General features: G+C 45.3%; 48 protein-coding genes, 2 tRNA genes and 1 riboswitch (1 of these 51 running past the window's edge). Of the genes, 8 read left to right on the plus strand and 42 right to left on the minus strand.

What is annotated here, in order from left to right:
* Window positions 1–137: 137 nt before the first annotated feature.
* The 8 genes from DWW77_RS03680 to tsaE all read right to left on the minus strand — a co-directional run bounded on the left by DWW77_RS03680 (window position 138) and on the right by tsaE (window position 4,971).
* Window positions 138–226: transfer RNA gene (locus DWW77_RS03680), tRNA-Ser, on the minus strand.
* Window positions 227–365: 139 nt separating this feature from the next.
* Window positions 366–451 (minus strand) — tRNA-Ser (locus DWW77_RS03685).
* A 178-nt stretch (window positions 452–629) separates the two neighbouring features.
* Window positions 630–1,334 (minus strand): 2-C-methyl-D-erythritol 4-phosphate cytidylyltransferase, encoded by a 705-nt coding sequence (gene ispD / locus DWW77_RS03690; RefSeq protein ID WP_015525917.1) that lies wholly within the window; start codon window positions 1,332–1,334, stop codon window positions 630–632.
* 21 nt (window positions 1,335–1,355) lie between these two features.
* The gene (gene tsaD, locus DWW77_RS03695; RefSeq protein ID WP_015525918.1) at window positions 1,356–2,375 is read right to left on the minus strand and encodes a tRNA (adenosine(37)-N6)-threonylcarbamoyltransferase complex transferase subunit TsaD; all 1,020 of its coding nucleotides are present in this window, start codon (window positions 2,373–2,375) and stop codon (window positions 1,356–1,358) included.
* A gap of 4 nt (window positions 2,376–2,379) precedes the next feature.
* A complete protein-coding gene (locus DWW77_RS03700) occupies window positions 2,380–3,291 on the minus strand; it encodes a ribonuclease Z (RefSeq protein WP_015525919.1) in 912 nt (303 codons plus the stop codon).
* A 77-nt stretch (window positions 3,292–3,368) separates the two neighbouring features.
* Window positions 3,369–3,812 carry a ribosomal protein S18-alanine N-acetyltransferase gene (rimI, locus tag DWW77_RS03705; protein ID WP_059086828.1) on the minus strand — a complete coding sequence of 148 codons (444 nt, stop codon included), beginning with the start codon at window positions 3,810–3,812 and terminating at the stop codon, window positions 3,369–3,371.
* Window positions 3,809–4,534, minus strand: coding sequence for a tRNA (adenosine(37)-N6)-threonylcarbamoyltransferase complex dimerization subunit type 1 TsaB (gene tsaB / locus DWW77_RS03710; RefSeq protein ID WP_059086827.1), 726 nt, complete (start codon window positions 4,532–4,534; stop codon window positions 3,809–3,811). Before tsaB ends, rimI begins: the two co-directional genes overlap by 4 nt.
* Window positions 4,531–4,971 carry a tRNA (adenosine(37)-N6)-threonylcarbamoyltransferase complex ATPase subunit type 1 TsaE gene (gene tsaE / locus DWW77_RS03715; protein WP_015525922.1) on the minus strand — a complete coding sequence of 147 codons (441 nt, stop codon included), beginning with the start codon at window positions 4,969–4,971 and terminating at the stop codon, window positions 4,531–4,533. Before tsaE ends, tsaB begins: the two co-directional genes overlap by 4 nt.
* A gap of 93 nt (window positions 4,972–5,064) precedes the next feature.
* On the opposite strand from tsaE, the gene DWW77_RS03720 reads away from it, so the two are divergent.
* Window positions 5,065–5,583, plus strand: a complete 519-nt coding sequence (locus DWW77_RS03720; protein ID WP_021651510.1) for a peptidylprolyl isomerase — start codon at window positions 5,065–5,067, stop codon at window positions 5,581–5,583.
* Between the two features lie 104 nt (window positions 5,584–5,687).
* On the opposite strand, the gene DWW77_RS03725 is transcribed toward DWW77_RS03720, so the two are convergent.
* Window positions 5,688–6,344: a YigZ family protein gene (locus DWW77_RS03725; protein WP_022426677.1), complete on the minus strand. Its 657-nt coding sequence runs from the start codon at window positions 6,342–6,344 to the stop codon at window positions 5,688–5,690.
* Between the two features lie 178 nt (window positions 6,345–6,522).
* On the opposite strand from DWW77_RS03725, the gene DWW77_RS03730 reads away from it, so the two are divergent.
* A complete protein-coding gene (locus tag DWW77_RS03730; RefSeq protein WP_118608072.1) occupies window positions 6,523–9,171 on the plus strand; it encodes a transglycosylase domain-containing protein in 2,649 nt (882 codons plus the stop codon).
* A gap of 177 nt (window positions 9,172–9,348) precedes the next feature.
* Here DWW77_RS03730 and DWW77_RS03735 read toward each other — a convergent pair whose 3' ends face one another.
* The 4 genes from DWW77_RS03735 to ftsH all read right to left on the minus strand — a co-directional run bounded on the left by DWW77_RS03735 (window position 9,349) and on the right by ftsH (window position 15,414).
* Window positions 9,349–10,284, minus strand: coding sequence for an ROK family glucokinase (locus DWW77_RS03735; RefSeq protein WP_118608073.1), 936 nt, complete (start codon window positions 10,282–10,284; stop codon window positions 9,349–9,351).
* Window positions 10,285–10,297: 13 nt separating this feature from the next.
* Window positions 10,298–11,245 (minus strand): HPr(Ser) kinase/phosphatase, encoded by a 948-nt coding sequence (gene hprK, locus DWW77_RS03740; protein ID WP_021651515.1) that lies wholly within the window; start codon window positions 11,243–11,245, stop codon window positions 10,298–10,300.
* Between the two features lie 110 nt (window positions 11,246–11,355).
* Entirely contained in the window at window positions 11,356–13,203 is a 1,848-nt protein-coding gene (uvrC, locus tag DWW77_RS03745; protein ID WP_118608074.1) for an excinuclease ABC subunit UvrC, read from the minus strand.
* 72 nt (window positions 13,204–13,275) lie between these two features.
* Window positions 13,276–15,414: an ATP-dependent zinc metalloprotease FtsH gene (ftsH, locus tag DWW77_RS03750; RefSeq protein ID WP_118608075.1), complete on the minus strand. Its 2,139-nt coding sequence runs from the start codon at window positions 15,412–15,414 to the stop codon at window positions 13,276–13,278.
* A 175-nt stretch (window positions 15,415–15,589) separates the two neighbouring features.
* On the opposite strand from ftsH, the gene DWW77_RS03755 reads away from it, so the two are divergent.
* Window positions 15,590–17,074 carry a DUF1846 domain-containing protein gene (locus tag DWW77_RS03755; protein ID WP_118608076.1) on the plus strand — a complete coding sequence of 495 codons (1,485 nt, stop codon included), beginning with the start codon at window positions 15,590–15,592 and terminating at the stop codon, window positions 17,072–17,074.
* 110 nt (window positions 17,075–17,184) lie between these two features.
* Here DWW77_RS03755 and DWW77_RS03760 read toward each other — a convergent pair whose 3' ends face one another.
* From DWW77_RS03760 to DWW77_RS03775, 4 genes are read right to left on the minus strand one after another with little or no spacing between them, the layout of a single operon-like run.
* A complete protein-coding gene (locus tag DWW77_RS03760) occupies window positions 17,185–18,033 on the minus strand; it encodes an MBL fold metallo-hydrolase (protein WP_021651519.1) in 849 nt (282 codons plus the stop codon).
* 13 nt (window positions 18,034–18,046) lie between these two features.
* Window positions 18,047–18,865 (minus strand): carbohydrate ABC transporter permease, encoded by an 819-nt coding sequence (locus DWW77_RS03765; RefSeq protein ID WP_021651520.1) that lies wholly within the window; start codon window positions 18,863–18,865, stop codon window positions 18,047–18,049.
* Window positions 18,865–19,752: a carbohydrate ABC transporter permease gene (locus DWW77_RS03770; protein WP_118608077.1), complete on the minus strand. Its 888-nt coding sequence runs from the start codon at window positions 19,750–19,752 to the stop codon at window positions 18,865–18,867. The genes DWW77_RS03765 and DWW77_RS03770 overlap by 1 nt, the downstream gene beginning before the upstream one ends.
* Window positions 19,753–19,812: 60 nt before the next feature.
* On the minus strand, window positions 19,813–21,102 hold the full coding sequence (locus DWW77_RS03775) for an ABC transporter substrate-binding protein (protein WP_021651522.1): 1,290 nt from the start codon (window positions 21,100–21,102) through the stop codon (window positions 19,813–19,815).
* 156 nt (window positions 21,103–21,258) lie between these two features.
* Between DWW77_RS03775 and DWW77_RS03780 the strand changes: the two genes are divergently transcribed.
* Window positions 21,259–23,004 carry a sensor histidine kinase gene (locus tag DWW77_RS03780; RefSeq protein ID WP_118608078.1) on the plus strand — a complete coding sequence of 582 codons (1,746 nt, stop codon included), beginning with the start codon at window positions 21,259–21,261 and terminating at the stop codon, window positions 23,002–23,004.
* On the plus strand, window positions 23,001–24,572 hold the full coding sequence (locus DWW77_RS03790) for a response regulator transcription factor (RefSeq protein ID WP_182431187.1): 1,572 nt from the start codon (window positions 23,001–23,003) through the stop codon (window positions 24,570–24,572). The genes DWW77_RS03780 and DWW77_RS03790 overlap by 4 nt, the downstream gene beginning before the upstream one ends.
* Here the strand turns inward: DWW77_RS03790 and DWW77_RS03795 are convergent.
* The 6 genes from DWW77_RS03795 to DWW77_RS03820 all read right to left on the minus strand — a co-directional run bounded on the left by DWW77_RS03795 (window position 24,566) and on the right by DWW77_RS03820 (window position 34,010).
* Window positions 24,566–27,850, minus strand: a complete 3,285-nt coding sequence (locus DWW77_RS03795; RefSeq protein ID WP_022426844.1) for an SbcC/MukB-like Walker B domain-containing protein — start codon at window positions 27,848–27,850, stop codon at window positions 24,566–24,568. The genes DWW77_RS03790 and DWW77_RS03795 overlap by 7 nt on opposite strands.
* On the minus strand, window positions 27,850–28,995 hold the full coding sequence (locus DWW77_RS03800; protein WP_021651526.1) for an exonuclease SbcCD subunit D: 1,146 nt from the start codon (window positions 28,993–28,995) through the stop codon (window positions 27,850–27,852). The genes DWW77_RS03795 and DWW77_RS03800 overlap by 1 nt, the downstream gene beginning before the upstream one ends.
* Before the next feature lie 191 nt (window positions 28,996–29,186).
* Complete coding sequence (locus DWW77_RS03805) at window positions 29,187–30,341, minus strand: RNA-guided endonuclease InsQ/TnpB family protein (protein ID WP_353616912.1); 1,155 nt, start codon at window positions 30,339–30,341, stop codon at window positions 29,187–29,189.
* Complete coding sequence (locus tag DWW77_RS03810; protein WP_173740174.1) at window positions 30,280–30,936, minus strand: IS607 family transposase; 657 nt, start codon at window positions 30,934–30,936, stop codon at window positions 30,280–30,282. Before DWW77_RS03810 ends, DWW77_RS03805 begins: the two co-directional genes overlap by 62 nt.
* A gap of 81 nt (window positions 30,937–31,017) precedes the next feature.
* On the minus strand, window positions 31,018–32,052 hold the full coding sequence (locus DWW77_RS03815) for an aldo/keto reductase (protein ID WP_022426924.1): 1,035 nt from the start codon (window positions 32,050–32,052) through the stop codon (window positions 31,018–31,020).
* A 161-nt stretch (window positions 32,053–32,213) separates the two neighbouring features.
* Window positions 32,214–34,010, minus strand: coding sequence for an L-fucose isomerase (locus DWW77_RS03820; RefSeq protein ID WP_015525941.1), 1,797 nt, complete (start codon window positions 34,008–34,010; stop codon window positions 32,214–32,216).
* 205 nt (window positions 34,011–34,215) lie between these two features.
* On the opposite strand from DWW77_RS03820, the gene DWW77_RS03825 reads away from it, so the two are divergent.
* Window positions 34,216–35,064, plus strand: coding sequence for an AraC family transcriptional regulator (locus tag DWW77_RS03825; protein WP_021651531.1), 849 nt, complete (start codon window positions 34,216–34,218; stop codon window positions 35,062–35,064).
* A gap of 615 nt (window positions 35,065–35,679) precedes the next feature.
* Here the strand turns inward: DWW77_RS03825 and recQ are convergent.
* Window positions 35,680–37,509, minus strand: a complete 1,830-nt coding sequence (recQ, locus tag DWW77_RS03835; RefSeq protein ID WP_022426925.1) for a DNA helicase RecQ — start codon at window positions 37,507–37,509, stop codon at window positions 35,680–35,682.
* 288 nt (window positions 37,510–37,797) lie between these two features.
* Between recQ and DWW77_RS03840 the strand changes: the two genes are divergently transcribed.
* Window positions 37,798–39,108, plus strand: coding sequence for a hypothetical protein (locus DWW77_RS03840; protein ID WP_022426926.1), 1,311 nt, complete (start codon window positions 37,798–37,800; stop codon window positions 39,106–39,108).
* Between the two features lie 110 nt (window positions 39,109–39,218).
* Here DWW77_RS03840 and DWW77_RS03845 read toward each other — a convergent pair whose 3' ends face one another.
* From DWW77_RS03845 to DWW77_RS03920, 16 genes are all read right to left on the minus strand, one after another.
* Window positions 39,219–40,445: a cob(I)yrinic acid a,c-diamide adenosyltransferase gene (locus DWW77_RS03845; RefSeq protein WP_022426927.1), complete on the minus strand. Its 1,227-nt coding sequence runs from the start codon at window positions 40,443–40,445 to the stop codon at window positions 39,219–39,221.
* Between the two features lie 344 nt (window positions 40,446–40,789).
* A complete protein-coding gene (locus DWW77_RS03850; protein WP_022426928.1) occupies window positions 40,790–41,941 on the minus strand; it encodes a 1-propanol dehydrogenase PduQ in 1,152 nt (383 codons plus the stop codon).
* 136 nt (window positions 41,942–42,077) lie between these two features.
* Entirely contained in the window at window positions 42,078–42,842 is a 765-nt protein-coding gene (locus DWW77_RS03855; RefSeq protein ID WP_022426929.1) for a DeoR/GlpR family DNA-binding transcription regulator, read from the minus strand.
* A 72-nt stretch (window positions 42,843–42,914) separates the two neighbouring features.
* Window positions 42,915–43,463 carry a BMC domain-containing protein gene (locus tag DWW77_RS03860; protein WP_015525948.1) on the minus strand — a complete coding sequence of 183 codons (549 nt, stop codon included), beginning with the start codon at window positions 43,461–43,463 and terminating at the stop codon, window positions 42,915–42,917.
* 16 nt (window positions 43,464–43,479) lie between these two features.
* Window positions 43,480–44,808: a 4Fe-4S dicluster domain-containing protein gene (locus DWW77_RS03865; protein WP_015525949.1), complete on the minus strand. Its 1,329-nt coding sequence runs from the start codon at window positions 44,806–44,808 to the stop codon at window positions 43,480–43,482.
* A gap of 4 nt (window positions 44,809–44,812) precedes the next feature.
* A complete protein-coding gene (locus DWW77_RS03870) occupies window positions 44,813–45,079 on the minus strand; it encodes a EutN/CcmL family microcompartment protein (RefSeq protein ID WP_015525950.1) in 267 nt (88 codons plus the stop codon).
* 68 nt (window positions 45,080–45,147) lie between these two features.
* Window positions 45,148–45,771 carry a phosphate propanoyltransferase gene (gene pduL, locus DWW77_RS03875; protein ID WP_021651542.1) on the minus strand — a complete coding sequence of 208 codons (624 nt, stop codon included), beginning with the start codon at window positions 45,769–45,771 and terminating at the stop codon, window positions 45,148–45,150.
* A gap of 129 nt (window positions 45,772–45,900) precedes the next feature.
* Window positions 45,901–46,179 carry a BMC domain-containing protein gene (locus DWW77_RS03880; protein ID WP_005427721.1) on the minus strand — a complete coding sequence of 93 codons (279 nt, stop codon included), beginning with the start codon at window positions 46,177–46,179 and terminating at the stop codon, window positions 45,901–45,903.
* A 73-nt stretch (window positions 46,180–46,252) separates the two neighbouring features.
* Window positions 46,253–46,594, minus strand: a complete 342-nt coding sequence (locus DWW77_RS03885) for a BMC domain-containing protein (protein ID WP_114002790.1) — start codon at window positions 46,592–46,594, stop codon at window positions 46,253–46,255.
* 44 nt (window positions 46,595–46,638) lie between these two features.
* Window positions 46,639–46,914, minus strand: a complete 276-nt coding sequence (pduA, locus tag DWW77_RS03890) for a propanediol utilization microcompartment protein PduA (protein WP_015525952.1) — start codon at window positions 46,912–46,914, stop codon at window positions 46,639–46,641.
* Window positions 46,915–46,998: 84 nt separating this feature from the next.
* A complete protein-coding gene (locus DWW77_RS03895) occupies window positions 46,999–47,313 on the minus strand; it encodes a BMC domain-containing protein (RefSeq protein WP_015525953.1) in 315 nt (104 codons plus the stop codon).
* 24 nt (window positions 47,314–47,337) lie between these two features.
* Window positions 47,338–48,570, minus strand: a complete 1,233-nt coding sequence (locus tag DWW77_RS03900) for a zinc-binding dehydrogenase (protein ID WP_015525954.1) — start codon at window positions 48,568–48,570, stop codon at window positions 47,338–47,340.
* A gap of 18 nt (window positions 48,571–48,588) precedes the next feature.
* Window positions 48,589–49,977 (minus strand): aldehyde dehydrogenase family protein, encoded by a 1,389-nt coding sequence (locus DWW77_RS03905; RefSeq protein ID WP_092070142.1) that lies wholly within the window; start codon window positions 49,975–49,977, stop codon window positions 48,589–48,591.
* Window positions 49,978–50,008: 31 nt separating this feature from the next.
* Window positions 50,009–50,890 carry a class II aldolase/adducin family protein gene (locus DWW77_RS03910; RefSeq protein ID WP_015525956.1) on the minus strand — a complete coding sequence of 294 codons (882 nt, stop codon included), beginning with the start codon at window positions 50,888–50,890 and terminating at the stop codon, window positions 50,009–50,011.
* Between the two features lie 186 nt (window positions 50,891–51,076).
* Window positions 51,077–51,868, minus strand: coding sequence for a glycyl-radical enzyme activating protein (locus DWW77_RS03915; protein WP_021651548.1), 792 nt, complete (start codon window positions 51,866–51,868; stop codon window positions 51,077–51,079).
* An 11-nt stretch (window positions 51,869–51,879) separates the two neighbouring features.
* Window positions 51,880–54,405 carry a glycyl radical protein gene (locus DWW77_RS03920; RefSeq protein WP_118608080.1) on the minus strand — a complete coding sequence of 842 codons (2,526 nt, stop codon included), beginning with the start codon at window positions 54,403–54,405 and terminating at the stop codon, window positions 51,880–51,882.
* 353 nt (window positions 54,406–54,758) lie between these two features.
* Here DWW77_RS03920 and DWW77_RS03925 point away from each other — a divergent pair, with 353 nt between their 5' ends.
* Entirely contained in the window at window positions 54,759–55,475 is a 717-nt protein-coding gene (locus tag DWW77_RS03925) for a phosphatase (RefSeq protein WP_021651550.1), read from the plus strand.
* A gap of 107 nt (window positions 55,476–55,582) precedes the next feature.
* Here DWW77_RS03925 and DWW77_RS03930 read toward each other — a convergent pair whose 3' ends face one another.
* Complete coding sequence (locus DWW77_RS03930; RefSeq protein ID WP_173723397.1) at window positions 55,583–55,870, minus strand: cysteine-rich small domain-containing protein; 288 nt, start codon at window positions 55,868–55,870, stop codon at window positions 55,583–55,585.
* A gap of 267 nt (window positions 55,871–56,137) precedes the next feature.
* A riboswitch (cobalamin riboswitch) is annotated at window positions 56,138–56,307 on the minus strand.
* A 231-nt stretch (window positions 56,308–56,538) separates the two neighbouring features.
* A protein-coding gene (locus DWW77_RS03935; protein ID WP_118608081.1) for a C40 family peptidase crosses the window boundary here: on the minus strand, window positions 56,539–57,671 show its 3' portion. Its footprint extends 328 nt past the window's final position; only the last 1,133 of its 1,461 coding nucleotides appear in the window; its start codon lies beyond the right edge, outside the window — the gene reads right to left on this strand; the stop codon is at window positions 56,539–56,541.

Genomic DNA, 57,671 nt, shown 5'->3' on the forward strand with positions numbered 1-57,671 from the left:
TATGTGTTTCACTGTTTAGTTATCAAGGTTTGTTGTGTCTGTCTCTCAGACAGCTCGTTCATTTTATCTCATTCTCAACTGCTTGTCAAGAACTTTTTTAATTTTTTTGAAGCATTTAGTCTTCAGAAAAATCAAAGCGGAGAAGGAGGGATTTGAACCCTCGCGCCGCGTTAACGACCTACTCCCTTTCCAGGGGAGCCCCTTCGGCCAGCTTGGGTACTTCTCCAAATTGCCCTACTTACTAAGTAGTTCCGATATTTATCTCTGCCGTTCTCAGCGACAGATGATATTATATCTCGTATCTTTTATGTTGTCAAGTACTTTTTTTTACTTTTTTAAAAAGTTTTTATTCTGTATTTGACAAACGGAGAGAGTGGGATTCGAACCCACGCGCCCTTGCGGACAAACGGTTTTCAAGACCGCCTCGTTATGACCACTTCGATATCTCTCCATATAATGTTTTTCAACATTTTTTGTGCTGTTTTGTCAGCGCATGTTGTATTCTATCATCAAATATCTCCCCTGTCAATAACAAATTTGATATTTTTTTCAAAAAATTGGACATATAGCTTCAATTTCTGCTATATGTCCATATTTACCGGGATTTTCACCCTGTTCTGCTCTCTATTCTACTCTCTGTTTTCCTTCAAAAATGCCTCCGCAACCACCAGATCTTCCGGTGTTGTGATCTTGATATTGCGATAAGAACCTTCTGAAAAGCGGATCTTCACCCCGGTCTCATGTTCTGCAACCATGGCATCATCTGTAATTCCGGTCATTTCCTTCTGCCGAATGCTGGTATATGCGCCATAGATCAGCGGGTACTGAAAGATCTGCGGAGTCTGGACGATCCATACACTGCTGCGATCCGGAGTTTCACTGACATTCCCATCCTCATCTGCGATCTTAACTGTATCCTTGGAAGGCATGCCTGTAACACTGGCACCTGTCTGTGCTGCTGCCATAAGTCCTCTTTCAATGATCCCATGATCAATAAATGGTCTGGCACCGTCATGGATCAGCACATACTCTGTATCTTTACACGCACGAAGTCCTTCATAAACAGAATCGTACCGTTCTTTTCCGCCGGATACTACAGCAGAAACCTTTGTAAAACCATATTTTTCCACGATTTCTTCTTTGCACCAGAAAACATATTCCTCCCCTGTTACCAGGATCACATCCCTAATCAGCGGACTTTCCTGAAAACAGCGCAGAGAATAACAGAGCACCGGCATCCCGTCAAGCTCCATAAACTGCTTCTGTATTTTGCTGTGCATTCTCTTTCCCTGGCCTGCTGCCAGGACAATAGCTGTATTTCTGCACTCTCCCATGATCAATTACCCCGGATTCTTTTATCTTTCGCCAAGCTTCAGGTTCGGAACCGCATTCAGATCCCAGCTGTGGCGTGTTCCCCTGATATATTCATAGTAAGCTGCCACACCGATCATCGCTGCGTTATCCGTACAGAAGATCGGTGACGGACGGTAAAATTTGTATCCACGTTCTGTACATGCTTTTTCCATAGCAGTGCGAAGTGCTCCGTTGGAAGCAACACCTCCTGCAATGGCAACCTTTTTCATGCCAAAATCAGCTGCTGCCTGCATGGTATGCTCTACCAGTACGTCAACAACCGCCTTCTGGAAGGATGCCGCGATATCTGCACGGTTTACTTCCTCACCTTTCATTTTTGCCCCGTTTAAATAATTAAGAACTGCGGACTTCACGCCGCTGAAGCTGAAATCATATGGATTTTCGCCGATTTTTGCACGTGGAAACTCGATAGCGTCCGGATTTCCTTCCTTTGCCAGCTTATCGATCTTCGGTCCTCCCGGATATCCCAGCCCAATGGCACGTGCAACCTTATCAAATGCCTCACCTGCCGCATCGTCTCTGGTTCGGCCCAGGATCTCAAACTGGCCGTAGTCCTTCACAATAACAAGATGGGTGTGTCCACCGGATACAATGGCACAGAGAAACGGCGGTTCCAGATCCGGATGCTCAATATAATTGGCAGAAACATGGCCTTCTATATGATGCACGCCTACCAGTGGCAGGTTTCTTGCATAGGCAATAGCCTTGGCTTCTGCCACACCTACAAGAAGTGCACCGACAAGCCCCGGTCCATAGGTTACACCGATAGCATCAATATCATCCAGAGTGACATTTGCCTCGTCCAGCGCTTCCTGGATGACCTGGTTGATCCTTTCTATATGATTTCTGGAGGCGATCTCCGGTACAACACCTCCGTACAGTTTATGGATCTCGATCTGTGAGGAAATCACGTTTGATAAGACAGTCCTTCCATTTTTTACAACGGAAGCTGCCGTTTCATCACAGGAGCTCTCAATACCAAGAATTAATGTATCTTTCATTTTTTCAATCCTCTTCAAAATTCAGTTCCACACTCTTCCCGTCTTTTCCCGGCCATGCCTTCGGAAAGATCTCACGTACTGTATCCATGTAATCATCCGGACGTACCAGAGAAGGGCTGTAATGGGTCAGCCACATTTCCCCCACTTCCGCATCACGGGCAAGAGTGGCCGCTTCACGAAACGTCATGTGTTTGTAGCCTTTTGCCTTTTCGATCTTGTCATCTTCACCGTACATTCCCTCACAGATAAAAAGATCGGAACCTTTTGCATTACGTAAAATAGACTCTGTCGGTCTGGTATCTGTGGTATAGGTAAGCTTGATCCCTTTTCTTGGCGGACCAAGCACCATATCCGGTGTGTAGATCCTTCCTTCATCCTCCACAGTCTGTCCCTTCTGCAGCGGATTCCAGAATTTCAGCGGGATCTCATGCTCTCTGGCACTATCAGGAGAAAATTTTCCCTGGCGCAGGATCTCAAGGGTATAGCCATAGCAGGTAACATTATGGTTCACCCGAAATGCAGTGATCCGGTACCCATTCAGTTCCAGAACTTCCTCCGGTTTCGTGATCTCGATAAATTTAATTTCAAAGGGCAGCTCCGGTGCGATCACACGAAGTGCGCTTACCACACGTTCCAGTCCTCTTGGGCCTACCAGAGTCAGCGGTTCTGTGCGGTCTGCATTTCCCATAGTCAAAAGGAGTCCCGGAAGTCCGCTGATATGATCCCCATGATAATGGGTAAAACAGATCACATCAATAGGCTTGAAGCTCCAGCCCTTTTCTTTAATGGCCACCTGAGTGCCTTCCCCGCAATCGATCATCAGACTGCTGCCGTTATAACGGGTCATCAGTGCGGTAAGCCATCTGCGTGGCAGCGGCATCATTCCTCCGCAGCCAAGTAAACAAACATCTAACATATTTTTCCTCTTTTCCTGTTCTGTGGCAAAGTTTAGCATACTTATCCCGTACAGACAAGTACCTCTCCCGGGTAAGCCTATTCAGAAACTGTGGTGCGTGTCATAAGAACAGCATCCTCTGTGGGATCTGTATAGTATCCCTTTCGCAGGCCATCTCGCACAAATCCCTGACGTTCATAAAGCCGGATCGCAGTCTCATTTCCTGCCCGGACCTCCAGATGAATCATGGTGATCCCACGCTCTTCTGCCAGACGGATCATACTTTCCATAAGGAAATTTCCGATTCCCTCTCTCTGACGGTCTCTGCGGACAGCCACATTGGTCACATCCCCCTCATCCAGCACCGTAAGAAGACCACAATATCCCAGGATCCGGCCCTTTTCTTCCACAACAAGAAACATCCCGTTCTCTTTCATAAGAAATGTCAGAAATCCCTCTTTTGTCCAGGGGACTGAAAAAAGTTCCTCTTCGATCTCCATAACCTGATCCAGATCATCCACAAGCATTTCTCTTAAGATCATGCGTTTTCCCCTTCTGATCCTTTTTTCAGTTTCTGGGCACGCTCCCGCTCAGCCTGTGAAACACGGAGATAATCCGGTTTGTGCTCAGCCGCTGTCTCGGTTCTGCCTTCTTTATAATAAAGGACACCAAGTGCACCTACAGCACCTGCTCTCTGTCTGGAAAGATGGGCCGGTGCAAAAGAAAACGGTACAGTAAGCTTATCTGCGATGATATCTTTAAATACCGGGACTCCGTCTCCGAGGAATGTTACGGCTTCTCCCATCTCATTCAGCATGGAAAGAAACTCCTCAATTCCCACTGCCATCTGATCCTTTACCGTCATGAGCCTGTGATCCTCGTAACGATAGATTCCCGTATAAACCTGCTTTCTTCTGGCATCCATGATCGGACAGATCAGTCCGTTTACATCATAGAGATTATAGGCCAGTGCCTCCACAGTCGGAATCCCGACCAGGGGTTTGTCAAGGGCAAGTCCAAGTCCCTTGGCTGTGGCAGAGCCAATACGGAGTCCGGTAAAAGAGCCCGGTCCCTTGGCTACCGCAATAGCGTCAATCGTCTTCAGATCCAGCTCTGTCATCTTCACGATCTCATCCAGCATGGGAAGAAGAGTCTGGGAATGTGTTTTCTTATAATTAACTGTATATTCCGCTACCAGTATATCGTCCTCCACAACGGCTACGGATGCCACGATTCCGGAACTGTCCAGTGCCAAAACTCTCATTCTGTCTTTTCTCCTCTCTCCTCAATGGTGATCTTTCTGTATTCAAAGCCCTTCTCAAGATCTTTTTCAATGGTAACTTCAATCCTTTTTTCCGGCAGGATCTCCTCAATGAGTTCCGCCCATTCGATCAGACAGATTCCCTGCCCGAAAAAATAATCATCGTATCCGATCTCTTCCATTTCTTCCAGATCCCCGATACGATATACATCAAAATGATAAAATGGCAGACGTCCGTCTTCATATTCCTGGATAATGGTAAACGTAGGGCTGTTTACAGGTTCTGTAATTCCAAGACCTGCTGCCACTCCCTGTGTGAACACGGTTTTTCCAACTCCCAGATCGCCTGTCAGTGTGTAGATCTGTCCCGGCTTCGCATTCATTCCGATCGTCCTTCCGACCTCGAATGTTTCCTCAGGATCATGCGTTTCTATGACCATATTTTCCACCTTTTTCTTGCACAATTATTCTTTGCATATTATAATAGAGCGAACAGCGAAATACAATACTTTTTGAAAAGGAGTGCGAAAACTATGGCAAATCCTATCGTTACCATCACAATGGATAATGGCGATGTAATGAAAGCGGAATTATATCCGGAAGTTGCCCCGAACACAGTAAATAACTTCATCAGCCTTGTAAAAAAAGGCTTTTATGACGGCCTGATCTTCCACCGTGTCATCAACGGCTTTATGATCCAGGGCGGATGCCCGGACGGAACCGGTATGGGTGGCCCGGGATACAGCATCAAGGGTGAGTTCTCCCAGAACCGTTTCAAAAACGACCTGAAGCATACACCAGGTGTTCTCTCCATGGCAAGAGCCATGAATCCGAACTCTGCCGGAAGCCAGTTCTTTATCATGCACAAGGCTGCTCCGCATCTTGACGGAAGCTATGCTGCATTCGGTCAGATCATTGAGGGCATGGATGTTGTAAATGCTATCGCAGAGACAGACACGGACTACAGTGACCGTCCTCTTGACGAGCAGAAGATCAGCTCCATGACTGTTGATACCTTTGGTGTGGATTATCCGGAACCGGAGAAATGCTAACAGGAATAATTTTCTGAAATAAAAAAGCCCCGCGAAGAGCAGACTGTAACACAGATCATCTGCCCTCTTCCCGGGGTATTTTTATACTGACATTCTCTTTTCTTTTACTTTTCGAAGGTCTTCACTTCTCCGTTTACTTTCGCAAAATACAGTTCTGCATCCTTCTCAAGTCCGGCTCTTCCGTTTGTTCCTTCTGTGATCGCCTTCTTCACCTCTTCGACCTGATCATCCGGCACAAGAAGCTTCAGGACAACCTTGTCGGTATATTCGGAATCCAGGATCGGCAAACTTCTTTCTCCTGCGATATACTGGATCTTTCCGATCCCTGTATAATCCGTCGTCACCTGAAGAGAGATTCCATGATGCTTCTCAATGACGGTACTTGCCGCCAGTCCAGCCTGGACTGCACCGGAATATGCCCGCACAAGCCCTCCTGTCCCAAGAAGGACACCTCCAAAATATCTGGTCACCACAATGGCCGCATTATAGATCCCGGCTCCCAGAAGCACATCCAGCATAGGCCTTCCGGCTGTTCCGGATGGTTCTCCGTCATCACTGCAGCGGGTGGCTTCCCGGTTCATCCCTACGGAATATACATAGCAGTTATGACGTGCATCCCAGTATTTTTTTTTCATTTCTTCGATAAAGGCAAGGGCCTCTTCTTCTGTTTCCACAGGACGGACGGTTGCGATGAAACGGGATTTTTTTTCCACAAGTTCGCCTTCGCCGCCTTCGTATATGGTTTTATAATGTTCCAGCATGGTTTACGCCTCCGTTATCTATATCCAACCCTCTGTTTCAGGCAGAGTTTTCTTTATTGTATAATAATTATCTTCATTGCACAATGTATAAGATATCATGAATTGTGAAATTTTTTTTAAGGCTTTATTTGGCATCTCATATTTGTTATAATGAAACGGATTATAAAGGAGGAATATTATGAACTACGGAAAAAGATCCACTTCCAAGAAGCGGAATGCTCTGATCTCCCGTACTTCCATGCTGGAAAAAAGAGCACATGTTTCGTTTATCCGGGTTTTATTTACAGCTCTGATCGCAGTCTGCGTCATGGTTGTCTGCCTTGGTATCGGCTCCTTCCGGGGCGTGATCGCCGGAGCACCTGACGTCAACGATGTGGATATTTCACCTCTCGGATATGCAACCTTCCTGTATGATGACCAGGGAACACAGATCCGACAGCTTTCAGCCCCTACATCCAACCGTCTTCCGGTCTCCCTGGACCAGATCCCGGTCAGTCTGCAGCATGCAGTGGTAGCCATTGAGGATGAGCGTTTTTATGAACATAACGGTATTGATGTCCGCGGTATCGCACGTGCCGGAATGAAGGCGATCACCACCGGTAACTTTTCCGAGGGTGCCAGTACCATCACACAGCAGCTTCTGAAGAATAATGTTTTCACTGACTGGACCAACGAATCCACACAGCTGGAACGTTTCACACGTAAGTTCCAGGAGCAGTACCTTGCTGTACAGATTGAAAAAAAATATGACAAAAATGTAATTCTTGAGAATTACCTGAATACCATTAACCTGGGTGCAGGTTCCTACGGTGTACAGGCCGCTTCCAAAAAATACTTTAACAAAGACGTATGGGATCTGAATCTTTCTGAATGTGCCACCCTTGCCGGCATCACACAGAACCCTACCAAATTCAATCCGATCACCAATCCAAAAGCAAACTCCAAGAGACGTAAGGAAGTCCTGGATCACATGCTGGATCAGAATTACATCTCACAGGATGAATATAATGCAGCACTGAATGATGACGTTTATTCCCGTATCCAGGCCGCACAGCTTGAGAACACCGAAGAAGAAAGTACTGTTTACACGTATTTCGAAGATGAGGTTACCAATCAGGTCATCAGCGACCTGATGAACATTAAAGGATATACCAAGACACAGGCTACCAATCTTCTTTACAGCGGTGGTCTGAAGATCATGACAACCCTGGATTCCAACATGCAGCAGATCCTTGATGAGGAATATGCAAACCCTGATAACTATCCGGCCAATGTTCAGTATGAACTGGATTATGCACTGACTGTACAAAGCCCGGATGGAAAACAGACAAACTACAGCAAAGAAATGCTGCAGCTGTATTTCCGTGATCAGGATCCGGAATTTGATCTTCTCTTTGATTCTCCTGAAGAAGGTCAGCAGTATGTGGATCAATACAAGGCTAACATCCTGGCAGACGGAAGCACCGTAGTATCTGAGCGTGTAAACTTTGCGCCACAGCCACAGTCTTCCATGACTGTCATTGACCAGCATACCGGTTACGTAAAAGCCCTGATCGGAGGCCGTGGCGAAAAAACAGCCAGCCTGACCCTGAACCGTGCCACTGATACGACCAGACAGCCTGGTTCTACCTTTAAGATCGTTTCCACCTATGCACCTGCGTTGAACGAAAAAGGCGATACACTTGCTACAACCTTTATGGATGAGCCTTACGAATACCCGGACGGATCTCCTGTCAACAACGCCTCAAGAAGCTACGGCGGCGAGACCACCATCCGCAAAGCGATCCAGAATTCCATCAACGTTGTAGCTGTTAAATGCCTGGAGCAGGTTACCCCGGCTCTCGGCCTTAAATATCTGGATGATTTCGGTTTCACCACACTAGCTCACGGAACTGAAGCAGATAAAGATGCCAACGGAAATATCTGGAGTGACGCCAACCTGGCTACTGCTCTTGGCGGTATCACCAAAGGTGTCAAGAACGTGGAACTTTGTGCTGCATATGCAGCCATTGCTAATGGCGGGAACTATATCAAACCGATCTATTATACACAGATCCTTGATCATGACGGAAATGTTCTGATCGAGAACTCCTCCGTTTCCAGATCTGTGATCAAAGACAGTACCGCTTATCTTCTTACAAGCGCCATGGAAGATGTTGTAAAAAAAGGTACCGGTACCGCCTGCCAGCTGGACAATATGACTGTAGCCGGAAAAACAGGTACTACAGAGGACTACAATGACCTGTGGTTCGTAGGCTACACACCGTACTACACCTGTGCAGTATGGTCCGGCTATGACAACAACGAAAAAATTCCGGAAGATGCCCGTAACTTCCACAAAAACCTCTGGAAAAAGGTTATGACCCGTATCCACGAGGGCCTGGAGGACAGAGATTTCGATATGCCTTCCAGTGTGGAAAAAGCCAGTGTCTGCGTAGAAACCGGTCTTCTTCCCAGATCCGGATGCCCGACTATCACAGAGTATTTTGATATCTCCAGTCTTCCCACCGAATACTGTGATCAGCATTTCTACGGCAGCAGCGATTACGATGAAGAGGACTATTATAATAACGAAGATACGGACGCCGATACCGATGCAGCAGCTGAAGCGATTCCAAGCGCAGCTCCGGACAGTACTGACAGCACCGACACTGACAATACTGACAATTCCGATGACGGTTCCGATAATACCGGTGATGATACTGACAATTCCGGAACAGACGACAACACCGGTGGTGATGACGGCAGCTATGATAACAGCAATGATACCGGTGGCGATGACGGCAGCGATGACACCGGCGAAGATCCGGTAGAATATTATGAATGATCTCCATTATAGGTATCTTTCATAAACAACATATAAAAAAAGTGGTTTCCTGAAATATGGAAACCACTTTTTTTACTTTTAATAACTTCTTACTGTCTCGCAGTTTATCAGTTCAGGCAAGTCCCACCCACCGCTTATTACTTTTCGCAATTGAAGCAGGGAACTTCCCTAGTTCGGTTAAAGTACCATCTTGGCTGCACCGTAGATTCCTGCATCATTGCCAAGTGTCGCGATCACGATAGAAGTATCCTTGCAAGATTCAAAAGCATACTCTCTGTAATATTTCCGAATACAGTCAATAAGCGGCTGTCCGGCCTTGGAAACTCCTCCGCCGATAACAATGGTCTCCGGATCTGTCACACAGCAAATAATGGCAAGAGCACCACCCAGCTGCTCTCCGACCTTTTCCATGGTTGCTACAGCTACCGGATCATTCTCCTTAAATGCGTCCAGAACTGCTTTTGCTGAAATCTCTCCGGCATCTCTGAGAACACTGTTCTCACTGGAAGCTGCAAGCTCTTTTTTTGCCATGCGGACAATTCCGGTCGCAGAAGCATACTGTTCCAGACAGCCCCTGTTTCCGCAGTTGCAGGATTCTGTTTCATGATGATCCACATTGGCATGTCCGATCTCACCGCCAGCTCCGTGATGTCCGGTCACGATCTTTCCATCAACAATGATACCACCGCCTACACCTGTTCCAAGTGTGACCATGATCACATCGGAGGAGCCTGCTGCAGCACCCTTCCATGCCTCTCCCAATGCCGCTACATTGGCGTCATTTCCGGCTTCCGCATGAAGACCTGTAAGTTCTTCCATCTCTCCCACAACGTTCTTATATCCCCAGAAGAGATTTACTGCACGTGATACTTCGCCTTTGGAGTTTACCGGTCCCGGAACACCGATCCCGACGCCTTCCACCTCCTCTTTGGAGATACCCTTTTCTTCCATCTTGGCATTTACTGCTGCTGCCACATCAGGAAGGATCTGATCTCCCTTGTTTTCTTTACGGGTTGGAATCTCCCATTTCTCAACAAGAGTACCATCCGTGCGGAAAAGTCCGCATTTTACAGTTGTTCCACCTACATCGATTCCAAAACAATATGTTCTCATTTCTTACCCTCTCTTATTCTTCGTCATCCGGATTTTCTCTTTTTTTCGCAAGATTTGCCTGTACACGCTTGTACAGAGCCTCTGCCGCATTGTATCCCATCTTCTTCTGTCTGTGGTTGACAGCCGCTGCCTCAACGATGATCGCCAAGTTACGGCCCGGACGGATCGGAAGAGAATGGCATACTACCTTATTTCCAAGGTACTCTGTATACTCCTCATGCAGTCCAAGACGATCGTATTCCTTGTCTCTGTCCCACTCCTCAAGCTTGATCACAAGATCGATGGACTGGGTATCCTTAACGCTCTCAACACCGAACAGTGTTTTTACATCGATGATACCGATACCACGAAGTTCGATAAAGTGACGTGTGATATCCGGCGCAGATCCCACCAGTGTTACGTCACTGACCTTACGGATCTCAACAACATCATCACTGACAAGACGATGACCTCTCTTGATCAGCTCCAGGGCTGCCTCACTCTTACCGATACCGCTCTCACCTGTGATCAGGATTCCCTCGCCGTAAACATCAACCAGCACACCATGAATAGAAATACATGGTGCAAGCTGCACGCCCAGCCAACGGATGATCTCTGCCATGAAGCTGGATGTTGTTCTTTCTGTCACGAATGTCGGAACATTATATTTAACAGCCAGATCGATCATGTCCTGAGACGGACGAGTCATGGTACTGAAAATAACACATGGGATCTTGCTGGAAATGAAACGTTCATATTTAAAACGTCTCTCCTCCTCATTAAGCTGCATCAGATACGTATACTCTACATATCCGATGATCTGAACTCGTTCATTGGCAAAATGCTCCAGATATCCGGTAAGCTGAAGCGCAGGTCTGTTGATCTCCGCAGTCTTGATCACGATGCCTGACAGGTCGATCTCCGGAGTCAGATTATTAAGCTCCAGTTCCTGTACCATCTTTGTCAACTGTACACCCTTCATACTTTTGTCTCCTTTTCGCTGAAAGTTTGCATTCTCACTGCCGTTTTACCGGGGCGTGAGACACCTTATCTTCAATTATACACAATCACTGCTGAAACTGCAATGCAGCATCAGGATTTATGAAAAAATTCATAGACCTGACGGGCGCTTCTGGCATTCATGCTCTCTGTCTGTGCCAGTTCTTCCTCCGATGCATCCCGGATATTTTCCACAGATTTAAATTTACGCAGAAGGGCTTTCCTCCTGGTATCACCGATCCCCGGGATATCATCCAGGATAGAATGGACCTGTTCCCTGCTCCTGAGGGAACGATGGTATTCAATGGCAAACCGATGGGCTTCATCCTGGATCCTGGTAATCAGGCGGAAGCCTTCGCCGGATGTGTCAATGGGGATCTCCACATTGTTGAAATACAGGCCTCTCGTCCGATGATGATCGTCCTTGACCATACCGCAGACCGGGATGCTTATCCCAAGCTCATTCAGCACCTTCAGAGCGATATTTACCTGCCCTCTTCCACCATCCATCAGGATCAGATCCGGAAGCCTTGCAAAGCTGTCAAATTCTCCGTTACTCTCATGAGTGAACCTTCGGGTCAAAACCTCTTCCATGCTGGCATAATCGTTGGGTCCCTGTACCCATTTGATCTTGAACTTACGGTAATCACTGCGTTTGGGACGGCCTTTTTCATAAACCACCATGGATCCCACAGACTCAAAGCCACTGATATTGGAAATATCATAGGCTTCCATGCGCACCACATTTTTCAAGCCCAGCCATTCTTCCACCTCGTGAACAGCTCCGATGGTTCGTCCTTCCTCCCGCCTGATCCGTTCTCTGTCCTTGGCAAGTACCATACGGGCATTTTCCAGGGCAAGTTCTACCAGTTTTTCCTTGGTTCCCTTCTTCGGGACCCGGATGTGTACCTTCTGCTTTCTCCTTCCTGACAGCCACTCCTCTATGATATCTGCATCTTCGATCTCACTCTGCAGCATGATCTCAGATGGGATAAATGGCGTTCCCGCATAAAACTGTTTCAGAAAGCTGGAAAGGACCTGCGCCTTTGTATCACCTTTTGCCACACGGAGATAAAAATGATCTCTGCCGATCAGCCTGCCATCCCGGATAAAAAACACCTGGACAACTGCATCCTGATCCCTGAGGTCTTCACTGTCATCCATGGCTACTGCAATGATGTCCCTGTCTTCCTGCCCGTAGCCGGTAATCTTCTGCCGTTCCCCGATCTTCCGGATACTGCTGATCAGGTCCCGGTATTCCATAGCATCTTCGTAGCGCATTTCCTCCGAAGCTTTCTGCATTTTTTCCATCAGCTCACTAATGGCGTCCTGAAAATCTCCATTCAGAAATTTGATCACCTTATTGATATTCTTCCGGTATTCTTCCTGGCTGACATATCCCTGGCAGGGTGCCTTGCACTGTTTCATATGATAGTACAGACAGGGCCGGTCCTTTCCAGTATCTCTCGGAAGACTGCGGTTGCAGGAGCGCACCTGATACAGCTTTCGCACCAGTTCGATCACGTCCTTTACTGCTCCGCCGCTTGTATAGGGGCCAAAATATCTTGCCTTGTCCTTTTTCATTCTCCTGGCAAAAAGCACTCTCGGGTATGGCTCATGAACTGTCACCTTAATAAACGGATAGCTCTTGTCATCTTTGAGCATGGTATTATATTTCGGACGATGTTCCTTGATAAGATTGCACTCCAGCACAAGGGCTTCCAGCTCCGAATCCGTAATAATGTACTCAAATCTGGTAATATGTGTAACCATCCGTTCAATCTTGGCACCTTTATTACGACTGCTCTGGAAATACTGGCGCACACGATTCTTAAGGCTTATGGCTTTTCCCACATAGATGATCTCGTCTTTCTCGCCATGCATGATATAAACTCCCGGTTTTGCCGGAAGCTTCTTTAATTCTTCCTCGATTATGAACATACTTTATTCTCCTGTTTTACTATTACAGTAATAAGAAAACCGGGATTTCTCCCGGTTTTCTTATGATCTGTTTTATGCCTGTGATCCCGGCTTTTCTTCTGTTTCTGCATGATCGCTATCTGTTGTCTGAGCAGATTCTTCTGTTTTCTCCGGTGCCTGCATATCCTCTGTCAGTTCCTGTCCGGATATCTCCGATCTGAACTGAACCGATTCTGTACTTTTTGCAGCCTCGTTATTTTCCGCGATCATTTCAATATCCTGTTTATTGGACACTTCTTTTTCATCCTCGGAAAGTACCAGATCATCCAGATTCTCCGGGATATCCAGGCCCTGCTGAACTGCACGGAGGATCTTCATGAACTCTTTACCTGTAATGGTTTCCTTGCGGATCAGATATTCCGCGATCTTATCCATCTCTGTTCTGTGACTTCCAAGAATCCTCTTGGCTTCCTCATAGGAATGGTGGAGAAGCTTCATCACCTCATGATCGATCTCTGTTGCGGTATCATCACCACAGTTTAAAACTGCTCTTCCGCTGAGATACTGATTCTCCTGTGTAGCAAGTCCCATCAGTCCGAACTTCTCAGACATACCATACTGTGTGATCATGGCTCTGGCCACCTTGGTAGCCTGCTCAATATCATTGGCAGCACCTGTAGTAACTGTGTCAAAAACGATCTCCTCTGCAGCACGTCCGCCAAGATAGCCTACCAGCATAGCTTCCAGTTCTTTCTTGGTGTTGAGATATTTTTCTTCCTCAGGTACCTGCATAACGTAACCCAGTGCTCCCATGGTACGGGGTACGATGGTGATCTTCTGTACAGGCTCCGCATCCTTCTGGAGTGCATTTACCAGTGCGTGTCCGACTTCATGGTAGGATACGATCCGGCGTTCCTGTTTGCTTAAGATACGGTCCTTCTTCTCTTTTCCCACCAGAACTACTTCTACGGATTCTTCCAGGTCCTTCTGTGATACAGCTTTACGTCCCTTCTTGACTGCAAGGATCGCAGCCTCATTGATCATATTGGCAAGATCAGAGCCTACCGCACCGGAAGTTGCAAGTGCAATAGCTTCAAAATCAACGGTGTCATCCAGAAGTACGTTCTTGGCATGTACCTTCAGGATATCCACCCTTCCTTTAAGATCCGGTCTGTCAACGATCACACGTCTGTCAAAACGTCCCGGACGGAGAAGAGCCGGATCAAGAACCTCCGGTCTGTTTGTCGCAGCAAGGATCAGAAGTCCCTTGGATGTATCAAAGCCATCCATCTCCGCAAGCAGCTGGTTCAATGTCTGCTCACGCTCATCATTTCCGCCGCCATAGCGGGAATCACGGCTTTTACCAATGGCATCGATCTCATCGATAAATACGATACACGGAGCATTCTTCTTGGCTTCCTCGAAAAGGTCACGGACACGTGAGGCACCCACGCCCACAAACATCTCCACAAATTCCGAGCCGGAAAGAGAGAAGAACGGTACCTGCGCTTCACCTGCAACTGCCTTGGCAAGTAATGTCTTACCGGTTCCCGGAGGGCCTACAAGAAGTGCGCCCTTAGGCAGCTTGGCTCCGATGGCTGTGTATTTTCCGGGGTTGTGAAGAAAATCCACAACTTCCTGGAGAGATTCCTTGGCTTCATCCTGACCTGCCACATCCTTAAAGGAAACGCCCGTTTCCTGCTGCACATATGCCTTGGCTTTGCTCTTGCCTACGCCCATGCCCATGATCCCGCCGCCTTTGTTCATGCGGCGCATGGAGAACATCAGAAGTCCGAACAGAAGCAGTGTCGGCAGAACCACGCTCAGGATCATTGCAACAAATTCACCAAAAACATCCGGCGGATCGGTCTCAAACTTGATTCCCTTTCCTTCCAGTCTCTTGGTAAGTGCTGTACTGTCTTCGGTCTTCGTGGTGTAATAGCTCATATCCTCGTACTTGGAATTCTTTTTCTTGGGTACGATCGTCAATGTACTGGACTGGATCGTTACTTCCTTAACCTGGTCCTTATCCACCATATCGATAAATTTATCATAGGAGATCTCACTGCTGTTATCCTTCAGCATATTGGTAAACAACGCGAAGCACACCAGTGTGACCAGGAGGCATATCAGAAAAGCCAGAATCGACTGATGATTCTTACCTGATCCCTGCCTGGGATCTTTGTTGTCAGGTCGCTTCCCGTCCTGATCATTATTCAGTTGATTATTCATTTTTTTCCTCCTCTTGTCATTTCTTTATTATAAAGAGAAAAACCATATAAATCAACTGCGAGATTACAAAAATACCATCGAAAAAACACCACACTGGATATTGCCAGTGAACGTAAAGTTGTAGTATACTGTTCCCAGTGAATTGGAAAATTAAAGAGGAGAGGAAATCAGACAAATGAAAATAGGTTTTGATAATGACAAATATCTGAAAATGCAGTCAGAACACATCCGTGAAAGAATCGGTCAGTTCGGCAACAAGCTTTATCTTGAATTCGGTGGCAAACTGTTTGACGACTACCATGCATCCCGTGTTCTTCCGGGTTTTGAACCGGACAGCAAGCTCCGCATGCTGATGCAGCTTTCTGATCAGGCGGAGATCGTTATTGTTATCAGTGCCAATGACATTGACAAGAATAAAATACGTGGCGATCTTGGGATCACCTATGACGAAGATGTGCTCCGTCTTATGGATGAGTTTTCAAGCCGTGGCCTGTATGTGGGAAGCGTATGCATCACACAGTACTCCGGCCAGGAAAGCGCCGATCTCTTCAAAAAACGTCTGGAGAAACTGGGAATCCGTGTCTACAAGCTTTACCTGATCCCCGGCTATCCAAGCAACACTTCCTTTATTGTAAGTGACGAGGGTTATGGAAAGAATGATTATATCGAGACTACCAGACCTCTGGTCGTGATCACAGCACCGGGACCAGGAAGCGGAAAGATGGCAACTTGCCTTTCCCAGCTTTACCACGAATACAAACGTGGGGTAAAAGCCGGCTATGCAAAATTCGAGACCTTCCCGATCTGGAATCTTCCTCTGAAACATCCGGTAAACCTTGCCTACGAAGCTGCCACTGCAGATCTGAACGATGTCAACATGATCGACCCGTTCCATCTGGAGGCTTACGGCAAAACTACCGTCAACTACAACCGTGACGTAGAAGTTTTCCCTGTTGTACAGGCCATGTTTGAGAAGATCATGGGCAGCTGCCCTTATAAATCTCCGACAGATATGGGTGTCAACATGGCAGGTAACTGCATCGTTGACGATGAAGTATGCCAGGAGGCTTCCCGCCAGGAGATCATCCGTCGTTATTATAAGAGCATGAACGCTCTGGTTTCCGGCTCCGGCACAGAGAATGAGGTACGTAAGATCGAGCTTCTTCTCCAGCAGGCTCATGCAGAGATCACTGACCGTAAGGTTGTTCCGGCTGCCCTCGAAAAAGAAAAAGCAACCAATGGCCCTGCCGCCGCTATGGAACTTCCTGACGGAAAGATCGTATGCGGAAAAACCTCCGATCTTCTCGGCGCATCCGCTGCTCTTCTTCTCAATGCCCTGAAAGAGCTGGCAGGTGTCGATCACGATCTCCATGTGATCTCCCCTGATGCCATCCATCCGATCCAGCAGCTGAAGACCAAATATCTTGGAAGCAAAAATCCACGTCTTCACATTGATGAGATCCTGATCGCCCTTTCCATGAGTGCTACAACCAGCGATGCCGCACGCCTTGCCCTGGAACAGATCCCGAATCTCCGTGGATGCCAGGCTCATACTTCCGTAATGCTTTCCGATGTGGATGTGATCAGCTTCCGTAAGCTTGGTGTTGAGCTTACCTGCGAAGCTAAGGCTGAGAAAAAGAAAGAATATCAGAAAGTCTGATCTTATAAACACCAAAATCCCCTGTGCCGGATCTACGTACAAACGCCAAACCGTACAGGGGATTTTTTTGAGGGAATCTATAATCAATCAACTTGCCGATATTTTCCTATTTAATTCATCCTATCTTTCTGATAGACAATACCACCTGTTGTAAACTTCACAACACTTCCGTTTTCAACCATATGAAAATAAGGTTCACCTTTCTGTTCTCCTGAAAATATTTTCTCAATTCCGTCACAATATATATTTATAATTTCCGGAGATAACGCATACTTTTTATAACAGTCTTTTTCTTTTTCGCAGACGTGGGCAGGAAAAACGCTGCTTACTTTTTTTCTGATTTTCTTCAATTTTAAAAGGCTTTCATAGTATACACGCAAAGAAGCAGATGGGGCAAGCGGACTTTTTCCAGGATTCAAATGTCCCCACACTTCCCAGGTGAGCATGATATCTCCTGTAAAAAGCCATCCTTTCTTCTCCTCAAACAATGCAATACACCCCAGGGTATGACTGGGAACTTCCAGAACTTTAAGTTTTTTATCTCCCAGATCAAAGATATCCCCATCCCTGACTGTACAGATTTTTCTTGCCGGTCCGGGATTCCACATTTCAAACGAAAATCCCTCTTTTTCAGGAATTTCAAAGAACATGAGCTCAGACATTTCTCTCAGCTCCTGGTCTACGATCTGATGGGAAAAAGGTTCGTCATACCTTCCCACACATACTTCTTCAAATTGATAATTTCCTGAATTATGATCCACATGAGCATGAGTATTTACAACAATCAGAGATTTTTCTCCACAAAGTTTCAAAACTTCTTCTTTTAAATCGGTAAGTCCCAGTCCCGTATCCAGAAGAAGAGCTCTTTCTGTTCCATTTATCACATACATAACCGTCTTATCTATTTCATTGATCGCCCACAGATCTTTTTCCAACGGAATGATCCTGAATAACTGCATCTTCATTCCTCCTTTATTTTACAGCTCCCATTGTCAGTCCGCTTGTAATATATTTTTGTGCACAGATGTAAAGGATAATTGTGGGAATAATACACAAGGTAAGTCCTGCAATAAACAGATTCCACTGTGTGCTGGTAGCACTTCTGAACATGAAAAGATTTACCGTCAGCGGTCTCAGTTCACTGTCTCCAATGAGAATACTGGGAAGCAGAAAGTCATTCCAGGACCACATAAAAAACAATACACCAATGGTAACCGTTGCTGGTTTAACAAGTGGAAATACGATCTGCGTCATAATTCGAAAAACTCCACATCCGTCTATTGCGGCTGCTTCTTCCAGCTCCCGAGGTACATTTTTCAAAAATCCCGTAAATGTCAGAATTCCAAACGCACAGAAGAATCCAATATCAAGAATGATAATTCCTCCAAGGGAATTGGTAAGATTGGTATTTGTAGCAAGTACAGAAATAGGAATCATAACTGCATGAAACGGCACGATCTGTCCGAAAACAAAATACAGATACAGATTCTGTGAGATTTTCCCACGAAGATGTGAGATTCCGAAAGCACCGGCAAACGATACGAACAGCCCTCCCAGCATAGCTCCCAATGTAATCACAACAGAATTTTTTAATGCAACTAAAAAATTCATGCTTTCCATGGCATTTTTAAAATTATCAAGATATAAAGACTTTGGTAATGCCAGAAAATCAGCCGCAATTTCCGGACTTGTTTTAATTGAATTCATAACGATCCACAATACCGGTAAAATAAAAATAAAGCCTAATATAAACATTGCTGCGGTACCTGCAATTTTCTTTTTCCATGTCATTATGACTGCACCTCTCTTTTTCTAGTAATATTAAGCTGAATCAAGGAAATTGCTGCTATGATCAAAAACAGGATCACCGATTTCGCACAGCCATACCCCATATTAAAAGTTCCAAATGCGTCATCATAAATATTCATGGCGATCGTCTGTGTTGTTTTTGAAGGTCCGCCGCCGGTTAAAGCGTAGTTAATATCAAATGCTTTAAATGCATTTGCAATAGATACAAACAGATTGATCGTAATCGTTGGCATCAGAAGCGGAAGCTGGATTTTTATAATACGATTCAGTCCCACACATCCGTCAATGCATGCCGCTTCCATCACATCAAGAGGAATCGACTGCAAACCTGTGATGTAAAGGATCATCAAAAATCCCAGGCCCTGCCACACGGTAACCACTGATACCGCCGCAAATGCTGCCGTTGAACTCCCGAACCAGCTAAACCCTTTTACTGCTTCCGAATGTAAAAGTTCTCCAATTATTGGCGTTACTTTCTGAAAAATAAATGTCCACGCCAGGGCGATCATAACTCCACTGATAATATTCGGAATAAAAAAGAACGCCCGGATCACTGGCTTACCGAAAATATGTGTATTCAACGCCAGAGCTATAAAAAAAGCCAGTACATTGGTCAGAACAATCGTAACCACTGCAAGTTTAAACGTCAAAAACATAGATTGTATAAAATCTCTATCATGGACCAAATCGACAAAGTTTTTTATTCCGATCCAGTTATGCGTTCCTTTGATCAGATTCCAACTGAAAAACGAATTCGGGATCGTTCCAAAAATTAACGGTCCTGCCAGCGCAAAAGTATAAATACACAGTGCCGGCAGCACAAGAAGGAAATAATATTTTTTCTGTTTTCTGTATAAAATGTCCGACATGTTTCCTACCCCCGTATATAGCAGGCGGACTTTTAAAAGTCCGCCTGTTTTCCTGTGTGTTTATTCTTCTGCAAGCTTTTTAAATCCTTCATCAAGAGCATCCAGTGTCTGATCTTCATCGGTTATTCCTGCAAAATATCCCTGAACATCATCGCCCAGAACATCGCTTGCTCCGCTTGGAAGCTGATTCCACAAAGTACTTCTGACCTTTCCTGCATCCATATACGCTTTCAGATCTTTATAATAATCCTTACTTGCAATTTCATCATCTGCTTCAATGTCCATGCAAGCCATAAAGCCGCCGTAGCTGTTGGTCACTGTTTTCAGCCAGTCCCCGCCATCTCCGATATAATCAAGCACTTCCAGGGCTTCATCCAAGTGTTCCCCGTTTGCGTTGGCCACGATTGCATCTGTTGCACATGCCACAACTTCTGCATCATCTGCGTTATCACTTACTGGAACTGCAAAAAATCCGATGGGAAGATCCTGTGTTACACTTCCTACAGAAATCGTTGCCGCATCTGAAAGAAAGATCATTGCTGCTTCCTGGTTTGCAAATGCATAAAATCCTGTGGCCGCATCCGAATCCATATAATTCTGTCCGGAATTTTCTTTCATAAGATCCATAAAATCAAAGACTCTGTCTACGCCATCCACCTTAAAGCTTCCTTCTCCCTTATTCATGGAATCCAGCCAGCTGTCGATCTTATCTTTTCCACCAAGTACTCCTCCGAATAAGGAGCAGAATTCCTGACTTACTGTCCAGTTATCTTTATAAATAGCGGTAAATGGTGTAATATTCGCAGCCTGAAGTTTTTCACAGACTGCTTTCATCTCATCAAAAGTTTCCGGCACTTTTTCAATTCCTGCTTTTTTAAAAAGATCTTTATTATAAAGTACACCCCACCATTCATACATCTGTGGAAATCCCCACACTTTGCCATCATAAGTAACTGCTTCTTTTGCATTGTCATAAAGTTTGTCCACAAACTCATGATCGCTTACATCTGCCAGCAGCCCGTTCTGTGCAAAATCATATACCTGAGAATAAGAACTTACTTCAAAAAGATCCGGCAGATCTTTTGCCGCTGTCTTTGCTCCAAGATACTGGTTATAATCTCCGGACTGCATCTCCACAGATAATTTTATATTATCATGAGTCTGATTAAACCCTTCCGCTGCTTTATTGTAAATATCCGCAGCTCCGGAAGTCCACACTGCCATCTTGATCTCAACTACATCGTCTGCATTTTTCAGATTACTTTTTGCGTAAACCGGCATCACTGTTCCAACAAGCCCCATTGCCATGAGCGCTGCCATTGCGCACGCTGTCACCTTTCTTCTCTTCATTTGTAAATCCTCCGTTCTTTTTTGATGAACTCATTATATTATAATTTTTAATATCAAAACAGTGCACACTTCTTGACATTATGTGTCACTTTTCATAATATGTATTGGTTTTTTTCACTCATCATTATATAATAATGCCAAAAGGAGGGGTAAGAATTGTTTTCTATTACTGCAAAATTTAAAGAACACTCTATAAAATTTCGAATTCTTGTCATCGTTCTTCCAGTTGTGATCCTCAGTTATATCATTTTGTTATCTTCTTTTTATATGATTTATGTAAAAGAATCCCGTAACAATATTCTTCTGGAACATGAAAAGAATACTCTGTCTATCGCCCAAAATACAGCCAGTTATTTTTCCTCACTGAACTCCAACATTGATCTGCTGCTTTACGGAACAGAAATTCAGTCTCTGATCCATTCCTATGCAGATAAAAAGCTCAGTCCGGAAGAAGTTCAGTCCCAGTGTAACACCCTTTTCTCCACATATCTTTTAGGTGCTCAGTCTAAAATTCAACGGGTTTATATTGTTCTGACCGATAATGGGATCATTTCCAATCAGACTATTTATAATTCCACCCTGGAACAACAGGAGCAAAAACTGGAGCAGCTCAGTGAGTATCTAAAACAACCAAAGGGAACTCTCTGTTATTACTATTCTCCAAAGGAACCTTATACCATCACTGCTGCCAAAAATATTTTTGACATTCAGAAACCGGAAAAGAAGATCGGTATTTTACTGACTGAGATCAATATCCGGTTTATGGAGGATATGATCACGGAGCATCAGGATTCTGAATATAGTTATTATTCCCTTTTTCAAAATAGTGACCTGGTATATACAACTTCCCCCTATGCCCCATCCGTCACAGCCAGCATGAATATGAATTATCACTCCCACAGGGGGAATAGTAATTTTTATGCCATCCGCTATTCTGTAAACGATTTCTTACAAATCGGAGGGCTTCTCAACACAACCGGCGCATTTCATTCGATCAATCGTGTATGGCGTCAGCTACTGGTTATTTCCATATTTTTTCTCTTGATACTGATTTTCGCTGTTATTCAGATTTCAAGAACCATATCCCAGGAATTTCAGGTTTTTATCACTAAGTTAAAACAAACTTCTGTTGCCGATGAAACCGCCCTGATCCACACAGTTTCCAGCAACGAATTTTCTAAGCTGACAAAGGAATACAACCATATGCTCCTGCGCCTTCAGGAATCCGGAAAGAAGATCACGGAACAACAGATTCTTCTGAAAAACGCAGAGCTGAAAACGCTTCAGGCACAGATCAACCCACATTTTCTTTACAATACCCTGGACTGTATCTCAAGCCTGGCATCTCTTGAAAAAACAGCGCAAATCACAGATATCGTTCCAAAACTGGCTAATATCATGCGAATGAGCATCAAAGGCCCTGATCTTCTTACTATTTCAGAAGATCTTAATTACGTAAGAGAATATTTGGATATTCAGAAAATGCGTTTCCAGGATCGGCTTCTTTTTCTGATCGAATGTAACGATCCCATGGAAGATCTGTATATCCCAAAACTGATCATACAGCCGGTCGTTGAAAACGCTATCATACATGGTATCAGTGAATCTGTGGAAAATGGCTTTCTTTCTATTCAATTATTTACTTTTAAAGACGATGTACTGATCAAAGTCTATAACACCGGCCCCCTGTTTTCTCACCAGGTAATTGAAAAGATTCACTCTGTATCACAAACTTCTTTTTCCGACCAGAAAAGCATTGGGCTTATAAATATTCAGATGCGGCTACGGTCCCAATTCGGAAATTCCTATGGACTGCTTCTTGAAAATATGGAAGACCGTACTTCTGTATGTGTTACGATCCGTATTCCACAAATACATCAAAGGGAGGACCTAACAAAATGAAAATTCTGATCGTTGATGATGAAAAGATCATCCTGGAAAAACTTAAAATGTATATTTCACAGATTTTTACAGAAAAAGAGAATATTTTTACTTCTGACAATGCAGCAAAAGCACTGGAGATCATATCCTCCCGGCAACCAGATATCATTCTTACGGATATCCGTATGCCTGGAAAAGACGGCCTGTATATTTCTTCTTTCGTGCATAATAATTTTCCAGATAAGATCGTAATACTGATTACCGGTTTTTCTGATTTCAAGTATGCACAGACAGCGATTAAAAACCATGTTTTCGATTATATCCTAAAACCAGTAGACGAAAATGTCCTGAAAGAATCCGTATTGAAAGCTATACATACTATCACAGAACGGAAAAATCAGGCGATCATGCGCAAAAAATATGAATCCTATCTAAAAGAAAATATCAGAAATCTTCAAAAAGATTTTTTTGAACGATTGCTTTTCAGGAACACCACTTCCCTTTCTTCTTCTTTTCATGAAGAAGTCACCATGCTCCGCCTGGATCATATTAAAAGCTATTACCTTTTATACTGCAAATGTTCTACAACAGTTTCAAAAGATCTGGAAAAAGAATATTACTTTACGCATATCGCCGAACATTATCTTCAGGAACAGATTCCGGGAGCTCTTATTTTTTCTTATGGAAACGCTTTGTATTCCTTATGTCCGGACATTGATGAAAAACAACTTACAAAAATAACTAATTTCATACATGGGGAACTAAAAAAGAATCACGTTCTCATGTCCGCAGCCATCAGCAGTCACTCTGAGAATCTGTCTGAAATTCCCCTGCTTCGAAGCCAGACTGTAGAAATTTTTAATACCCTGAAAAATTCCAGTCATTTTGTCATGCTCTACCGTGATCTGGAAACCAACCCCGTTGCTGTCATGTATGAAAAATCCAACTATTTTCAGGTTCTTCTCAATTCCCTGTCTTCCGGTGACAAAACAATGATTCAAAGGCATTTTGATGAGATCTCCCAGTTTTTCACCCGGCAAACTCCTGATGAGTTCAACAGTTTCATGTATAGTTTTATGACTCTTTTTCTTTCTTTTTTTCAGTCAGCTTCCACGGAACTGTCAGATTCGGTACGTCAGATCACCAAAACACAGAAAGAGCTTTTTTCAACCTCCTCACTTCCGGAAAAAAAGACTGAAATATTTCAGGACTGGATGTTTCAGATTGCAGGCCTTCTGAATACTGATAAAATTAATAAAAACAACTACCTGACCAGTCAGCTGATTGAATATATCCGCGCAAATTATGAAAAACCTCTGAGCCTATACAGTATCGCCGATGAATTTAACCGAAGTACTCCTTATATCAGCAGACTGATCAAACAGACAACCGGCAAAAATTTTACGGATCTTCTTACCGATCTGCGTATCCAGAAAGCTAAAGAATTGCTGAAAACTTCTTCCTATCACGTAAATGAGATATCCCACATGGTAGGATATCCCAATTTTCGTTACTTCAGCCGTATTTTCAAGCAGCAAACTGGTATGACTCCCAATGATTATCGGAAGATTTCCTGCCGTTTTCACTGAATTTTTATACTGCTTCCCACACCATCCCCACCACATTTTTTGGTGACGATGATCTTATTTTCGATCCGTTCCTTCAGTTCTGACACATGTGAGATAATTCCTACCAGACGTTTTCCGTCGGCCAGACTTGTCAGGGCTTTCAGGGCCTGTTCCAGGGATTCCTCATCCAAGGATCCGAATCCTTCATCTACAAACATGGAATCCAGCCGGATTCCCCCGGCTGAAGCCTGGATCTCATCGGAAAGTCCCAGCGCCAGGGATAACGATGCCTGGAAGGATTCCCCACCGGACAATGTCTTTACGCTTCGTTCCGTTCCGTTATAGTGATCAATGACATTCAGATCAAGACCTGCTTTTTCTTTCTGATTTTTGCTTTGTTCCTGGCGTTTCAGCTCGTACTGGCCGCTGCTCATGGTCATAAGACGGAGATTGGCTCTTCGCAGGATCCGGTCAAAATATGCCATCTGGATATAGGTTTCCAACTCGATCTTAGATTTTCCGTTCAGTTTTCCGTTTGCTGTATCCGAAAGATTTTTCATCCAGACATATTCTTTTTCCGCCGCAGTCATTTCCGTCTGACGTACCTGCACTTTCTGATATATTTCCTCATTTCCCTTCTGAACAGAAAAAAGTGCTTTTCGTTTTTCCGAAAGCTGTGTTTTCTCTTCCCTAAAACGGCTGTACTGCTCTCTGAGCGCATCCTCATCTACTTCTCCGATTTCTTTTTTCTGCTCCTCAAAGTTTTTTACAACCGCTGTTATTCTTTCCTTTTCCGCCCGGATCTCCTGTAATTTCTGTTGAGCTCTTCTGCTGCTTTCTTTCAGCTCTTCATACAGCTTCCTCTGTGTTTTTATTTCCTGTTCCAGAGATTCTTTTCCACCTTCTCCGATCTCTTCGTTCAGCTCATCCACTTTCTGTGCTTTGTTCTTCCTCTCTGTTTCCAGACGTACGATGTCCTGTGCAGCTTCATTGATAACTCTTCCCAGTTCTTTCAGAGTCTTTTCTCTTTCTATGATCAGCTTCTCAAGATCCTGTTTCTGTTTTGCTTCTTTTTCCTTTCCCTGAACTTTTTCTGACAGGCAGCTGAGCATATCCTGTATCTGTCTTTCAAATCCTGCAGCTGTGTTGTCCGTCACTTCTCCATTTCCTGCCACCAGACTTTTCTGAATCAGTTTTCGGATCTCTTCTGCTGTTATCTGCTGCTGCTTTTTGTTTTCCACGTCTCTTGTCTGAAGACCGGCCTGTTTTCTGTCACATTGATTTTTCTCTTCCTGTAACTGAACGATCTCTGTTTCCAGCTTTTCGATCCACGTTTCTGTTTCGTTCTTCTTTTTTTTACGTTCTATTGCTATGCGAATCTCTTCCTCGCTGTCTGCCAGCTGCTTTTCACATTGGTCCTGTTTTTCTTTCAGCAAAGGGATCAGCTTTTTCCATTCCGTCTCATGTAAAAGCTCTTGTGCCTCCCTCTGGATCTGATGCCATAATGTTTTCTGGCGTTCTTTTCGTTTTCCTGCTTCCACACTCTGCGTATTTGCGTCATTCTCCAGTCTGTCCAGTTTTTGTTTCTCTCTGTCCAGGATTTCCTGATCCACAACCTGTCCTTTGGGAAGTATTCCCGGACGCGGATGCTCGAAAGAACCACATACCGGGCATGGGCAGCCCTCTTTCAGTTCCTGCGCCAGGAGCCCTGCCTGCGCGTCCAGAAAACTCTGAAACAGTTTCTGGTAAACTTCTCTCTGCTTTTGTACTTTTTCAATGGAAATCTTATATTTTTCCTGCTGCTCTTTCGTGGCATTATAAGCCCCTTGAAACTCCTTAACCAGAGCAATCAGTCCTTCTAATTCTTTCTTTTTCCGAAGCCCTTCTGTCTTTTTCGTCTCTGCCTTCTGAAGTTCCAGCTCCGCGCTGTCCAACAGCGCCTTGTCTTTCTTTTGCTGCTCCAGCTCTTCCTTCTGCTGCGTTTCTTTCCGGATGATTTCTTCCTGCCATCCATCTATCTGTTTCTGTTCTTTTTTGATCTCTTCTTCCGTCAGCAGACAGCTGTCATAGCTTCGTTTTTCACTGTCCAGTTTATCGTACTCAAACTTGTATTTTTGTAGTTCTTCTCCTGCATCTGCCAGTATTGAAAGGCGTTTTTTTTCTTCCTCATCTTTTTTCTGCAAAAGCTGCTCTTCGGAAATATCCTTCTCTTTTTTTTCACTGACTGTTTCAAGCTTTCCTTCGATTGTTTCCAGCTCTTTTTTCAGCTTTTCCAGCTCCTGATATTTTTTCAGCTTTTCTTCTTTTTCACGGATCCTGATTCCAAGCTCTTCACATCTGTGATCTGCATCTTTATATTTTTCCGCCTCTTCTACTGCAAGCTGTAGAAGTGGTGTTAATTCTTCCAGATCTTTTTCCGCTTTTTTCTTTTTCAGCTCCAGATTTCGTTTCTGAGCCACAAGATTTTGTGCCTCTTCTGCTTTTCGTATATCCTGATTAAGCGAGTCTTCTTTTTCCCGGAGCTCTTTTTCCTGTGCTTCACCATATTCCAGAAACTGCTTCAGAAGTTCCAGACTCCGCTCCAGTTTTCCCTCGAATTTTATCTTTTTCAGTTCGTCAAATTCCTCTGCCTCCTGCCATGAAGCAGTCTCCGTTTTCACTCCATCCAAATACTGGGCAATACTGCGGCGCATTTCATCATATTCCTTATATCTGGCTATTGACGCATCCTTAAGTTTCATCTGAATCTGCTGATAAAGTCCTGTGTGAAAGAGCTGTCGGAAGATCTCTCCTCTCTGTGTAGTTCCTGCCAGAAGTAATTTCTGGAAATCCCCTTGGGCGATCATTGCGATCTGTGTGAACTGATCATAACTCAGTCCCAGAAGCTGTTCCACTGCCGCAGTAACATCTTTTGCCTTTGTCACCGGCTGACGTTCATCCGGATAGATCAGCTGTGCTTCAGCTTTTCTAAGAGTCTGTCCGGTGCCTCTTTTTTTCGGAGCCATATATTCCGGACTCCGGCGCACGTGATAATTTTTCCCCTGATAGGAAAAAACAAGCTCCACAAAGGTCTCTGTGGAAGGCTCTGCATATTTGCTCCGAAACATGGCCGGATCTCTTACCTCTCCACTGGCTCTTCCATATAACGCAAAGGTGATCGCATCAAAGATCGTGGTTTTTCCCGCTCCGGTGTCACCGGTGATCAGGTAGAGACCTCCCTCTCCAAGCTTTGAAAAATCAATCTCTGTTTTGTCCGCATATGGCCCGAAGGCACTGATGGTCAGTTTTTTCGGTCTCATTATTTCACCTCCTGGATCTTACGGATCAGGTCTTCGGAATATTTCCGCTGTTCTTCATTCATGGGCTGGTTATTCTGCAGTTCAAAAAATTCCTCAAAATATTCCAGCTCAGATTTCCTTTTCACCGTTTCTGTGCCTGCGATCTCCTGGTTTTCTCTTGTGCGTCGGTTATCATATTCCAGCCTCATCAGATTCGGATAAATAGTACGGAGCTTCTGCATTCCATCTACGATATCTTCTTCATCTGTCAGCGTGATCTGCACATAATCCTCTGTGTTTGTGTCCTGATAACCGGACAGTGATGTGATTTCCATGTATGTGCCCTTCAGTTTTCGCATATCCCGTAGAGGCTTCAGCGGAATCTCCCTGATCTTGAGATTTCCTTTTTCCAGGAGCTCCACAACTGTCGCGGATTTCTGCTGTCCTGCCTCGGAAAAAGAATATTTCAAAGGAGTTCCGCAGTAGCGGATGTGCTCGCTTCCCACATTCTGAGGACTGTGGATATGACCAAGTGCCACATAGTCAAAATCCCGGAACACATCTGCCTCCACCTGGTCGATACCTCCAACGGAAATCTCTTCAGAATCGCAGCGCATTGCACCGACCACAAACTGATGGGCGATCAGTACATTGCGATGACGTTTATCAATCTCCATATGTGCAACTGCCGCCTGCACGGCCTCCTGGTAGGTACGGATCTCATCCACCTCTTCTTCTCCTTCCAGCCCGTGCCTCACAGTTGCCGGACGCACAAATGGAAGCAGATGGATCCACACTTCTCCATAGCTGTCCGTTAAACAGTACTTTTCTGTTTTTCCATCGTATACCGGGGTCATGCAGATCCCACTGCTACTCATGATCTGTGAACCGAAAGCGATCCTTTCCGCACTGTCATGATTTCCGCTGATGGCATACACCGGAATCTTCCTTTCTGCCAACTGCGTAAGAAACCGGTCAAAAAGCTGCACGGCTTCCGCAGACGGAACCGGTCTGTCATAAAGATCCCCCGCAAGAAGAACCCCGTCCGGTGCTTCTTTATCAATGATCCTCAGGATTTCATTCAAAATATATTTCTGATCTTCGATCATGGAAAACTCATTGACACGTTTTCCCAGGTGAAGATCTGATAAATGGATCAGTTTCATCGATCACCTGCCACTCAAAATGTGATTAAACATACTCACATCGAGATAATGCGGATTCTCACGAATACCGCTTACTGTTTCTTTGTGTATGCTTTTGAGTAACCGGAGTTATCTCTACTCACAGATCCTAAGTACACTCCACAGTCGTTAATTCCCGAAATAGCCTTCGGTACATACTTACGTTTGCGGGATCATGCAACTTCGTAAGTCTCTGCATCTCTCAGATTCCGTGCTGCATTGAGATCTCTGTCCTCAATATATCCACATGTGCATCTGTAGATCCTGTCTGAAAGTTTCAGATCTTTTTTAATACAGCTGCAGCAGTGGCAGATCCTTGAAGATGGATACCATCGGTCAACTACCCTCAGTTCGATTCCATATTCAGCACATTTTATTTTCAATTTTGTCCGGAATTCATAGAATTTCTGGGACGCAACTGCTTTTGAGAGATGCCGGTTCTTCATCATCCCGGATATGTTCAGATCCTCAATCGTTATATGAGACGGCTTGGTTTTCACTATCTCAGATATTACCTTGTTGATATGATCTGTACGGATATTTTCTATCCGATGATGAAGTTTCTGTACTTTAAGCTTTTGTTTGCATATATTTGCTCTTTGAGTGGACTCTCCTTTCTTTAAGTTCTCATATTTACGGGAAAGCTTTCGCTGTGCCCGTCTTAATTGTTTCTCAAGTTTTCTGATCCGTGCTGTTTTATTGATATTTCTGTATACAGTTCCATTTGACACAACCGCAAAGTCTTTCAGCCCCAGATCGATTCCGATCCCATCAGTGAAATTTCCATCTGCTTCCGGAGCAGGTATATCGACAAGTGCAGACACATAATATCTGCCTGCTTTCATGGAAACTGCCCCGCTTCGGATCACAAATCCATCCTTAGAGGCCGGAATGTAACCTTTTTCTTTCAGCCTTACCCAGCCAAGTGTTGGGATCTTGATCCTGTGACGTTCACAGAGACAGTCTTTGGGATTATTCTTTACAAAATACATTTTTACATCAGATCTTCCTTTTTTCTTATATCTCGGGAAACTACTCTGATGATGAAAAAATCTTGAAAAAGCGGTACAGGCATTTTCGATTGTATTCTTTACCGATTTGGAACTGACTTCTCTGATCCAGAAATATTCCGGATGCCCTGGAAGGTATTCATTGTTCAGCCATACACTGAACGACTTGCCGCTCATAAATCTTTCACCGGCATCATAACGTTCTTTATTATGAAACAGGTAGAAATTATAAATATATCTGCATGTGCCGATTGTCTTATGTATTTTGATCTTCTGCTCTTCTGTAGGATCGATCTCTGTCTTGAAGCTCTTCAGCAATCTCCTCATCCTTTTCTATCTGTTTTTTATACTTACGAAGTCCATATAATCTACAGGAAAACACATGAAGGATGGAAATAATATCCTGTACAAGTTCTTCCTGTGGTGACAGTTCTTCATTGTTCACCACCAGTATCGTTGTGTGGAATCTCATGCAAAATCTTTCAAACCATTCGTATCCAAAACGGATAAATCTGTCTTTATGCGTGATCACTATGGTTTTGACCTTCTGCTCCATGACTTCGTCCAGTAATCCATTCCATTTCCTGCGGTTATAATCAAGTCCGCTTCCATAGTCTTCAATGCACTGGTCTACGATCATTCCTCTGGCATTACAGAACTGACGCAGAAATGCTGTCTGATTTTGAAGATCATCCCTTTGGTTTTTGGTAGATACTCTTGCATAAATAACAACTTTTCGTTTATCATGTTCTATATTTATACCTTTAAATTGAAGATACTGGTCATATGTGTAATAACGCCTGTCTGTTGGAGTTCGGTTTGCTTTTAAGATTCCCTCTCTGTCCCATCTCTGAAGCGTTTTTACAGAAACACCTAATAATTCAGCAAAATCTTTTGGTTTATAATTTGTGATATTTGATGTGTTCATAATATACCTCCATAAGTATATTTAAACACATTTAATATCTTTTTACAATATATTTAGTTACTTATATCATCCTCCTGCGCTTACCCAGCCTCCGAACAGTTCCGGTGCAAGGTCGATCTCACAGGCATCCAGCACATCTTTTAGCTGTGAAGGATTGCTGACACCGGTTACAGGCACAGTCTGGAATGGCTGATTGAAAAAGTATGCCAGAGACAGGGCCTGCAGGCTGTGGCCAGTTTCTTTCTGCAGCTTTAACAGCTTCTGATAGGTGCGAAGGTTTGTCTCGTTCCAGTAGGATCTTTTCATACTTTCTGAAAGACCTGTGATCTGTGTTTCCTTCTCCCGCATCCAGGATGCATCCACCTCTGCATCTGTACAGGAAAGCCCCATTTTCTGAAGTTTTGAAAAAAATCCCATTGCAGTGGAAGAAAACGGAACGGCAGCAGCGCCTGTCTCACAGTGCCACTGATATTCTTCTCTGGAAAACTCCACAAGTGTAGGATCCGGATTTGTATTTCCTCCGGGATTGATTCCTGCAAGACTCCACTGATTGGATACTGCTGTGATCCCTGAAAGATTTCGTTCTCTCAGACACTGAGCAATTTCTTTCAGCCTCTCTGTGCGGTAATTGGAAAATCCATAATAACGGATCCGGCCTTCTTTTTTCAATTCTTCCAGAATATCCACGATTTCCTCCGCCGGTTTCTCCGGATCATCTCTGTGAAGCCAGTAAAAATCCATCTCATCTTTTCCCAGTGTGCGGCAGCTCTCATCCAGATCCATGCGGATATCTTCTTTGTTCACTCTGCTGCGGCCCGGATCCTCAAAGGAATAGTGCGCGCCCTTCGTTGCCACAATAACTTTTCCTTGCATGCCACTCTCTTTCAGCCATTTTCCTATAATCTGCTCACTGCAGTTTCCATGTCCTTTTAGCCATTTGCAATATACATTTGCCGTATCAATAAAATTTCCGCCTGCCCATACAAAGGCATTCAGAATCTCAAAGCTTTTTTCCAGGTCTGATTTATCTCCAAATCCTGCTGTTCCGAGGCAGATAGGACTGATGTTCAGATCTGTATTGTTCAGCTGCATATATTTCATCTACGTAACCTCCCGTATTCATATATATCTTTTTCTATTATAACTTTTTTCCGTAGATCCGAACAGTATATTTCCCAACTATCCATATACTATGGCACAAAAAAATCCTCCGGCACATGCATGCCGGAGGATTCGATATTCCGTTATCTTAACAATATGATTTATTTGTAAAGTGGTCCATAGTTCTTGCAAGCGCGGAAGTCTGCACCCTCTTTTTCCATACCGAATGCGTTCCAAGCTGCCGGACGATAGATATCCTTCTCAGGAACATTGTGCATGGATACCGGGATTCTCAGCATAGAGCACATTGTGATCAGGTCTGCACCGATGTGTCCGTAGGAGATCGCACCGTGGTTAGCACCCCAGTTGTTCATTACATCGTAAGCTGTTTTGAACGGTCCCTCTTTGCCATCGCATCTTGGAGCGAACCATGTACATGGCCATGTGTAGTCTGTACGTTTCCAGAGCTTGTCAGATACCTCTTCCGGAAGGGCTACTGTCCATCCCTCTGCGATCTGAAGAACCGGTCCAAGTCCTTTTACAAGGTTCAGACGGATCATAGTTGCAGGCATCTGAGCACGTGTTTCATAACGGCTGGAGTATCCGCCTCCACGGAAGTATCCGTTGTCGGCCATACACCACTCTGTGTTGTCCATGATCGCTTTCTGGTCTGCCTCTGTAACATCCCACCACTGTTTCATAACTGGTGTTCCGTCAGCCTCTTTAGCCTGTCCGTTAGCATCCAGGCAAGCAGCACCGGAGTTGATCAGATGAAGGAATCCGCCAGCTTCTTTGGCAACACCCTCAAGGTCATATCCAGTAGCTTTCTTAACTGCCTCTGGGCTCCAGTATGTACGAACATCAGCGAAGATCTGAGCACGTCCTGTAAGAAGTTTCATGAACAGCATTCCAAGTCCGTTGAGAACGTCGTTCTCTGTAGCAAGGATGTACGGCTCACGAGCGCCATTCCAGTCGAAGGATGTGTTCAGCATAGCCTCTGCGAAGTCACCGTTCGGATAGAAGTCTGTCCACTGTCTCTGGCCCTGGAATCCAGCTGCAAGAGCATTGTGTCCGATTGCTTCCTCGGAGAATTCCGGAGCAAGATTATCACAGCCGTTCATCAGCTCTTTGATGATAACTGCCATCTTAACAACAAACTCGAACTGCTCCTCTTTCTTCTCTGGTGAGAACTGAAGCTCTTCCGGGTTCTTGTCCCAGCCGATCTTGCAGGTCTCTTTTGCCCATTTGAGAGCTTTCTCAAACTCTTCGTGATCGTAGATACCCTCTGTCATACGACGGATGATCTCTACCTCATCAACAGACTCAACTCTCATTCCGAGATAGGACTCGATGAAATCAGAATCGATGATAGATCCGCCGATACCCATTGTTACAGAACCGATCTGCAGGTAGGATTTACCTCTCATGGATGCAGCTGCAACTGCTGCACGGCCGAATCTTAACAGTTTCTCTTTAACGTCTTCTGGAATGGATGTGTCGTCAGCTTCCTGAACGTCATGTCCGTAGATACCGAATGCCGGAAGGCCCTTCTGTGCATGTGTAGCAAGAACGGATGCCAGATATACAGCACCAGGTCTCTCTGTTCCGTTGAATCCCCATACAGCCTTGATGGTCTGTGGATCCATATCCATGGTCTCAGCTCCGTAGCACCAGCATGGTGTAACTGTAAGAGTGATATCTACACCCTCTTTACGGAATTTATCCGCACATGCGGCGCTCTCACCAACACGTCCGATGGTGGTATCAGCAATAACAACTTTTACAGGCTCACCATTTGAATATTTCAGGTTCTCCTCGAAAAGCTTTGCTGCGGATTTGGCCATGTTCATAGTCTGATCTTCCAGAGATCCTCTTACATCGAGGGCTCCTCTACGTCCGTCGATGGTTGGTCTGATACCGATAACCGGATAGCTGCCTACTAATCTGCTCTTTGCCATAGTAACAATTACCTCCTAAATTTATATTCACTATTATAACTTACAGTTTTTTCACGTTCCAACAACTCCTGTCCGAACTATGCTTTTATTATACGATTGCATCTTTTAAATTACTTGTGTTATAATAGCAAAAAACAGTACAATATTCACTTTTTCATATGAGTTCCTAAAAAATCTATAAAATTTAAGAAAGAAGGGTTGTATTTTGCACGATCTTGGAAGAAATGAGGACAGACTTCGAGGTACCTATGAATTTCCTTTTGAATTCCACCACATTGACAGCAGCCATCCACGCTATGTCATGTCCTACCACTGGCATGTAGAATGTGAAATCATGCGTGTATTACAGGGCACTCTCACCGTCACTTTAGACGAAAAAAGTTTTACAGCAAAAGCCGGAGATGTGATTTTTGTCAATAGTGGAGTTCTGCATTCCGGAATTCCTCAGGATTGTATCTATCAGTGCATTGTTTTTGATATGAACATGTTTCTGAAATTTAATTCCGTCTGCACAGAATATATGCAGAAGATCAGCCACCAGGAGCTGCTGATCTATCACCATTTCACCGAAAAGCAGCCTGATATCCAGAGAGCGGTGAACTCTCTTTTTGATTCTTTCTGGCAGAGGAAGCCAGGATATGAGCTGGTTGTGTTTGGACAATTTTACCACTTTTTCGGATTGGTTTTTGGTAATCATTACTACCTGGAAAGCCTGCGGAAAACCAGACGAGATTACAAGCGCATTGTCCAGCTGAAGCAGGTCGTGGAATTTATTGAAAAGAACTATGCCAGCCCCATTACCCTGCAGGAGCTTTCCGCTTCGGTTTCCATGTCTCCCAAATATTTCTGCCGGTTCTTTTCCGAGATGACGCATCAGACACCAATGGATTACCTCAACCGCCAGAGGATCGAGCAGGCCTGCTGCCAGCTGGCTACCACCGATGATTCCATCACAGAGATTGCCTATCGGAATGGCTTTAATGATCTGAGCTATTTTATCCGTACCTTCAAAAAGTACAAGGGGATCACCCCCGGCAAATATAAAAGACGCTGAAATATTTTTCCACGTCTTAATGGCACATATCAGAGTATTACATGACAAAAAGCAGGATCTCGCACATATTGCGGATATCCTGCTTTTTGAGGAATTGGGCTGTTTTATGTAAATACAGCTTTTTCGGCCTGGCGGAGAACAGTCATGCCGGAACGGATTCCCGTTTTGCAGACGGGCTATGTTCATGTCTTTATGAATACATGCTACTCTTCTGTATGAGAAAAAAAGCCGGCAGGGCAGATTTTCTGCATGAAAAAGCCGACGCAGATCGTGAAGGAGCCTGATCTCTGTTTACGCAGTGACCAGCACCAGATTATGTCTTAATTGAAAGCGGATACGATCATCCACCTCACTGCTTGCTTCTGACCAACGGATATCTCACACAGTTGGTCCATCTACTCGAAGGGATTCCACTGCTGCATAGAACTCTGCTTGCGAAATGCCTGTACGCTGCACCGGAACATGCAGCAGAAATATGATACAGTTAAAAACGATCCGGCCGCATTATAGCCGCCGGATGTTTCCTGCTTGTCTTATTCTAACAAATGCCTCTTTAAAATGCAAGAAATTTCAGAACATTTCGCTCTTCATTTTCCGACGGCAAAAGTCTATTTCCTACAGATTTTTCACCGCGTCTATAAACCTTTTTCCGTATTTTTCGTACTTGTGCCTGCCGACTCCTGTCACATTCAGCATTTCCTCCTCGTTTCCAGGCTTTAGAATGCACATATGGATAAGGGTTTTGTCGGAAAAGACCATATAAGGGGGGATTTTTTCCTCTCTGGCGATTTCCAGGCGAAGAGCACGGAGCTTCTGAAAAAGGGGCTCATCCTGTTCTCCCAGCTCCCCGACTGCAGATTTCGGAAGTCTGCTCCGTTTCTCTTTTTTCTTCGTCTCCAGCTCTTTTGACATTTTCATTGTGAGGATATGCGCCTCCTCCAGAAGTGACCTGGAAGCGGCGGTCAGCTTCACAATCGTATATCCGTCATCCGTCAGATGAAGATATTCCTTCAGTACCAGATAATTAAAGATCTGCCGCAGCCGGTGTGCCGGAATCTTTGCACAGACTCCATATTCCGGATTTCCATCCATCTCATACTGCCGGATCTTCGCCGTAGATGCACCACGCAGAGTATCCAGGATCACGTTCACCCCGTATCTTTGACCACTGCTTTCCACGCACCGGATCATTGCCCTGGCCTCCTGGCTCACATCCTGCTCTTCAAACTCGGTCTGGCAGTTCAGGCAGTTTCCGCAGTAGCTTTTTCCGTATTCCCCAAAATATTTCAGGATGTACTCACGCAGACAATCATGGGTAAAGCAGTAAAAGGTCATCTGCTTCAGCCTCTCCTGATCACGCTCCCGGACAAGGCGCCAGGCTGCCGCTTCCATTTCCTGGTTATCCTGTCCTCTCTCGATAAGATACTGATTGGTAACCACATCCTTCCCGCTGTAAAGCAGGATACATTCCGCAGGATCGCCGTCACGGCCCGCACGGCCTGCTTCCTGATAATAGCCTTCCATGTTCTTCGGCATATTATAATGAATGACATAACGCACATCGGACTTGTCGATTCCCATTCCAAATGCATTGGTGGCTACCATCACACGACAGCGGTCATAAATAAAATCATCCTGATTGTTCCGGCGTTCCTCATCGGAAAGTCCTGCATGATATCTGGTGGCCGTGATGCCGTCACGGATCAGCTTTCCGCAGACCTCCTCCACCAGCTTTCTGGTGAGACAGTAGATGATCCCACTGTCGTCCGGATGCTCCAGTATGTAATCGTGTACTTCCTTATATTTATCTTTCGGTGTTTTCACTGCAAAATAAAGGTTTTCCCGGTCAAATCCTGTGGTTGTGCAAAAGGGATCCTGAAGCCCCAGAAGTCTTGCAATATCCTCCCTGACCTCCTTCGTGGCTGTAGCTGTAAATGCGCCGATCACCGGTCTTTTTGGAAGCTGTGCCACAAACTCTGCGATCTTCAGATAGCTTGGCCGAAAATCCTGTCCCCACTGTGATACACAGTGTGACTCATCCACTGCGATCATGGAAATATCCGCGCTCAGCGCAAAATCCAGAAACGCCTCTGTGGTAAGCCTCTCCGGTGCTACATAAATGATCGGATATCGTCCTGCCTTTGCATAGCGCAAGGCTGTGAAATACTGCCCCTGCGTCAGAGAGCTGTTGAGGTATGCTGCTGAGATACCGGCCTGGTTCAGACTCCTCACCTGATCCTTCATAAGGGAGATCAACGGTGATATTACCAGTGTGATCCCCTTCATCATCAGTGCCGGTACCTGATAGCAGATGGATTTTCCTGCGCCGGTTGGCATCACTGCCAGAACATCTTTTCCTGCAAGAAGCGCATCGATCACCGCTTCCTGCCCTTCTCTGAATGTATCATACCCGAAGTGGGTCTTTAAAAGTTCCTGTTTCGTCATAAATCGACATGATCCTTTCTGTTACGTTCCCACCGGAACTGTAACGCTTCTCTTTTTCATTGTCGAATCGCTGCTGTTTTCCGAATATTTTATTTTAACATATTTACAGATAAATTGCCAATTGATACAAAAAAATCACAAAGCACTTCCTCCCTGGTTTCCTGTTATAATGATATAAGAGAAAGAGTCTGTTTATACTGTTCCGCAGCAGAGGACCATGAATTCATGGAGTACACGGGCCTCTGTTCAGTAACAGCCGGAATGCTCATAAAAAAAGGAGGGTTTGTTATGTGTAAAAGAAAAATAAAAACCATCGAAGCATTTTTTTTCCTGATTCTTTTTTCCTTTATTGTGCTCCTGCTTCCCCAGAATGCTCACGCCAGAGTCCGGGTCGTGACCAAAGGAACCTCTTCCACCATCCATGATACCGACGGTGTGATCGAAGATGAATTTTCAGACATTAATTTCCCGATCAACATCAAAAATGCAAACTGCCAAAAACGGATCTATGCCGTGACAGTTCGTGTAAGCTTTTATTCACCCAAGGGAGTCATCCCAAAAAGCACCACATTTTCTATCGATGGAATCAATGTAGTTAAGCTGAGCACTTCAAATTATACACCGCTGGCATACAAGGAAACCTTTTTCACCTACGATGACAACATAGAGGATGGCTACCTGGAGTTCGATTTTGGCAATAAAAAATGCCCGGTACCGGTAGACTGTGACTATGAGGTCACCATCAAACAGGCAGTACCGGAAATTTTTATCACCAACAACAATTATCTGAACCAGAGCATCCGAACCGGAAAAACCACTTCCATCGGAATCGAGATTTCTGATTCCTACGTAAAAACCATCAGCAAATCAAAATTCAAGGTTACTTCTTCCAACAGCTCTGTTCTCAAGGTACAAAGCATCACTCAGGATTCCAAAAAACGCAGCCGTTTCACAGTCACCCTGAAGGCTCTCAAAGCCGGATCCGCAAAGATCACTTTATCCTACCCAAAGGCCACAGCCTATAAGCTGACCGGGAAAGTAACCTCGCCTTCAAAAACCGTAGCAACCTTCCGTGCTTCCAAAACTACACTCAAGGTTGGCTCCAAGGTCAGCATGCGTTCCCTTATCAATCTGAAGGGCGGTACCAGTCTGACCATCAAAAATGCAAAATCCAGCAAGCCTTCCGTACTTGCCATTTCCGGAAACTATCTTGTCCCAAAGAAAAAAGGGTCAGCCACGGTTACCGCAAATTTAAACGGTGTCAATCGTAAGATCACTATTACCGTATCCGCACCGGCCGCCAAACCTACCGTCAAAAATCTGAAGATCAGTGTTGCCGGTATCAAGTATGGCCCCAATGACATGAAGACCTATTATACCTTAAAGTTCACCAATACTTCTGCGAAAACCATCACCACCGCAAAAGTACAGATCACCACCGGTTCCGGTATCTATGATCAGATGTACTGGACCAAGGATCTGACACTGAACCTGAAGCCCGGAAAATCCATGACAAAAACCTATTTCATCCAGAACATGGTCCAGGCGCCGGAAAAAAGTGATATTTCCGTTAAATGCCTGAAGATTAGCTGGAAGTAAATAATTCAAAAGGGACGTGCCGCAGTATTGATTTAAAAATCATCACTGCAACACGTCCCTTTTATTTATTCTCTCTGAGCTGTCTATACGTTTTGTTTTTATCCTGTATCCTACAGTACCTCATTCAGTACCTGCAGTCCATACTCTGCGAGGCTGTTATCCTCTTCGCCGGTACCGCCGCTGATACCAAGACCGCCGATGATGGTGTCTCCAACCTTCAGGGGTACACCACCTCCGAATATCACAATATTGTCACTCATTTTTCCAAGACCATAAAAGGTCTGGCCCGGTTGTGTCAATCTGGAAAGCTCCATGGTGGACATCTTCACTGCAACCGATGTATAAGCCTTCTTCAAAGCCACCTCAAAGCTTACAAGAAAAGATCCATCCATCACATGAACCGCAACCGGATTTCCGTCCGGGCTGCATATCGCAATTACGGAAGGCTTGTTTCTTCTCAAAGCTTCCTGCTCGATCTTCTCAATAAGCCTCTTGGCAGAATCCAATGTGATACGACCCTGGATACCCATACGCTTCAGCACTTCCTGGATCATCGCCGTATTTGCTGCCATACTGTCATTCTGTGCCATTGCCGTATTTCCTCCCACTGCTGTCGTCACAGTCCCATTCTGCACATCAAAAGCCTGTACATCCCTTTTCTGCACCATCTGCGAATCCTGTGCTCTTACATCCACCGCCGATGTACCCGCTGCAACATCCGCACTACTTCCAACAGTTCCTACAGCCTCTACCCCAACATTAGCTTCAATCCCAGCAGTTTCTGCTTTCACAGATTTCTGAACACTTTCAGAAATATCTGTCTTCTTCTCTTCGATCTTCGCAACATCCACATACCTTGCCAGCACATAAAAATAATCTGACAGACGGTTCATATATTTCTTGGCTCCGGTATCCGATCCAAACTTCACACTGACCAGCGCAAGCTCTCTCTCAGCCCTCCGCGCCACAGCTCTTGTCACATCGATCTCAGCCGCAACTCGGGAATCCCCCGGAAGAATCGGAAGCCTCTCTCCGGAAAAAATCTCTTTCATCCGGCCAATCTCCTCCTCCAGAAGCTCCGTCCGGTCTTCACTGACCTTAAACTCCCGATTATAAGGATCAGAAACCCCATCTATGATCTTCTTCAAAGTCTCCGAGATCTTCTCCAACATCCGGACAACATCCACATCATCAACCAGAACCCGCACAAGCCCAATATGACTCATCAGTTCCTCAACTGACCCCATCAGACAAATCCGATCATCCGACTTTGAAACATTCTTCGTATGGGAAAGATCCGTCATCCCCTTATCACCATACCCGGTATAAACCTCCATCCCAGCTCAACCTCCCAGCAACTCCTGATAAATAATCCCACCCATATCAGACCAATTTTACAATCCTCGAAATGCTACGCATACCACACATACGTAAACACACACCACAACCATCCCGGCAAACCAAGCGCGGCGTTCACAAACGCACCAGCCCCTGCCAACAACGTCACACATCCAAAGCGCCCACGGCGCCCCATCGGCACAACGTTCAACCCGGAACAACCGCAGCATACAGGCACAAGTCAATACCCTTCCGCCCGCCACAGTCAAGCACTCTAAAAAAAGCCCGAGGGGTGTGCAGAGGGGCCGCGGCTTTGCGGCCCCTTTGCGGTTTTCATCTTTTATCAAAAAGACCAAAGTTTAGTATAAATCTTAACAATATCCTCTTTCTTCGGTACACGCGGATTTGCCGCTGTGCAGGCATCCGCAAGTGCCATATCCGCCATCTTATCAACCGCCGCAAAATAAGCATCCGGTGTGATCGTCTTCATCTCTTCGATGGTAAGCGGGATATTCATCTCTTTCTGCATAAACTGGATCCAGTTTACAAGAGATCTTACGCTCATAACTTCGTTATAATTGCTCAGTCCAAGAAGATGTGCAATATTGGAATATCTCTTTACTGCCGGAAGATATTCTTTCTGGCTTCTGCTGCGTTTGTTGATATTTGCATTATATTCAACAATATGCGGCAACAGCATCGCATTAGCTCTTCCGTGAGGAATATGGAAAATAGCACCCAGCTGATGAGCCATACTGTGAGTAATTCCAAGACCTGCTGCATTGAAGGAAAGTCCTGCCAGACAGGACGCTACATGCATCTTCTGTCTTGCATGCATATCATTACCGTCAACATATGCACGATAAAGATATACGCCACAGATCTCGATTGCTTTCTCTGCAAGTGCAGATGTAAACTCATTATGGTTGATGCTGACATAAGACTCAATTGCATGAGTCAGAACATCCATACCTGTATCTGCTGTAATCGCAGGCGGAACACTGCGTACAAGCTCCGCATCCAGAATTGCCTCATCAGCGGTCAGGCTGTCTGAGATCAGCGGATACTTCACATGTGCTTCTGTATCATTTACAACTGCAAAAGAAGTAACCTCGGAACCGGTACCACTTGTTGTAGGAATGGCAACCAGTCCGACTTTTCCGTAATTATTGATCTTCAAGGCAAACTCACGGATTGCCTTGGAAGAGTCGATGGCAGAACCACCACCTACTGCAACAATAGCTTCCGGCTGATACTGAAGGAATTTCTTAACTCCTTCGGCAATTTTTCCAACCGGTGCATCCGGAACAACATCACAGAAAATATCAAATTCTTTTCCACCTGCCTGAAGCGGTTTTGTGATCATATCGATCATTCCGCTTTTTACAACAAACGGGTCTGTGATAACAAGGACTCTTTTGTATGGAATATCTCTCAGTCTTCCCAGGGCATCAGCTCCAAAATGGATGGCTGTTTTCATTTCAAATGTATTCATAGAAACTGCTCCCTCTCGTCAAACCGAAACACAGTTCTCTTTTGTCTGTCTGTGTTCGGATAAAGTAAAGCGGATCTCCGCATTCCGCATACACTGCATGCTCATGAACATAATCGTTTCACAATATATGTTCCGTCTATTTCGGGTAGATGCATTCGATCTTATGCCTGTTGAAATGATCCAACCACTTTTCAGACGGTTTTTTGTCTGTGATGATCGTCTCGATATCCCGCAACTGTCCTGCCACGGAAAAAGCAGTCTGATCAAATTTCGTGCTGTCTACCACCAGAATACGCATTTTTCCGGAATTGATCATGGCTTTTTTGGTTGTTCCAAAGGCTTCTTTAGATTCCATGATCCCCATATCCTCGTTTAATGCCTTACAGGAAAAGATCACCTTGTCCACATAATAAGAACGGATCACTTCCTCGGTCCTGGCACCAAGAAATGCAAGATATCCTTCCTTCATCACTCCACCGGTGGAAATAATATTCCAGCCGGATACATCCGAGAGCTCCAGAAGGATCTCCATAGAATTGGTAACAACGGTAAGACGTTCCTTTTCTTTCAGAGCCTTGGCTACAAAAACTGCCGTTGTGCTGGCATCCAGAAAAATGTGATCTCCGTCATTCACCATGGAAGCAGCAATCTCCGCCATTTTCTGCTTTCCCTGTACATTCTGGTTTTTACGAACATTAAATGGTAAATCAATACCGACATCTTCGTTGATCACCGCACCGCCATAACTCTTTGTGGCAAGTCCCTCTTTTTCCAGCTTGTCCAGATCACGGCGGATGGTTTCTTCTGAGACACTGTAAAGCTGGCTTAGTTCACTTACAACAACCCTTTTCTCTTCCTGTAATTTCTCGAGAATCAGATTTCTTCTCTCTAATGCTAGCATAAGATGCCTCCTTTTCAGATGTCATTGCAGGGATACCCTTCAAAAGGATATCCCTCAGATATAAAGACAATATTAAAGGATCGTATCGATCATTCTCTTGTCCGGATGAGCGATCACTGAGGAATCCATGTACATTCCTTTTTCAGCTACCAGCTCTTTTGCTCTTTCGATAGAAGCCTCCACTGCAGAAACCTCGCCGGTAAGAAGCATGTATGATTTACCGCACATACCCTTGGCGATACGAAGCTCGATCAGATCAACGATAGCTGTCTTAGCTGCCTGATCTGCCGCCTCGATGATAGATGCTGCATCATAGGTCTCAAGAATTCCCAGGGCACTGATCTCCTCGACCTGTGTGGTTCCGTAGATTGCCGGGAAAATGGACTCATGTGGATTGCCCAGTACAAAACTGTCAATACATTTGTCCTCGTATGTTGTTACAGCTGTGTCTACAGCAGCTTTTACTGCGCTTAAATCTCCGGTGATAATTGCAATATATTTTCCCGGACATACTGTCTGCGCCTCCACGATCTCTACTTCAGATGTCTTAACCATGGCATCTGCTGCAGTGATACCAGCTGGTGTGGTTTTAAACTCAATCATTCCGATTGCTCTACTCATTTTGTGCACGTCCTTTCTAATTTCTTGCAATTACAACATGGCGGTCTGTCACTTCTGTAACCTTACCGCTGATGGTTGCATGGATTCCGACACTTAATCCCTGTGCAGGCTGTGCGATCATCTGGCCTTCTGTTACCATATCGCCTACATTTACGATTGCCTGTGCCGGTGCACCGATATGCTGGCTTAAGAGAACCTTTACCTTCGATACGTTTACAAGTTCTTCCTGAAGCGGTGCATCCTTGTCATATTTGGTAAGTCCCAGACGTGCCATCAGACGCTCCTCAGGAACCTTGCGGTATTCTCTGGACTCCTGAACCGGCTTCGGCTGAACACCCTGAGGTGGTCTGATCCCTGCCTTACGAAGTCCGCCCTTCATATCTGCAAGCAGTGTTCTCGGAGCCAGGCTCTGCGGACACGCATACATCTCGCAGACACCACAGGAGCTGCAGAATGCAGAATTGATATAAGGATTTACATTTCTGAAATCCTGATTAGATGCTGCCATCATGAACATTGCCGGATCGATCGGGTGTCCCAGATTATGTCTCGGGCAAAGATCTGTACATGTATGGCAGTGGCAGCAGATCGATGCTGCTCTCTTCAGATCTATAGAAGAAGTCCGCTGCTTCTTCATGACAATAACATGGTCCTTTGGAAGAACCAGGATTGCATTCGTTGTTTTTGTAACCGGGTCTGAACCATTTCCGATACGTCCCATCATCGGGCCGCCAACGAAATATACAGGATCCTTTACAGTTGTACCGCCTGCCTGGGCAACAACCTCTTCCAGTGTACATCCCAACGGAACCTTCACTGTAACAGGGTTCTCAACCTCAGCAACAACGGAAACATATTTACATGTGACCGGTTTATGTTCTTCTACCGCGCGGTATACATTGTAGAGAGTCTCTACATTAAATACGGCTACTCCCTGCTCGATCGGCAGTCCTCCGGGCCGTACCACACGTCCGGTTGCCTCATAAATAAGAACAACCTCATCACCCATCGGATAAACCTCATCCAGAAGATGGATCTTAACCCTCGGGAATTCTTCAATATGCTGATTTAAAGCATTGATCGTCTGTACATAAGACTTTTTGATTCCGATAATGGCCTGTGAAGCTCCTACCGTCTCCGCAACCATATCGAATGTTTTCATGATCTCGTATGCGTGCTTCTCCAACAACTGTCTGTGAAGTTTCAGTAATGGTTCGCACTCTGCACAGTTCATAAGAATGGTATCCGCTTTGTCTGTCAGTTTCATGTATGTAGGGAAACCTGCTCCACCTGCTCCGACAACACCATTCTCCTGCATAATTTTCTGTAATTCTTTGATATCCATGGCGTTACTCCAATCCTGCACCGTCGTCTACGATACCGACGATGGCGGCATCTACCGGTGCTGTTTCTACGCCGCAGCCAATTCTTGCTGCGCTTCCTTGTGCCACCAATACATATTCGCCGATTCCCGCACCGATGATATCAATAGCGACAATCTGGCTGTGCTCGGCTTTCATATGATGCACCGGCTCCACGATCATGAATTTATTTCCTATGAGTTTTTCACTTTTTCGTGTGGAAACAATACTTCCAACTACTTTGCCTACGATCATATGAGCCTCCGTTTTTCTCTATATCCTCTGCTGGGGATGCCGGAAACGGCATCCCCGAAGGAGGAATATTATTTGATTATGGTAACTGTATTGCCTGTGGCAATTCTTGCTGCATTTGCTTCATCTGTATCAATATGCATTTCCAGTGTAAAGCTGTCATCAACACGGATCTTAACCTGATTAAAGATCGTTCCACGCTCATTGTCAGCTTTAACGGAAACAACATCACCATCATGTACACCCGCAGCCTGGGCATCCTTCGGAGCCATGTGGATGTGACGCATAGCCACAATACATCCCTCTTTCAGATAAATGGCACCTTTCGGTCCGACGATGGCGATCGGTGCACTTCCTGCAAGATCACCGGACATACGTACCGGAACCTTCATTCCCAGCTTGATCGCATCTGTTGCGGAAACCTCAACCTGTGATTTACTGCGGACAGGTCCGAGGATCCTTACATTCTCGATCGCACGGAGCTTCAGTCCCACAATGGTAACTGTTTCGTTGGATGCAAACTGTCCGCCCATCAGATCCTTTTTCTTTGTGAGCTGATAGCCTTCTCCGAACAGCGCCTCCACATGCTCCTGTGTCAGGTGAATATGTCTTGCGGAAACTCCGATAGGAACAACGAAACCATTGCCCTTGTCTTCGTTTTTGTTGATCGCATCGATCACCATTTTTGTGATCATTTCAATATTATTCGTTTCCAAGAGTACACCTGCTTTCTTTCGGTTTCATGACTGAACTTAACTCAAAACACACCGGCCGGAAGCCTTAATGGCCCTCAGGCCGGTGCGTCTTGGAACTGATCAGTTAGATTATTTAAGAACCGGAAGGATTTTCTCTACATCTGTATGAGGTCTCGGAATTACGTGTGTAGCTACAAGCTCTCCAAGTCTGGATGCTGCTGCGCTTCCGCTCTCTACTGCAGATTTAACTGCTCCTACATCTCCACGAACCATAACTGTTACAAGACCGGAACCGATCTTCTCTGTTCCTACCAGAGCAACGTTAGCTGCTTTACACATCTGGTCAGCTGCCTCGATAGCTGCTGTAAGTCCTCTTGTCTCAACCATTCCTAATGCTTCCTGTGTCATGATCATATCCTCCTTGTGGATTATAAATGCTTTATTTGTTCTCTTTACTTCTGACTATTTTGGTGCAGCAGCTTTATTTTTTGCTGCTGTTTTTGCTTGCCAGTGCTTCTTCCGGATTTTCCTGCTGTTTCTTTTTCCACCGGCTTGCACTCAGCTCAACCAGTTTGACGATTTCCTCGTGAGGATTGGCAATTACCGCATAGCTGGCAGGTTTTTTGATTGCCTGCTCCACTGCTGCATTGACAGCTGCTGTAACTGCTGATACATCGCCTTGTACGATCAGGGTCACCAGTCGTCCGCCCAGCTTACGCTCCCATGACGCCAGCTCAACGTCTGCCGTTTTGCACATGATGTCCAGGGCATTGATCGCCGCTACAACACCAGTGATTTCTATAAATCCATATGATTTTCCCATGAGCGAACTCCTTAATTAATTTCCGTTCCTCTCAAAGCCTGAAATCAGAGCTTCGGAAGGATTTTCTCTACGTCTGTATGAGGTCTCGGGATTACGTGTGTAGCTACGAGCTCTCCAAGTCTGGATGCTGCTGCGCTTCCGCTCTCTACTGCTGCTTTTACAGCGCCTACGTCTCCACGAACCATAACAGTTACAAGACCGGAACCGATCTTCTCTGTTCCTACAAGTGCAACCTCTGCTGCTTTTGTCATTGCATCTGCTGCCTCGATTGCAGCTGTGAGGCCTCTTGTCTCAACCATTCCTAATGCTTCCTGTGCCATGATTCTATCCTCCTGAATCTTATCTTCGTTACATTTTATCATATATGATTCCGCCACTTTTGTAAAGTGAACTTCGGAATCCTCTTAATCTTTATCCAAGGCGCTGATTTTCAGCATTTTCTGTGTACCTGGTTCCGGGTTGGGGATTATGTAATGCTGTACCACACCTGTCATGCTCTCTGCAACTTTCATGCCGGCTTCTACCGCTGCCGTGACATCTGACACGCTTCCGCGGTACTTGATGCAGACAAGAAGCGGTACTGGCAGGCTGTCCGCATTCGCCGGTTTATTCTTATCGAATACCTCCAGGTGGACATTTGCAGCCTTGCACCCGGCGTCAGCTGCCACAAAGGCTGTTGCAAGTCCGAAGACCTCAAGAATTCCTACAGCTTCTGCCATGTTGCTTCTCCTTTCCCGTTAAGGTTATTTATTAACAATCGCGATCTTAAGACCTGTCATTGCCAGGTTTGTCTCAAGTGCCTCGTTGATCTCCTCAAGCGGGAACTTGTGTGTGATCAGCTCAGACATTGGAAGTCCGATTGCTTTTGCTCTCTTAAGGAAATCAAATGTTGTTGCATAGTCTCTGAGGTTGTATACCCAGGAACCAACAAGGTTGATCTCTTTGGAGCAGAGGTCGAAGTGCGGGTTGATGGTAGCGTCTCCACCGTTGATGAAGAAACCAAGCTCGCAAAGACCGCCGCCGTTGCGGATAAATTTGTAGATGTTGGAGTGTGCATGAGGATTTCCAGTACACTGGAAAGCGAAATCTGCAAGATGTCCGCCCTGCGCCTCTTTAACAGCCTCAGTAAGTGCCTCAATGCCCTTGAAGTTCATGAAGTTAACGGTTGTGTTTGCTCCCATTCTCTTGGCAAACTCAAGACGTTTCTCATTTCCGTCTACTGCACAGATATTATGAACGCCCATTGTATGGAGAACTGCGATGCAGATAAGACCGATCGGTCCGCAACCCTGAACAACAACTCTGCTGTTGAATTTCAGGATTCCTGTTGTTTTTGCTCTCTCTACAGCATGTACAAGTACTGCACATGGCTCGATGAGGATACGGGAATCAAGATCCAGGTCACTTACATTAAAGAATGTGGAACCGAATTTTCCGCCTCTGATGAAGATGTAATCAGCGAACCAGCCGTTGAATTTAACGTCGTCATCCGGAAGAAGTCCATATACGTCAGCGCCGCCTACGTTCTTCTTGTTAAGGTCGAACATTGTGATTTCCGGATCATCTTTGAAGATCATACAGGTAACGATCTTGTCGCCGACTTTAACCGGTTTACCAGCTGTATCAACTTTAACGTTTTTACCCATTTTTACGATCTCACCGGTTCCCTCATGTCCGAGAACTACTGGGATAAGACCAAACGGGTCATTTTTGTACTCATGAGCATCTGTTCCGCAGACGCCGCAGCCCTCAACTTTAACGAGGATGTCGTCGTCACCAACTTCCGGAAGATCATACTCCTGAAGCTCAAAATGTTTCTTCTCTGTCATCATTGCTACTCTTGCTTTTTTCGGAATTGTGTTTCCTGCCGGAGCAGCCGGAGCGCTTGTTGCAGCAGCTGCTGCAGGAGCGTTTCCTGTCATGCCGGAGAGAACCTGTTTAACGATTTCTTCGATATTTACATTGTTCATATCCATTGTTTCTGTTCCTCCTGATTAACGAATGCAAAGGCTGTCTGTCATTACGCAGCGTCTTCTCTTTGTGAATGTGCTTGCGCTTGTAAGTCCCTCACCGGTACGGCTTGCAATTGTGAATGTACAGAAACCTTCTCCGCCAAATCCAAGTGCGGAATAGGACGGGCCGTTCTTTACAAGGATTGCGGTATCAATTGCTTTCGCATATTTTGTAATGTTATCAATATTCTTGGAATGAATATGTGCGGAATGACGGTTGCCATGCTCAAGCCATACAGCCTGCTCTACAGCATCGTCAAAATCCTTAGCTCTTACGATTCCGAGGATTGGCATCATAAGCTCTGTTGTGATGAGCGGATGTTCCTTCGGTCCTTCGAAGATAATGCAGCGGGTATTTGCCGGTGCCTGAACTCCGATCATGGAAAGAAGTGTCTTCGCGTCACGTCCTACACATTTACGGTTCAGCTTGCCACCTGCAAGTACAGTCTCAACAAGTTTGTCCTGCTCTTCCTTGGATGCAAGGTAGCAGTCATTTTCTGTAAGCATGTAGTGCATTAACTCATCAACTACGGAAGATACTGCAACAACTTCCTTCTCAGCGATACATGGAAGATTGTTATCGAATGTACATCCGTTTACGATATCCTGAGCTGCCTTACGGATATCAGCAGTATCATCAACCAGTGCCGGTGGGTTACCTGCTCCTGCACCGATTCCTCTCTTACCGGAGGAAAGAACTGCTGTTACAACACCAGGACCTCCTGTTGCTGCGATCAGATGGATATCTTTATGTTTCATCATAATATTGCTTGTCTCAAGAGTTGGTTTCTCAACTGTGACAGCGATATTATCCGGGCCGCCTGATTCCAGGGAAGCCTCATTTAAAAGATTGATTGCGTAAATAGAAGTTTTAACTGCTGCCGGATGTGGGTTGAATACTACTGTATTTCCACCTGCCAGCATACCCATTGTGTTGCAGAGAACTGTTTCACTCGGGTTAGTACATGGTGTGATCGCACCGATAACACCAAACGGTCCCATCTCGATCAGAGTCAGTCCTCTGTCTCCGGACCATGCAGTTGTTGTAATGTCTTCTGTTCCAGGTGTCTTGTCTGCTACCAGGTGATGTTTCAGGATCTTATCTCCTACATTACCCATACCAGTTTCCTCAACACCCATACGTGCCAGTACTTCCGCATTTTCTTTGATCTTCTTGCGGATGCAGGTGATGATCTTTTCTCTCTGGTCCATAGACATTGTCTTAACTACCAACTGAGCCTTCTTGGCTGCTTCGATAGCATCATTCATATCCTTGAAAACGCCATGTTTTCCGGCCGGAGCATCTGCGATCTGCATTTTTGCCATAACTTCCTGTACAATTTCCTGTACCATATTCTCACTTATTGGCATGAGATGTCCTCCTTAATATTCCGTCAAAAAATTATTTCAGCCCAAGCTGAGCCATAACCTGTTTTGTGATCTGAGCAACAAGCTCTGCGTCATTCTTTGCTGTATCTGCTGCAGGAGCTGCATCTTTATCACAATCACAGTCTTTTCCAACGAAATCATACTGATATCCTGGGAACTGTTTGTAGTCCTCGCTGTGGCATGCACCGCCGCAGTTGTGGCAGTTCTTGCCGTCTTTGTTCAGGCAGAGGCTTGCCGGATGTTTTCCAGGCATACCGAATTTACGACGGATCGCATAGAGCTTCTCGATGTTCTCTTTGTCGAATTCCTTCGGTCCGCCAAGGAGCTTGGTCTGATACAGAAGCTGTGCATAGAACTCTACAGACTCCATCTTCATATATGCAGCGTTAAGGTCTGTGCTCCATGTAAGTGCTCCATGGTTCTCAAGAAGTACTGCATCGAAGTATGGAAGGTATTTCTCAAGGTTGTCCGGAATCTCCATTGTGGAAGGTGTGCCGTACTCAGCGATCGGAACACATCCAAGAGCGATAACTGCCTCAGGCATGATCGGCTGTGTAAGCGGGATACCTGCGATTGCGAAAGATGTAGCATAGATTGGATGAGCATGTACAACAGATCCTACGTCCGGTCTCTTCTCATATACTCTCATATGCATCTTGATCTCAGATGATGGTTTGAATCCCGGGTTAGCCTGGATCACATTACCCTTGCCATCTACTTTACAGATGAACTCTGGTGTCATGAATCCTTTGGATACACCAGTTGGTGTGCAAAGATATTCATTCTCAGCTATCTTAACAGAAAAGTTTCCGTCGTTAGCTGCAACCATGTTACGGTTGTAGATTCTCTTACCGATGTCACAAAGCTGTTTTTTGATTTCAAACTCGTTTACCATGCTTAATTTCCTCCTTGAGCATTGGATTGCACTATTTTGTTTCTGAGAACATTTTACCCCATACCACAAAATAAGTCAAGGACAATCCGTTGTTTTATGTTGGTTTCTTGTTGTATTTTGTGTTGTTTTTATTGTTTTTTATATTTTCTGTTTGTAAAGGATCTTTTTTCTGTAATCCTGTATCTCTCAGCCGCCGATCTGGCAGTCCAGGCTGCATACCGCATGCACTGCATTCTTTAACATCTGCATATGTTCTGCTGTAGGCGGAAGGATTCCTTCCATTAAATAGGGTCTGCCAAGTCCTTCATATTTATCCTGCCCCAGTCTGTGGTACGGAAGAAGATGGATCTTGTTTACGCCCGGAAGGGATGCTGCAAATCTTGCGATCGCCTGGATCTCTTCCACAGAATCATTAAATGTGGGGATCACCGGAACGCGGATCACCAGTCTGGTTTTTCCGTAGAGCGCAACCCTTCTTGCATTCTCCAGCATCAGTCCGTTGGCCCGTCCTGTGAATTCTTTATGTTTTTCCTGATCCATATGCTTGATATCCATCAGATATACATCCAGATAGGGAAGTACCTGTTCGATCTTTTCCCATGGGGCACAGGCCATACTTTCTACCGCTGTGTTGATCCCTCTCTCCTTTGCCGCGCGAAGAAGATCTCTGGAAAAGTCCGCCTGACACATACATTCCCCTCCGGAAAGGGTGATCCCGCCTCCGGAACGATAATAATAGGCACGGTCTTTTTCCACCTCTTCGATCATCTCACGAACTGTCACGTCGCGGCCGATCACTTTATCTTCTCCCAGAACCTTCATGTTCTGGATCCGGTATTCCTGTGATTCCGGATTACAGCACCAGCGGCAGCGAAGAACGCAGCCCTTCAGGAACACGATGGTACGGATACCCGGTCCATCGTGTACTGAATATTTCTGAATATCAAAGATCCTGCCCTTTGTATCCAAATAGTCCATTCGTTACTCCTTTAGAAGCCCTGCTCAGTACGTCTGATGATATCGTCCTGCAGAGATCTGGAAAGTGTAGTGAACAATGCGCTGTAGCCTGCAACACGTACAACCAGATGTTTGTACTTCTCCGGATGCTTCTGTGCATCCAGAAGTGTTTCTCTGTCAACAACGTTAAACTGCATATGCATACCCTTCTGATCAAAGTATCCGCGGATCAGTGCTACGAATTTCTCCAGTCCTTCTCTTCCTGCAAGTGCTGACGGATGGAATTTCTGATTAAACAGTGTTCCGTTGGATACGATAAAATGATCCAGGCGGGATACAGAAGTTGCCGCAGCTGTCGGTCCCTTCACATCCTTGCCGGCCGACGGGGAAACGCCATCTGCTACCGGAGTATGTGCGTAACGGCCATCCGGTGTTGCACCGGTCTGTCCGCCAAGCGGAACGTTTGCAGATACAGGATAAAGTCCTGCCTGATAATGTCCGCCTCTTGGGTTCATATATTTCTGAAGCGGTCTTGTGTAAGTATAAGCCACATCCCTTGCAAAGTAGTCCACATCCGGGATATCATTTCCAAACTTCGGAACCTCCTCGATCATCTTGTGGATCTCTTCGAATCTTGCCTTTTTCTCCGGAGATGGCTCTGTTCCGAGAGCTGCTGTCATAACAGCTGTTGCGGTCTGCTCATTTACGCGGATGCCATTCTCCTGAAGCTTCTGCATAACGATGGTGGTGATATCTGCTGCAGACTGTGCATCGATGCCCTTGCCGTAGTTCCATGCCAGAGCCTCCTTCAGCTCTTCCATGGTCATCTTCTTTTCTTCATATACAAGCTTGCGGATCGCATACAGAGAATCTGCCATGTTTGCAATACCAAATCCCTGAGGACCTGTAAAGTTATAAACAGCTCCGCCTTCCTGAACGGATTTGCCTCGTTTCAGGCAGTCATCCACCATACAGGAAAGGAATGGAAGCGGACATCTCTCCGCATGTGCCACATCAATGGCATTATCAGCATTTACAAGCAGGGAAATGAAATATTCCATCTGTTTCTTATATGCATCATAAAACTCATCGAAGCTCTTCATCTCTGTGACATCGCCGGTCTGGACACTGATCTGTACCCCTTTATCCATACCATTAGAGAAAACCATTTCCAGCGGACGGCACATGTTAAAGAATGCAGCGTCATGCCAGCCCTCTGTCTTACCTGCCTTCTGCGGTTCTACACAGCCGATGATGTTATATTCTCTGGCATCTGCAAGAGAAAGGCCGCGGTTCTGCAGTGCAGGAATGATAACCTCATCATTGTAATAAGCCGGAAGTCCGATTCCTGTTCTTGTAAGCTCTGCAGCCTTGATCAGGAATTCATGTGGTGATCCGTTCCATACTCTTACAGAAAGAGACGGTGCCGGAAGATGCACATGCATAGACGCCTGGATGCACATAAAGGAGAGATCATTGGTCACATCCTCGCCATCCTTGTTCTGACCACCTGCGATCAGGTTCTGGAAAAGGCTGTAGCCTGCAAAGCCTTCTGCAGATGCAGCATCACGGCATTTATTCAGGTCGTTTAATTTTACCCATATGCAGTCCATCAGTTCCTGGGCAAATTCTCTGGTAAGATTGCCTGCTTCCATATCACTCTTGTAATATGGATACATATACTGGTCAAAACGTCCCGGAGAAATAGAATGTCCGCTGCTTTCCATCTGGATCAGCTGCTGTACAAACCAGAAGGACTGGCACGCCTCATAGAAGTTACGGGCGCCCTTCGCCGGTACGCGTGTACAATTGGATGCGATCTGAAGGAGTTCCTGTTTTCTGGTCGGATCCTGACACTGATATGCCATCTGCTCTGCGAGCTCGGCATAGCGATGTGCATAGTCAATAACTGCCTGACAGCTCATGATAACCGCTTCCAGGAAACGGGATTTCTTTGCGTAATCACCATCTCCTACATTACACTCATCCAGTTCCTTCTGAGCTTTGGCAATGATTCCTTCATAACCGATCGCCAGAACTTCTTCATATTTAACGGTTACGTGTCCTACACCATTGTAGAAATAATTTCCGGGTGTAAAAATATTGTGGTCAATGGCAAGAATTGCTTCCGGTGCCATGTAGGAGGTTGCAAGCTCACTGGTAGTCTTGCCTTTCCAGTATTTATGTACCTCACGGAGCTCCGCCTTGGTTTCCTCCGCAATATAAAATGGATCGGCTGTTCTGGTAGCCACTGTATCCAGCTCATCCTCCAGCCACTGGAAAGAATACTCCGGAAACGTCTGACAGCCTCTCGGCGCCAAAGTGCTGCTTCCAACGATCAGCTCCTCATCACGGATGATGATCGGAATGTTGTGCAGGATGTGGGCAAATGCCTTGGCTCTGCGGGTGATGATCGGCTCGTCTTCTGTTGCTTTGTAAGACTCTGTGATCAGTTTTGCTCTGGCAGATTCGATCACCGGCATCTTTGCATAAAGATTATCTACAAGATGTGTGATCCTGTCTGTTTTCGGAACATCTGCTATATGAAATTTCTCCATGATTCTCCTTTCTCATAACCGGTTGTTTCTGGTGATCTGTCTGCCTCTACGCTTCCAGAACCGCTCCTGTCCGGCTATGTGCTCATGTAATTTTATTATACCTTACCCCAACTTCGATGTCAACGAAATCCAACATGTGTTTCTAGCTGTTTTTGTGGTTTTTATCGGTTGCGCCCTGTTGATTTTATTTGTTTTTTGTATTTTTATGTTTTTCTCTATTGACTTTGTTTTTCTGCTCTGCCATACTTGGATTTATATAGGAATTCCTTTGTTTTTCAGAAAAATTTATGCAAAGCGGACATTCGTATTCCGCTCTGTCACATGTTCTCAAACAGTAAAAGAGGTGTATTTTTATGTATCTTTCTGATATGCATACCCACTCCATCGCCAGTGGTCACGGCACGGAATGTACCATCACCAACATGGCACGCGCAGCTGCCGAGAAAGGTCTCCGGCTTCTCGGGATCACTGATCACGGTCCCGGCACTCTGGCAGCCGGAACTTCCTCCTATTTCCGCAGCCTTACCTATTCTCCCAAAAAACATTTCGGTGTAGAATTACTCTACGGAATTGAACTGAATATCCTTGACCGCAGCGGAACGGTAGATTTAGATCAAGAATTATTATGCAAACTTGATTACGCCATTGCCAGCATGCATGCCTGGAATTACCGTTGCGGTACCAGAGCCGAAAACACAGAAGCTTTTATCAATGTAATGAAAAACCCCTGTGTAAAGATCCTCGGACATAGTGATAACACTCATTACCCGGTTAATTATGATGCGCTTGCAAGGGCTGCCAGGGAAACCGGCACGATCTTTGAGATCAACGAAGCTTCTCTTGCACCTTATGGCTATCGTGGCGACACAAGAGAAAACTGTTTCGAGATCCTTCGATGCTGCCGCAAATATGATCTGCCGCTGCTTCTTTCCAGTGACAGCCATGGCCCGGAGCATATCGGAGATTTTACCTGTGCTGCTGAGTTTGTTCATCAGGCCATGTTTCCGGAACAGCTGATCCTCAACAACCAGATTCCCAGACTCAAGGTTTTTCTCCAAACCAGAGAATGATCTTCTGTATCTTTTCCGACAGATAACAGATATTGTCCACTCCAAACAAAACAGGCCAGTTCAAACACAGGAATATACATTTTCCTGTATCTGAACTGGCCTGTTTTTTATTTTTCCCGCTGCTTCCGTACAATTTCCGCAAGCTCGCTATATTTACCTGTAACATATCCAAAATTTTCTCTTCTGTGAGGAAGCTTGCACTCGGTGCAGTCTTTGATCCCGCTTTCCGTAAAGCGGAAATTGCCACCACATTTATCTCCCAGTGCATATAAAGGACAATAGCAGAACAGACAATTGAAGTTCTCCGGATCTGCTCCTTTATGGCACGGAAAATACTCACAGTTTTTGTGGCTGAAGTAAGAGTATTCTTTGCCTTCCCAGTATGGTTTCTCCATGGCTCTTTTCTCCTCTCCTGACATAACCACACATAATTTTTTCCTATAAAAAAGAGGTAGCGATGCCACCCCGGGGTAGAAATATAATCCGTTCATGAGTGCGCGGAGGGAACGAATGTATCCGGAGTAGTATCGCCTGCCATTTAATCATGTATAATTCATATGAACAGGCGCATTCCATAAAAAAATGCCTACTCTCGTAAAAAAGTAGACAACGTCCCAGGGGTGCGGAGTCCCTGAAATGGTTGTTACACTTTACACGGAAGTTTAACCTCGCCATAACAAGCAGGTTTCCTGGCTCCGGGATCATGACTCCTCTCTCCTTCTCATACATACGTACAATGGACTATGAGATTCGCTCCTCCGTTACAGTGACCGGATCGCTCAGGTTTCACACCTGATTCCCTTTTCTGTGGACTTCTGATAATCAATATATAACTGTCAGCTATCCTCAGCACTTGCTATGTTCAATATGGAATTATACTGACATCATAATAACATCCTGTTAATTATATGTCAATACTGTTTTCAAAATTTATACATTTTTGAGCATATTTTGTTGCTGTTCACTCCGTTCCATGGGTTTTCAATATTTTTTCCGACGTCAAAAACAGCCCGACAAACTGCTGTCGGGCTGCTGTATTTTTTTTTTCTGTTGTACGTTCTTATTATACAAGACGTCTTACAGATACAATTGTTCTGTATGTAGCATCATTGCTGATCTTGATCCCGTCCTGAGAGTTCGATGCATGAACGATCTGGCCATTACCCATGTAAATAGCCACGTGTCCGCCATAGCAGATCAGATCTCCCGGCTGTGCATCTGCGTAGGATACTTCTGTACCTGCATTCTGCTGCTCATAGGAGGTTCTCGGAAGGCTGACTCCGAAGTTCGCATAGACACTCTGTACAAATCCGGAGCAGTCTGCACCATTGGTAAGGCTTGTTCCGCCCCATACGTAAGGATTCCCCACAAACTGTGTAGCATAATTCACAACAGAAGATCCGGAACCACTGCTGTAAGAAGAACTGTCACTGGCTGAGGATGTGTCCTCTGCATTAGATGTGTCCTCTGCACTTTCTTCAGATGCGTCTGTGCTGTTATCGTAATCTGCGTCTGCATTATCCTCTGTATTCTCAGTATCCTCGGACGCATCATCATTCTCACCATTGTCTGCATCTTCATCCACATCCTCGGTGTCATCTTCTGCAGTATCCTCATCTGCATTCTCGATCACGTCGCCGTCCTCATCGTACTGTACGTCTTCGCTCTCGTCCGCCTCATCCTGCTGTGCTTCCTGCTCTGCCTGACGTCTTGCTTCCTCTTCTGCCTCAGCCTGTGCTCTCGCTGCTGCTTCAGCCTCGGCCTGACGTCTTGCCTCTTCCTCTGCTGCAATACGCTCAGCCTCTAATCTCTGAAGCTCTGCAGTCTGCTCTGCAAGAAGGTTGGCATAATCTGTAGCCTGCTGCTGTGCGTAGGCGATCTCATTATCATAATCTGCGGATGTGGCACGCTTCTCATCCAGCTGTGCCTGCAGGTTCTGGGACTCTGCCTCATATTCCTGCTTCATTCCCTCCAGCTCTGCCTTCTCCTGTGTGTACTGTGCCTCCAGGTTTGCCACCTGCTGGATCGTATTGGAATATTTTTCAAGACTCTTACGGTCCTGCTCATAAGTCTTCTGTGTGTACTCTGCTCTTGTAAGAAGGTCAGACAGGTTCTCTGCATTCAGCATCATCTGGAACCATGCATCGTCTCCACCCTTCTCATAGAGATACTGGATACGTTTCTTCATTGCCTCAT

The sequence above is a fragment of the Ruminococcus sp. AF17-12 genome, assembly GCF_003479245.1.
In the GTDB taxonomy this organism is placed as follows: domain Bacteria; phylum Bacillota; class Clostridia; order Lachnospirales; family Lachnospiraceae; genus Blautia_A; species Blautia_A fusiformis.

Coding starts and splice junctions, on each gene's coding strand:
- ispD (WP_015525917.1), bottom strand. CDS start 1,334: ATGGGAGAGTGCAGAAATACAGCTATTGTCCTGGCAGCAGGCCAGGGA.
- tsaD (WP_015525918.1), bottom strand. CDS start 2,375: ATGAAAGATACATTAATTCTTGGTATTGAGAGCTCCTGTGATGAAACG.
- DWW77_RS03700 (WP_015525919.1), bottom strand. CDS start 3,291: ATGTTAGATGTTTGTTTACTTGGCTGCGGAGGAATGATGCCGCTGCCA.
- rimI (WP_059086828.1), bottom strand. CDS start 3,812: ATGATCTTAAGAGAAATGCTTGTGGATGATCTGGATCAGGTTATGGAG.
- tsaB (WP_059086827.1), bottom strand. CDS start 4,534: ATGAGAGTTTTGGCACTGGACAGTTCCGGAATCGTGGCATCCGTAGCC.
- tsaE (WP_015525922.1), bottom strand. CDS start 4,971: ATGGTCATAGAAACGCATGATCCTGAGGAAACATTCGAGGTCGGAAGG.
- DWW77_RS03720 (WP_021651510.1), top strand. CDS start 5,065: ATGGCAAATCCTATCGTTACCATCACAATGGATAATGGCGATGTAATG.
- DWW77_RS03725 (WP_022426677.1), bottom strand. CDS start 6,344: ATGCTGGAACATTATAAAACCATATACGAAGGCGGCGAAGGCGAACTT.
- DWW77_RS03730 (WP_118608072.1), top strand. CDS start 6,523: ATGAACTACGGAAAAAGATCCACTTCCAAGAAGCGGAATGCTCTGATC.
- DWW77_RS03735 (WP_118608073.1), bottom strand. CDS start 10,284: ATGAGAACATATTGTTTTGGAATCGATGTAGGTGGAACAACTGTAAAA.
- hprK (WP_021651515.1), bottom strand. CDS start 11,245: ATGAAGGGTGTACAGTTGACAAAGATGGTACAGGAACTGGAGCTTAAT.
- uvrC (WP_118608074.1), bottom strand. CDS start 13,203: ATGTTCATAATCGAGGAAGAATTAAAGAAGCTTCCGGCAAAACCGGGA.
- ftsH (WP_118608075.1), bottom strand. CDS start 15,414: ATGAATAATCAACTGAATAATGATCAGGACGGGAAGCGACCTGACAAC.
- DWW77_RS03755 (WP_118608076.1), top strand. CDS start 15,590: ATGAAAATAGGTTTTGATAATGACAAATATCTGAAAATGCAGTCAGAA.
- DWW77_RS03760 (WP_021651519.1), bottom strand. CDS start 18,033: ATGCAGTTATTCAGGATCATTCCGTTGGAAAAAGATCTGTGGGCGATC.
- DWW77_RS03765 (WP_021651520.1), bottom strand. CDS start 18,865: ATGACATGGAAAAAGAAAATTGCAGGTACCGCAGCAATGTTTATATTA.
- DWW77_RS03770 (WP_118608077.1), bottom strand. CDS start 19,752: ATGTCGGACATTTTATACAGAAAACAGAAAAAATATTATTTCCTTCTT.
- DWW77_RS03775 (WP_021651522.1), bottom strand. CDS start 21,102: ATGAAGAGAAGAAAGGTGACAGCGTGCGCAATGGCAGCGCTCATGGCA.
- DWW77_RS03790 (WP_182431187.1), top strand. CDS start 23,001: ATGAAAATTCTGATCGTTGATGATGAAAAGATCATCCTGGAAAAACTT.
- DWW77_RS03795 (WP_022426844.1), bottom strand. CDS start 27,850: ATGAGACCGAAAAAACTGACCATCAGTGCCTTCGGGCCATATGCGGAC.
- DWW77_RS03800 (WP_021651526.1), bottom strand. CDS start 28,995: ATGAAACTGATCCATTTATCAGATCTTCACCTGGGAAAACGTGTCAAT.
- DWW77_RS03815 (WP_022426924.1), bottom strand. CDS start 32,052: ATGAAATATATGCAGCTGAACAATACAGATCTGAACATCAGTCCTATC.
- DWW77_RS03820 (WP_015525941.1), bottom strand. CDS start 34,010: ATGGCAAAGAGCAGATTAGTAGGCAGCTATCCGGTTATCGGTATCAGA.
- recQ (WP_022426925.1), bottom strand. CDS start 37,509: ATGACGAAACAGGAACTTTTAAAGACCCACTTCGGGTATGATACATTC.
- DWW77_RS03840 (WP_022426926.1), top strand. CDS start 37,798: ATGTGTAAAAGAAAAATAAAAACCATCGAAGCATTTTTTTTCCTGATT.
- DWW77_RS03845 (WP_022426927.1), bottom strand. CDS start 40,445: ATGGAGGTTTATACCGGGTATGGTGATAAGGGGATGACGGATCTTTCC.
- DWW77_RS03850 (WP_022426928.1), bottom strand. CDS start 41,941: ATGAATACATTTGAAATGAAAACAGCCATCCATTTTGGAGCTGATGCC.
- DWW77_RS03855 (WP_022426929.1), bottom strand. CDS start 42,842: ATGCTAGCATTAGAGAGAAGAAATCTGATTCTCGAGAAATTACAGGAA.
- DWW77_RS03860 (WP_015525948.1), bottom strand. CDS start 43,463: ATGAGTAGAGCAATCGGAATGATTGAGTTTAAAACCACACCAGCTGGT.
- DWW77_RS03865 (WP_015525949.1), bottom strand. CDS start 44,808: ATGGATATCAAAGAATTACAGAAAATTATGCAGGAGAATGGTGTTGTC.
- DWW77_RS03870 (WP_015525950.1), bottom strand. CDS start 45,079: ATGATCGTAGGCAAAGTAGTTGGAAGTATTGTTTCCACACGAAAAAGT.
- pduL (WP_021651542.1), bottom strand. CDS start 45,771: ATGATCACAAAAATGGTGATCGATGCGATCAACAAAAACGAAGACAAG.
- DWW77_RS03880 (WP_005427721.1), bottom strand. CDS start 46,179: ATGACACAGGAAGCATTAGGAATGGTTGAGACAAGAGGACTTACAGCA.
- DWW77_RS03885 (WP_114002790.1), bottom strand. CDS start 46,594: ATGGGAAAATCATATGGATTTATAGAAATCACTGGTGTTGTAGCGGCG.
- pduA (WP_015525952.1), bottom strand. CDS start 46,914: ATGGCACAGGAAGCATTAGGAATGGTTGAGACAAGAGGCCTCACAGCT.
- DWW77_RS03895 (WP_015525953.1), bottom strand. CDS start 47,313: ATGGCAGAAGCTGTAGGAATTCTTGAGGTCTTCGGACTTGCAACAGCC.
- DWW77_RS03900 (WP_015525954.1), bottom strand. CDS start 48,570: ATGGATATGAACAATGTAAATATCGAAGAAATCGTTAAACAGGTTCTC.
- DWW77_RS03905 (WP_092070142.1), bottom strand. CDS start 49,977: ATGCCAATAAGTGAGAATATGGTACAGGAAATTGTACAGGAAGTTATG.
- DWW77_RS03910 (WP_015525956.1), bottom strand. CDS start 50,890: ATGGTAAACGAGTTTGAAATCAAAAAACAGCTTTGTGACATCGGTAAG.
- DWW77_RS03915 (WP_021651548.1), bottom strand. CDS start 51,868: ATGGACTATTTGGATACAAAGGGCAGGATCTTTGATATTCAGAAATAT.
- DWW77_RS03920 (WP_118608080.1), bottom strand. CDS start 54,405: ATGGAGAAATTTCATATAGCAGATGTTCCGAAAACAGACAGGATCACA.
- DWW77_RS03925 (WP_021651550.1), top strand. CDS start 54,759: ATGTATCTTTCTGATATGCATACCCACTCCATCGCCAGTGGTCACGGC.
- DWW77_RS03930 (WP_173723397.1), bottom strand. CDS start 55,870: ATGGAGAAACCATACTGGGAAGGCAAAGAATACTCTTACTTCAGCCAC.